Annotated in this window: 54 protein-coding genes (1 of these 54 running past the window's edge); 13 read left to right on the top strand and 41 right to left on the bottom strand. The window is 58.7% G+C overall.

Annotation, left to right across the window (positions count from 1 at the left end; translation table 11 throughout):
- The first annotated feature begins 353 nt into the window (after positions 1-353).
- Positions 354-605, top strand: coding sequence for an outer membrane lipoprotei OprI (gene oprI, locus PSH87_RS08620; protein ID WP_003172710.1), 252 nt, complete (start codon positions 354-356; stop codon positions 603-605).
- 136 nt (positions 606-741) lie between these two features.
- On the opposite strand, the gene PSH87_RS08615 is transcribed toward oprI, so the two are convergent.
- The 3 genes from PSH87_RS08615 to PSH87_RS08605 all read right to left on the bottom strand — a co-directional run bounded on the left by PSH87_RS08615 (position 742) and on the right by PSH87_RS08605 (position 2,750).
- Positions 742-1,710, bottom strand: a complete 969-nt coding sequence (locus PSH87_RS08615) for a L,D-transpeptidase family protein (RefSeq protein ID WP_017734425.1) — start codon at positions 1,708-1,710, stop codon at positions 742-744.
- An 85-nt stretch (positions 1,711-1,795) separates the two neighbouring features.
- The gene (locus PSH87_RS08610) at positions 1,796-2,086 is read right to left on the bottom strand and encodes a hypothetical protein (protein ID WP_017734426.1); all 291 of its coding nucleotides are present in this window, start codon (positions 2,084-2,086) and stop codon (positions 1,796-1,798) included.
- Between the two features lie 58 nt (positions 2,087-2,144).
- A complete protein-coding gene (locus PSH87_RS08605; protein ID WP_026136478.1) occupies positions 2,145-2,750 on the bottom strand; it encodes an arylesterase in 606 nt (201 codons plus the stop codon).
- 10 nt (positions 2,751-2,760) lie between these two features.
- Between PSH87_RS08605 and PSH87_RS08600 the strand changes: the two genes are divergently transcribed.
- Together PSH87_RS08600 and PSH87_RS08595 are read left to right on the top strand one after the other, a co-directional pair.
- A complete protein-coding gene (locus PSH87_RS08600) occupies positions 2,761-3,444 on the top strand; it encodes an ABC transporter ATP-binding protein (protein WP_005786391.1) in 684 nt (227 codons plus the stop codon).
- Complete coding sequence (locus PSH87_RS08595; protein WP_305433106.1) at positions 3,444-5,954, top strand: ABC transporter permease; 2,511 nt, start codon at positions 3,444-3,446, stop codon at positions 5,952-5,954. The genes PSH87_RS08600 and PSH87_RS08595 overlap by 1 nt, the downstream gene beginning before the upstream one ends.
- 43 nt (positions 5,955-5,997) lie before the next feature.
- On the opposite strand, the gene greB is transcribed toward PSH87_RS08595, so the two are convergent.
- Positions 5,998-6,471: a transcription elongation factor GreB gene (gene greB / locus PSH87_RS08590; protein ID WP_017734429.1), complete on the bottom strand. Its 474-nt coding sequence runs from the start codon at positions 6,469-6,471 to the stop codon at positions 5,998-6,000.
- 114 nt (positions 6,472-6,585) lie between these two features.
- Positions 6,586-7,704, bottom strand: coding sequence for a hypothetical protein (locus tag PSH87_RS08585; RefSeq protein WP_017734430.1), 1,119 nt, complete (start codon positions 7,702-7,704; stop codon positions 6,586-6,588).
- A gap of 254 nt (positions 7,705-7,958) precedes the next feature.
- Between PSH87_RS08585 and PSH87_RS08580 the strand changes: the two genes are divergently transcribed.
- Genes PSH87_RS08580 through PSH87_RS08570 form a run of 3 tightly spaced genes read left to right on the top strand, consistent with a single transcriptional unit; the run spans position 7,959 to position 11,323 of the window.
- Positions 7,959-8,885, top strand: a complete 927-nt coding sequence (locus tag PSH87_RS08580) for an ABC transporter ATP-binding protein (protein WP_026136479.1) — start codon at positions 7,959-7,961, stop codon at positions 8,883-8,885.
- Complete coding sequence (locus PSH87_RS08575) at positions 8,882-9,607, top strand: ABC transporter permease (protein WP_305433104.1); 726 nt, start codon at positions 8,882-8,884, stop codon at positions 9,605-9,607. The genes PSH87_RS08580 and PSH87_RS08575 overlap by 4 nt, the downstream gene beginning before the upstream one ends.
- A 15-nt stretch (positions 9,608-9,622) precedes the next feature.
- Complete coding sequence (locus PSH87_RS08570; protein WP_305433103.1) at positions 9,623-11,323, top strand: Gldg family protein; 1,701 nt, start codon at positions 9,623-9,625, stop codon at positions 11,321-11,323.
- 6 nt (positions 11,324-11,329) lie between these two features.
- Here PSH87_RS08570 and PSH87_RS08565 read toward each other — a convergent pair whose 3' ends face one another.
- The 3 genes from PSH87_RS08565 to PSH87_RS08555 form a co-directional block, all read right to left on the bottom strand.
- On the bottom strand, positions 11,330-11,638 hold the full coding sequence (locus PSH87_RS08565) for a hypothetical protein (protein WP_026136480.1): 309 nt from the start codon (positions 11,636-11,638) through the stop codon (positions 11,330-11,332).
- Positions 11,639-11,920: 282 nt separating this feature from the next.
- Positions 11,921-12,355 carry a DoxX family protein gene (locus tag PSH87_RS08560; RefSeq protein WP_017734435.1) on the bottom strand — a complete coding sequence of 145 codons (435 nt, stop codon included), beginning with the start codon at positions 12,353-12,355 and terminating at the stop codon, positions 11,921-11,923.
- 103 nt (positions 12,356-12,458) lie between these two features.
- On the bottom strand, positions 12,459-13,880 hold the full coding sequence (locus tag PSH87_RS08555) for a transglycosylase SLT domain-containing protein (protein WP_305433102.1): 1,422 nt from the start codon (positions 13,878-13,880) through the stop codon (positions 12,459-12,461).
- Positions 13,881-14,116: 236 nt separating this feature from the next.
- On the opposite strand from PSH87_RS08555, the gene PSH87_RS08550 reads away from it, so the two are divergent.
- The 3 genes from PSH87_RS08550 (at position 14,117) to PSH87_RS08540 (ending at position 17,407) form a co-directional block, all read left to right on the top strand.
- Entirely contained in the window at positions 14,117-14,923 is an 807-nt protein-coding gene (locus tag PSH87_RS08550) for a TatD family hydrolase (protein ID WP_305433101.1), read from the top strand.
- A gap of 97 nt (positions 14,924-15,020) precedes the next feature.
- The gene (locus tag PSH87_RS08545) at positions 15,021-16,502 is read left to right on the top strand and encodes a methyl-accepting chemotaxis protein (RefSeq protein WP_305433100.1); all 1,482 of its coding nucleotides are present in this window, start codon (positions 15,021-15,023) and stop codon (positions 16,500-16,502) included.
- A gap of 542 nt (positions 16,503-17,044) precedes the next feature.
- Positions 17,045-17,407 (top strand): Mpo1-like protein, encoded by a 363-nt coding sequence (locus PSH87_RS08540; RefSeq protein ID WP_017734439.1) that lies wholly within the window; start codon positions 17,045-17,047, stop codon positions 17,405-17,407.
- A gap of 3 nt (positions 17,408-17,410) precedes the next feature.
- Here PSH87_RS08540 and PSH87_RS08535 read toward each other — a convergent pair whose 3' ends face one another.
- The 3 genes from PSH87_RS08535 to PSH87_RS08525 form a co-directional block, all read right to left on the bottom strand.
- Complete coding sequence (locus PSH87_RS08535) at positions 17,411-18,208, bottom strand: acyl-CoA thioesterase II (protein WP_305433099.1); 798 nt, start codon at positions 18,206-18,208, stop codon at positions 17,411-17,413.
- A 148-nt stretch (positions 18,209-18,356) separates the two neighbouring features.
- A complete protein-coding gene (locus PSH87_RS08530) occupies positions 18,357-19,118 on the bottom strand; it encodes a CHAD domain-containing protein (RefSeq protein WP_017734441.1) in 762 nt (253 codons plus the stop codon).
- 43 nt (positions 19,119-19,161) lie between these two features.
- On the bottom strand, positions 19,162-19,428 hold the full coding sequence (locus PSH87_RS08525; protein WP_305433098.1) for a hypothetical protein: 267 nt from the start codon (positions 19,426-19,428) through the stop codon (positions 19,162-19,164).
- Positions 19,429-19,636: 208 nt separating this feature from the next.
- Between PSH87_RS08525 and PSH87_RS08520 the strand changes: the two genes are divergently transcribed.
- Positions 19,637-20,674 carry a patatin-like phospholipase family protein gene (locus PSH87_RS08520; RefSeq protein ID WP_017734443.1) on the top strand — a complete coding sequence of 346 codons (1,038 nt, stop codon included), beginning with the start codon at positions 19,637-19,639 and terminating at the stop codon, positions 20,672-20,674.
- Positions 20,675-20,795: 121 nt separating this feature from the next.
- Here the strand turns inward: PSH87_RS08520 and PSH87_RS08515 are convergent, their stop codons facing one another.
- The 6 genes from PSH87_RS08515 to kdpF form a co-directional block, all read right to left on the bottom strand.
- Positions 20,796-21,485 carry a response regulator gene (locus tag PSH87_RS08515; protein WP_305433097.1) on the bottom strand — a complete coding sequence of 230 codons (690 nt, stop codon included), beginning with the start codon at positions 21,483-21,485 and terminating at the stop codon, positions 20,796-20,798.
- A 37-nt stretch (positions 21,486-21,522) separates the two neighbouring features.
- Positions 21,523-24,174, bottom strand: a complete 2,652-nt coding sequence (locus tag PSH87_RS08510) for a sensor histidine kinase KdpD (protein ID WP_305433096.1) — start codon at positions 24,172-24,174, stop codon at positions 21,523-21,525.
- 124 nt (positions 24,175-24,298) lie between these two features.
- Positions 24,299-24,844, bottom strand: coding sequence for a potassium-transporting ATPase subunit KdpC (gene kdpC, locus PSH87_RS08505; RefSeq protein ID WP_305433095.1), 546 nt, complete (start codon positions 24,842-24,844; stop codon positions 24,299-24,301).
- A 64-nt stretch (positions 24,845-24,908) separates the two neighbouring features.
- On the bottom strand, positions 24,909-26,972 hold the full coding sequence (kdpB, locus tag PSH87_RS08500) for a potassium-transporting ATPase subunit KdpB (RefSeq protein WP_370695297.1): 2,064 nt from the start codon (positions 26,970-26,972) through the stop codon (positions 24,909-24,911).
- Positions 26,973-26,978: 6 nt separating this feature from the next.
- Entirely contained in the window at positions 26,979-28,673 is a 1,695-nt protein-coding gene (gene kdpA / locus PSH87_RS08495; RefSeq protein WP_017734448.1) for a potassium-transporting ATPase subunit KdpA, read from the bottom strand.
- 10 nt (positions 28,674-28,683) lie between these two features.
- A complete protein-coding gene (gene kdpF / locus PSH87_RS08490; RefSeq protein WP_305433093.1) occupies positions 28,684-28,773 on the bottom strand; it encodes a K(+)-transporting ATPase subunit F in 90 nt (29 codons plus the stop codon).
- A gap of 412 nt (positions 28,774-29,185) precedes the next feature.
- Here kdpF and eat point away from each other — a divergent pair, with 412 nt between their 5' ends.
- Positions 29,186-30,550 carry an ethanolamine permease gene (gene eat / locus PSH87_RS08485; protein WP_305433092.1) on the top strand — a complete coding sequence of 455 codons (1,365 nt, stop codon included), beginning with the start codon at positions 29,186-29,188 and terminating at the stop codon, positions 30,548-30,550.
- A 111-nt stretch (positions 30,551-30,661) separates the two neighbouring features.
- Positions 30,662-30,829: a DUF2897 family protein gene (locus PSH87_RS08480; protein ID WP_008437727.1), complete on the top strand. Its 168-nt coding sequence runs from the start codon at positions 30,662-30,664 to the stop codon at positions 30,827-30,829.
- An 8-nt stretch (positions 30,830-30,837) separates the two neighbouring features.
- Here PSH87_RS08480 and PSH87_RS08475 read toward each other — a convergent pair whose 3' ends face one another.
- Entirely contained in the window at positions 30,838-31,686 is an 849-nt protein-coding gene (locus PSH87_RS08475) for a DUF1989 domain-containing protein (RefSeq protein ID WP_305433091.1), read from the bottom strand.
- A complete protein-coding gene (locus tag PSH87_RS08470) occupies positions 31,686-32,345 on the bottom strand; it encodes a GntR family transcriptional regulator (protein WP_305433090.1) in 660 nt (219 codons plus the stop codon). The genes PSH87_RS08475 and PSH87_RS08470 overlap by 1 nt, the downstream gene beginning before the upstream one ends.
- A gap of 130 nt (positions 32,346-32,475) precedes the next feature.
- Between PSH87_RS08470 and PSH87_RS08465 the strand changes: the two genes are divergently transcribed.
- The gene (locus PSH87_RS08465) at positions 32,476-33,054 is read left to right on the top strand and encodes a TetR/AcrR family transcriptional regulator (RefSeq protein WP_305433089.1); all 579 of its coding nucleotides are present in this window, start codon (positions 32,476-32,478) and stop codon (positions 33,052-33,054) included.
- A 16-nt stretch (positions 33,055-33,070) separates the two neighbouring features.
- Here PSH87_RS08465 and PSH87_RS08460 read toward each other — a convergent pair whose 3' ends face one another.
- The 22 genes from PSH87_RS08460 to hisC form a co-directional block, all read right to left on the bottom strand.
- Complete coding sequence (locus tag PSH87_RS08460) at positions 33,071-33,403, bottom strand: ComEA family DNA-binding protein (protein ID WP_017734453.1); 333 nt, start codon at positions 33,401-33,403, stop codon at positions 33,071-33,073.
- A gap of 110 nt (positions 33,404-33,513) precedes the next feature.
- Complete coding sequence (locus PSH87_RS08455; RefSeq protein WP_026136484.1) at positions 33,514-35,508, bottom strand: nucleoside-diphosphate sugar epimerase/dehydratase; 1,995 nt, start codon at positions 35,506-35,508, stop codon at positions 33,514-33,516.
- 96 nt (positions 35,509-35,604) lie between these two features.
- Complete coding sequence (locus PSH87_RS08450) at positions 35,605-36,630, bottom strand: glycosyltransferase family 4 protein (RefSeq protein ID WP_017734455.1); 1,026 nt, start codon at positions 36,628-36,630, stop codon at positions 35,605-35,607.
- Positions 36,627-37,592 carry an NAD-dependent epimerase/dehydratase family protein gene (locus tag PSH87_RS08445; protein WP_017734456.1) on the bottom strand — a complete coding sequence of 322 codons (966 nt, stop codon included), beginning with the start codon at positions 37,590-37,592 and terminating at the stop codon, positions 36,627-36,629. The genes PSH87_RS08450 and PSH87_RS08445 overlap by 4 nt, the downstream gene beginning before the upstream one ends.
- A complete protein-coding gene (locus PSH87_RS08440) occupies positions 37,592-38,359 on the bottom strand; it encodes a glycosyltransferase family 2 protein (RefSeq protein ID WP_032864668.1) in 768 nt (255 codons plus the stop codon). The genes PSH87_RS08445 and PSH87_RS08440 overlap by 1 nt, the downstream gene beginning before the upstream one ends.
- Before the next feature lie 4 nt (positions 38,360-38,363).
- Complete coding sequence (locus PSH87_RS08435) at positions 38,364-39,779, bottom strand: mannose-1-phosphate guanylyltransferase/mannose-6-phosphate isomerase (RefSeq protein ID WP_305433088.1); 1,416 nt, start codon at positions 39,777-39,779, stop codon at positions 38,364-38,366.
- A 135-nt stretch (positions 39,780-39,914) separates the two neighbouring features.
- Positions 39,915-40,892, bottom strand: coding sequence for a GDP-L-fucose synthase (locus tag PSH87_RS08430; RefSeq protein WP_305433087.1), 978 nt, complete (start codon positions 40,890-40,892; stop codon positions 39,915-39,917).
- A gap of 1 nt (position 40,893) precedes the next feature.
- The gene (gene gmd / locus PSH87_RS08425; RefSeq protein WP_017734460.1) at positions 40,894-42,018 is read right to left on the bottom strand and encodes a GDP-mannose 4,6-dehydratase; all 1,125 of its coding nucleotides are present in this window, start codon (positions 42,016-42,018) and stop codon (positions 40,894-40,896) included.
- Between the two features lie 30 nt (positions 42,019-42,048).
- Positions 42,049-43,008 (bottom strand): GDP-mannose 4,6-dehydratase, encoded by a 960-nt coding sequence (locus PSH87_RS08420; RefSeq protein WP_017734461.1) that lies wholly within the window; start codon positions 43,006-43,008, stop codon positions 42,049-42,051.
- Between the two features lie 4 nt (positions 43,009-43,012).
- Positions 43,013-44,113: a glycosyltransferase family 1 protein gene (locus PSH87_RS08415; RefSeq protein ID WP_017734462.1), complete on the bottom strand. Its 1,101-nt coding sequence runs from the start codon at positions 44,111-44,113 to the stop codon at positions 43,013-43,015.
- A 137-nt stretch (positions 44,114-44,250) separates the two neighbouring features.
- Positions 44,251-45,750 (bottom strand): oligosaccharide flippase family protein, encoded by a 1,500-nt coding sequence (locus tag PSH87_RS08410; RefSeq protein ID WP_017734463.1) that lies wholly within the window; start codon positions 45,748-45,750, stop codon positions 44,251-44,253.
- A 433-nt stretch (positions 45,751-46,183) separates the two neighbouring features.
- Positions 46,184-47,158 carry an NAD(P)-dependent oxidoreductase gene (locus PSH87_RS08405; protein WP_305433086.1) on the bottom strand — a complete coding sequence of 325 codons (975 nt, stop codon included), beginning with the start codon at positions 47,156-47,158 and terminating at the stop codon, positions 46,184-46,186.
- Positions 47,151-48,206, bottom strand: coding sequence for a glycosyltransferase family 4 protein (locus PSH87_RS08400; RefSeq protein ID WP_305433085.1), 1,056 nt, complete (start codon positions 48,204-48,206; stop codon positions 47,151-47,153). The genes PSH87_RS08405 and PSH87_RS08400 overlap by 8 nt, the downstream gene beginning before the upstream one ends.
- Positions 48,203-49,012, bottom strand: coding sequence for a glycosyltransferase family 2 protein (locus PSH87_RS08395; RefSeq protein WP_017734466.1), 810 nt, complete (start codon positions 49,010-49,012; stop codon positions 48,203-48,205). The genes PSH87_RS08400 and PSH87_RS08395 overlap by 4 nt, the downstream gene beginning before the upstream one ends.
- Before the next feature lie 25 nt (positions 49,013-49,037).
- The gene (locus PSH87_RS08390) at positions 49,038-50,156 is read right to left on the bottom strand and encodes an O-antigen ligase (protein ID WP_305433084.1); all 1,119 of its coding nucleotides are present in this window, start codon (positions 50,154-50,156) and stop codon (positions 49,038-49,040) included.
- A gap of 783 nt (positions 50,157-50,939) precedes the next feature.
- Positions 50,940-51,185: a LapA family protein gene (locus tag PSH87_RS08385; protein ID WP_305433083.1), complete on the bottom strand. Its 246-nt coding sequence runs from the start codon at positions 51,183-51,185 to the stop codon at positions 50,940-50,942.
- A gap of 21 nt (positions 51,186-51,206) precedes the next feature.
- Positions 51,207-51,503, bottom strand: coding sequence for an integration host factor subunit beta (gene ihfB / locus PSH87_RS08380; protein ID WP_003189779.1), 297 nt, complete (start codon positions 51,501-51,503; stop codon positions 51,207-51,209).
- Positions 51,504-51,635: 132 nt separating this feature from the next.
- Positions 51,636-51,920 (bottom strand): hypothetical protein, encoded by a 285-nt coding sequence (locus PSH87_RS08375; protein ID WP_026136485.1) that lies wholly within the window; start codon positions 51,918-51,920, stop codon positions 51,636-51,638.
- 161 nt (positions 51,921-52,081) lie between these two features.
- On the bottom strand, positions 52,082-53,770 hold the full coding sequence (rpsA, locus tag PSH87_RS08370) for a 30S ribosomal protein S1 (protein ID WP_017734470.1): 1,689 nt from the start codon (positions 53,768-53,770) through the stop codon (positions 52,082-52,084).
- Between the two features lie 120 nt (positions 53,771-53,890).
- Positions 53,891-54,580 (bottom strand): (d)CMP kinase, encoded by a 690-nt coding sequence (gene cmk / locus PSH87_RS08365; protein WP_017734471.1) that lies wholly within the window; start codon positions 54,578-54,580, stop codon positions 53,891-53,893.
- Positions 54,577-56,787, bottom strand: a complete 2,211-nt coding sequence (locus PSH87_RS08360) for a bifunctional prephenate dehydrogenase/3-phosphoshikimate 1-carboxyvinyltransferase (RefSeq protein ID WP_305434280.1) — start codon at positions 56,785-56,787, stop codon at positions 54,577-54,579. Before PSH87_RS08360 ends, cmk begins: the two co-directional genes overlap by 4 nt.
- A 28-nt stretch (positions 56,788-56,815) precedes the next feature.
- Positions 56,816-57,130: the end of a histidinol-phosphate transaminase gene (gene hisC, locus PSH87_RS08355; RefSeq protein ID WP_017734473.1), read on the bottom strand. 798 nt of this gene lie beyond the right edge of the window; only the last 315 of its 1,113 coding nucleotides appear in the window; its start codon lies off the right edge, out of view; its stop codon occupies positions 56,816-56,818.

Raw genomic sequence — 57,130 nt, 5'->3', positions numbered from 1 at the left:
ACGAACAGGCGCTCTTAAAGTCACCTCTACATGCGTAAAAGATGCGAGACGGCGTAACGGCAAGCTGAACAAAAGAGCAGGTGCCGATATATAAATGTCTAGCCATATACCCAGCCCGACGCATGCGGGCCGTAGCTTTCAGACGGGATCCAATGCACATCCGATTGAAAAAAATTGAACGGTTTTTATACAAACCTTCAAAAGATTAGCCAAAATAGATTCGGCGCGAGAATTTTTTTTGCTTCTTGCGCTACGTCAGTTTACTTACTACAAGTAATGGGTAGTATGTACGCCGGCTTTTGCTCACTCTGGGCAAGTAGCTATTTAATAGAAAGTCCTTGAAGGGGAACACGATGAACAACGTTCTGAAATTCTCTGCTCTGGCTCTGGCCGCAGTTCTGGCTACCGGTTGCAGCAGCGTCTCCAAAGAAACCGAAGCTCGTCTGACTGCAACTGAAGACGCAGCAGCTCGCTCCCAGGCTCGTGCAGACGAAGCCTACCGTAAAGCTGATGAAGCTCTGGCTGCTGCTCAAAAAGCACAACAGACTGCTGACGAAGCTAACGAGCGCGCTCTGCGCATGCTTGAAAAAGCTAGCCGCAAGTAATAATCCCTCGGGGTTGTTATCAAGCCGATCCATTTATGGGTCGGCTTTTTTATTGCCCGGGATTCGGCACTGAACCCCAGGCAATAAAAAAGCCCGCCGCAGCGCAAGGCCGTGGCGGGCTTTCGATCCGGCAGGTTTACTGCTGCAAGTCGATCGGCGCGCTGGCGGCAATCGGCGCGCCACCGGGCACACCAATTTCAGTCGGCAAGCCATCTTCCGCGGCGACCACATCACGCACCTGATCCCAGTTCACCCGCAGGTTATTGGCCAGGTCTTCACGCTTGAGCAAGGCGTTGATCACCGCCGTGTGCTTATCGACCACCGACGGCGTGCCGTCATCATTCAACGGCGTGTGCGCTTCCAGAAAAACCTTGCCGCCGCTGCTGCCGAACTTGTAGGCATCGTTGATGATGCGCACCGACGTACCCACCGGCACCATGCCGGCCATTTCCAGCACGTTGTTGTTGAACATGCGGAAGCAGCCGTGGCTGGTCCGCGTGCCAATACCAAATTTCATGTTGGAGCCGTGGATCAGGTAACCCGGCGTGCCCAGGGTGAACTTGAATGGCCCCAGCGGGTTGTTCGGACCGGCAGGCACTACGTTGGGCAACGGATCGCCATTGGCGGCGTGCTCGGCCTTGATCGATGCAGGCGGGGTCCAGGTCGGGTTCGGCGTCTTCGCGATGATGCTGGTATGGGCGATGGGCGAACCCCAGCCCTCACGACCAATCCCCAACGGGAAGGTGTAGACGACGTTCTGCCCCTTGGGATAGTAGTAGAGCCGGTATTCCGCCAGGTTGATCACGATGCCTTCGCGCGGACCGGGCGGCAGGATGAAGCGCGTCGGCAACACGATCTCGGTGCCGGCACCCGGCAGCCACGCATCCACACCCGGGTTGGCCGCGACCATCTCCGAATAACCCAGGTCGTAGGTGGTGCCCAGGTCGGCGAAGGTATCTTCGTACTTGGCCTTGATCACCTGGACCTGCCCCACGATGTCTTCACCCGGTGGTGGCAACGGTAACTGCAGCGCTGCCGCAGGGCCGGCCGCGCACAGGGCGGCGAGAGACAGGCAGCAGGTGACGACGGAGAGGCGCGACAACATCCGGAAAATCCTTCGCAGAACGACGGGTAGGAAAAAAATGATTGTATACGTGAAGCACGCCGGGAGCATCCATCTGCCCCCGAGACTACTCGAAGCGCAGCTCCGGCCAGATCAGCGGCGTGCCGCGCTTCTGGGATTCGAGGATCGCCCGGCACAACGGGCACAGCCGCTGGTCCTGGAAAATCGCACGACCCACCGATGACCAGCGCGGCTGGGCTGGCAGCAAGGTGCCACAGAGCGTGCGGTCAATCGTGCCGCCCAGCTCCAATTGGCGTGCCACCAGATGCACCCGGACTTCCTGGCAGGCGAACAGATCCAGCTGCTCGTCAGGCTCGATCAGTTGGTAGTTGAACAGGGACCAGGCAGGGCGTGACATCGGGGGCTCCAGATCGGGGGGGCGCCACCTTAGCCGAAAGCCTGCCGGTAGAAAAGCGTCATAACAGCGGTTTTAGCGTCGGCCAGACATTTTCCAGCAACTTGCCCTGGGCGCCGACGGCGGGATGCAGCCCGTCAGCCTGCATCAGCTCCGGGTGGCCACCGATACCTTCCAGGAAAAACGGCACCAGCGGCACGGCTTTGTCCTTGGCCAGGCTGCCGTAGACTTCGGCAAAGGCGTTGGTGTAGCGCGGGCCGTAGTTGGGCGGCAATTGCATGCCGAGCAACAGCACCTTGGCGCCAATGGCCTTGGACTGGTCAATCATCGAGGCAAGATTTTGTTGCAATTGCGCCGGAGGCTGACCACGCAGGCCGTCATTGCCGCCCAACTCGATGATCACCAGTTCCGGTTTATGCTCTGCAAGCGCCGCCGGCAGCCGCGCGAGGCCTCCGGCACTGGTGTCGCCGCTGATGGAGGCATTGACCACTTTATCGTCGAAACCTTCGCGCTTGAGCCGTTGTTCCAGCAGCGCGACCCATCCTTTGCTGGTATCCAGGCCGAAACCGGCACTGATACTATCGCCAACGATCAGGACTGTACCCGCCGCTGCGCCCTGGGCCACGCACATCAAGGCCAGGCCAGCACTCAAAAACCACATTCGCATCGGATTCTCCATGGGCGCAAGCATTCTCACCGCGCGGAACCTTAGCAAAGTGGTTCCCAGCGCGGAAGGTGAACTGACTATCCTGCACGAACTGAGCCTGGAACTGAACAAGGGCGATAGCCTGGCTATCGTTGGCAGCTCCGGTTCCGGCAAATCCACCCTCCTCGGCCTGCTCGCCGGCCTCGACCTGCCCAGCAGTGGCGAAGTGACCCTCGCCGGCCAAGCCCTCAGTACGCTGGACGAAGACCAGCGCGCACGCATCCGTGCCGAACACGTGGGTTTTGTCTTCCAGTCATTCCAACTGCTCGACAGCCTCAACGCCCTGGAAAACGTCATGCTGCCGCTGGAGCTGGACGGCCGCAAAGACGCCCGCGAGCGCGCCCGGCACCTGCTCGAACGTGTCGGCCTGGGCCAACGCCTGACCCACTCGCCACGCCAGCTGTCCGGTGGCGAGCAGCAACGCGTGGCGATTGCCCGCGCCTTCGCCGCCGAACCGGACGTGCTGTTTGCCGATGAACCCACCGGCAACCTCGACAGCCACACCGGCGAGCGCATCAGCGACCTTCTGTTCGAACTCAATAAAGAGAGCGGCACGACCCTGGTACTGGTCACCCACGACGAGCGCCTGGCACACCGCTGCCGCCGCCTGATCCGCCTTGAAGCCGGCCTGATGGTCGCGCCCCTGGAGCCTTGATGGCACGTTTGCCCCTATTGCGTCTGTTCAGCCTGGCCATGCGCCAACTCCTGCGCGATGCCCGCGCCGGTGAGTTGCGCGTGTTGTTCTTCGCCCTGCTGGTGGCGGTGTCCGCCAGCACCGCCATCGGCTACTTCGGTGCGCGCCTCAACGGCGCCATGCTGTTGCGCGCCACCGAGTTCCTGGGGGCCGACCTGGTGCTCGAAGGCAGCTCGCCAGCGCGTCCCGAACAAATCAGATCCGGCACCGAGCTGGGCCTGGACCATGCGCGCATTGTCGAATTTTCCAGCGTTATCGCCACCGACAACGGCATCCAGCTCTCCAGTATCAAGGCGGTCAACGAGCAGTACCCACTGCGCGGCGAACTGAAAAGCGCGGCCGAGCCCTTCGCCGAGGAAACTCCAGGGGGCGGCCCGAAACCCGGCGAAGCCTGGGTGGAGGCGCGCCTGCTCACAGCGCTGAGCCTGAAGGTCGGCGACAGCATCGATGTGGGCATGAAGACCCTGCGCCTGGCCCGCATCCTGACCTATGAACCCGACCGCGCCGGCAACTTCTACAGCCTCACGCCCCGGGTGATGATCAACCTGGCCGACCTGGACGCCACCGGCGTGGTCCAGCCCGGCAGCCGCGTCAGCTACCGCGAACTGTGGCGCGCGCCGCCCGACAGCACGACCCTGCAAACCTATCGCGACCTGATCAAGCCGGGGCTCGCCGCCAACCAGCGCCTGCAGGACTCGCGGGACGGCAACCAGCAGATCGGCGGCGCCCTGGGCAAGGCCGAACGCTACCTGAACATGGCCAGCCTGGTCGCCGTGCTGCTGGCCGGCGTGGCCGTGGCGCTGTCGGCCAACCGCTTCGCCAGCCGCCGTTTCGACGCCAGCGCACTGCTGCGCTGCCTCGGCTTGTCGCGCCGCGAAACCATGCTGCTGTTCAGCCTGCAATTGAGCGTGCTTGGCCTGCTGGCCAGCCTGACCGGCGCCCTGCTCGGCTGGCTGGCGCAATTTGGCCTGTTCTACTTCCTGCATGACCTGCTGCCGGCCGACGTGCCCCCCGGCGGGCTGTTGCCGGCGGTCGCCGGGATCGGCACCGGGCTGGTCGCCCTCGCCGGCTTCGCCCTGCCGCCGCTGGCCGCACTGGGCCGCGTACCACCGCTGCGGGTGCTGCGTCGCGACCTGCTGCCCATCGCCTCCAGCACCTGGATGGTCTACGGCGCGGCGCTGTTCGCCCTGGGCCTGATCATGTGGCGCCTGAGCCTCGACCTGGTGCTGACCTTCGCCTTGCTCGGCGGCGGTGTGATTGCCGCGCTGATCCTCGGCGGCCTGCTCCTGCTGTTGCTGCAAAGCCTGCGCAAGCTGCTGGCGCGTGCATCACTGCCGTGGCGCCTGGGGTTGGGCCAATTGCTGCGTCACCCGCTGGCGGCAGCCGGCCAATCCCTGGCGTTTGGCCTGATCCTGCTGTCGATGGGGCTGATCGCGCTGTTGCGTGGCGAGCTGCTCGACACCTGGCAAAACCAGCTGCCCAAGGACGCCCCCAACTATTTCGCGCTGAACATCCTGCCCGCCGACACCGACGCCTTCAGTGCTCGCCTGCTGGCCTTGCAGGCCCAATCGGCGCCGCTGTATCCGGTGGTCCCAGGGCGCCTGATCAGCATCAATGGCGAAGCGGTACAGGCGATTGTCAGCAAGGACTCCAGCGGTGACCGTGCCGTGCAGCGCGACCTGAGCCTGACCTGGGCCGCCGACCTGCCACCGGGGAACGTCCTGACATCCGGTGCCTGGTGGTCGTCGCAGCCAACGGACGAGATTCCCGGGGTATCGGTAGAGGCCAAGGTCGCTGAAAGCCTCAAGCTCAAGCTCAATGACCACCTGGTGTTCACCGTCGCCGGGGAAAACCGCGAGGCGCGCGTCACCAGCTTGCGGACCATCAATTGGGATAACTTCCAGCCCAACTTCTTCATGATCTTCCAGCCTGGCACCCTGAAGGACCTGCCTGCCACCTACCTGACCAGCTTCTACCTGGCACCCGGGCATGACCAACAGATCGTCGATCTGTCCCGGGCGTTCCCGGCGGTGACCATCCTGCAAGTCGAGGCCTTGCTGGAACAATTGCGCAGCATCCTCGCCCAGGTGACCTTGGCGGTGGAGTACGTGCTGTTGTTTGTGTTGGCCGCCGGGATGGCGGTGCTGTTCTCCGGTTTGCAGGCCACCCTGGATGAGCGAATCCGCCAGGGCGCCTTGCTGCGGGCACTGGGAGCAGAGCGCAAGCTGCTGATCAAGGCACGGCGTATCGAGTTCGGCTTGCTGGGCGCGGTCAGCGGGTTGCTGGCCGCACTGGGCACGGAGCTGGTGACACTGGTGCTGTACCGCTATGCCTTTGATCTGGCCTGGCACCCTCACCCATGGCTGTTGCTGCTGCCGGTGCTCGGGGCCGGGCTGATCGGCGCTGCCGGCGTGTTCGGCACACGCCGCGCACTGAACGCCAGTCCACTGACCGTGCTGCGCGAAGGCTGACACGCCAACGGCCCGTACCCTCACAGGTACGGGCCGTCCTGGCCTACTTCACATACTCGATCGCGGTAATCCACCAGCAGGCTTCGCCACTAGGCGTCTGCACCATGGCCTCATCGTCGACTTCCTTGCGCAGCAGCGCCCTGGCCATGGGTGAGTCGATGGAGATGTAATCCATCCGGTCATAGATCTCGTCATAGCCCACGATGCGAAAACGCTTGGTCTCGCCTTGCTCGTTTTCAATATCGACCCAGGCGCCAAAAAATACCCGCCCTTCCTGCTCCGGCATGTACTCCACCACCCGCATATCTTCCAGGCGTTTGCGCAGGTAGCGCACGCGACGGTCGATCTCACGCAGCAGCTTCTTGTTGTACTGGTAATCCGCGTTCTCGCTGCGATCCCCCAGGGACGCCGCCCATGTCACTTTGCGCGTGGTGTCCGGGCGCTTTTCCCGCCACAGGTAATCCAACTCTTTTTTCAGCGCTTCATGACCTTCTTTGGTAATCAGCTTGGTGCTCAAACGCCTTCATCCCCAGAAAATGCTCATTGATCCCACTACGCCATTGCACCAGGGCACGGCGCCGGCGAACTGAGCCTGATGATAAATGAACAAGGGAAAGTAGCCAGAACTGCATCACGTCGACATCGAACGAGAGTCGACCATCGATGGCGTGCGCTCGGCACTGTCGAAGTCGCCCACCACTTGATCCAGCTCAGGGAGCATGACCTGCATACGTTGGCGCAAACCGGAAAACTGCAAAAGCATGGCTGCCAACTGCTCGCCTTTGCGGTGAACCACCAACTCCTGCGCGTGCACCTGGGCCACACGCGTCTCAAGGGCATCGGCTCGCTCATCCATTTGCTGCTGCGCCTGCTGATAGACGGCCGAGGCACTCGCCAAGCGACCCTCACGATTCTCCAGGGCCTGCGCCTGCATTTGCAGAGCGGTCTCCTTCTCCAGGGTTCGACTCGCCAACTCCTGACGCTTTTGCTCAAGCTCAGCCTGGCCTTGCTGCAGTTGAACTTGCCACTGCTCAAGCGCTGCCTCTTTCTTGAGTACCACCAGTTTCTGTTGGGTCAGCTCCTGGGCGACGCGCGCAAGGCTGGTCAGCGTGCTGTCCACCTCGAACAATGACGGGGCTTCAACCGGCGCGCCCAGTGTTTCAAGGAGCGGTTCGCTCAGTGGCAAGGGGGCAGGCTGTGGCTCGAGCAGCGCCGGCTGGGGCGGTTCAGGCCGGCTTGCGGCCTGTGGCGGCGAGACCATTTGAGAAGAGAAGCGAATGGAAGGGACCACCACAGCAGTGCTTTCGATCGCGGGTGACGCGGGGGCAGATGTTCCCAGGGTAATGACTTTCATCACCAGGGCTTTCTTGATGATCAGGGAGTGGTGATCCTCAGGACGTGCCGGGGGTAACTTGCAACCTTTCAAGTCGACGAAGTGATAAGGAATCTGGGCATCGGTAACGCCGCTGGTTTTCACACCGGAGGCTGCCCACGTCAATATCTGCTTGAATACCTGCATTGCCAATTGCAAATCGGCTTGCACATCGACACCACCCAAGTAATAACGCTCAAGTTTCTTACGCAAGGCTGCGATATATACCCGGGAACTACCTGGCTCCGCCTCTTCATCCAGGCTATACACCAGAAAGTTTGAACTGATTTGAGGCACGGCAAAACCACAAAGCAGCGCGCCGTTGACTGGGGCATCCGCACCGGAGGGCGCAAGAACAAGGGTACGTAAAAGCATCATGATTGTTGGGCCTCGTGCCAGTGAATAAACTTCAAATAAACACCACATAAACATTGCGCCGTCCAACGCCACCCACAAAACAATTGTTTCAGCGAGCTGCAAGTCTGAACGTAGGACTAATCTTATTCATCCCGCCGCGCGTTTCCAAGCCCCTGCATTGAACGTACTATTTTTTAACCCGAGCCCCGACACACGTCAACCAAAGCGCTTGCCTCCTCATATATATTGCGAAACTAATGCAGCAGAACAGCATAATGATCGAGATAAGTAACCTGACCAAACAACTGGGTAAACAACATGTTATCAGCGATCTTTCATTGGTGGCCCAGGGCCAAGAATGCATTGGCTTGTTCGGGCATGGGGGCGCGGGTAAAACGACACTCCTGAAGCTGATGGCTGGCCTGCTCAAACCCTCTTCCGGGCACGTGAGCATCCTTGGTTTCAATACCCGGACCCATCGGCTTCAAGTAGCCCAGGCCATGGGCTACCAGCCCGAACCCGGCATCAACCATTCGACGATGCCTGTCGCAGGCTTCCTCAACCTTATCGCCACTTTCCGCAGGTTCTGCGGCGCCGAAAAACGCAAACGCATTGACCGGATCACCATGCAGCTGGAGCTGTCGGCCGTTCTCAACGAACCGCTCAACGCACTCCCCATGGGCTTGCAACGCAAGGTTGCGCTGGCGCAGGCCATCTTGCATGACCCCGGCGTGCTGTTGCTCGATGAGCCGACCGAGGGCCTGTCACCGTATCAACAATGCAAAATCCGCGCGCTCATCCAGTCGTTGGCCGAAGAGATGACAGTGATCGTTGCCACGCGGGATTGCGATGCGTTGTCGGGTATCTGCACCCGCGCCCTGGTCATCGGCGGGGGCCGCCTGCTGGCAGACACCTCCATGCCGGAACTCCAGCGCAGCTCTCGGTACTACAGGGCAGTCACCCTGGCAGCGGATACGCCGCTGGACCTGCTGGCATTGGCCGTACTTCCGGGGGTTGCCGGCATCGAAGAAGATCGCCGCAGCCCCGGCACCGTCACCGTTCTCGCCATGCCGGGCCACACCATCTACCCCCCGATCTGCGCCCTGATTGCCAAACGCGGCTGGCAGATAACCGCGCTTAACCTGGAGCCTGGTCGCCTGAACGACGTCGTCCACCACTTAAGCCAAGAGGCGTCCATTTGAATATGCTGCCATCTATTATCAAGCGCCAACTTTCCCGCTACCTCTGCACTCCCGCAACCTACCTGAACATCGCAGTATTTCTGATACTGTCAACTACCCTTGGATTACACAGCAGCCAGTTACTGGAGCAAAACAGCACTGACCTGCAAGACTTTTTTCAACTACACCCCTGGTTGTACCTGCTACTAATTCCCGCACTCTCCACCCAACTATGGGCCGATGAACATGAAACGGGTCTTCGTGATTTGCTCATCACGCTACCGGTGACAAACGCGGAACTGATCATGGGTAAATTCTTCGCAGCCTGGATCTTAACTGCAATCACGCTGGCATTGACACTGCCCATTGTAGTGATGGTCAATATGTTAGGCAGCGCAGACAACAGCGTGATCGCCACGCAGTATCTGGCCAGCTGGTTGCTCGCTGGAAGTTATCTTTCCATCGGCTGTCTTATATGCGCCCTTAGCCGTCATCATCTGATTATATTCATACTAACCTTGAGCATTTTGCTGGTGATCAGCGGGCTGTCCAGCGTACTTGACGCACTTGAACACCAGGCCCCGATCTGGGTAATCGACAACGTGGCGTCCTTAAGCCCACTGTCACGTTTCACTCAGATTGATCACGGCGTCATTGTTCTTCGAGACTGTCTTTACTTTATCAGCGTCATAGTGGCCTCAATCGCTGCGACGACCGTCATTCTCAACTACAAAAACAGCTGAGAGGGAGCGTTCCCGATGCGATCCGCACTGCACGCCGGCATGACACTGGTGGTCCTACTGTTGGTTTTCCTCGCCTTTAACCTGGTGTGGGCCGTCAAGCTGCCTGATGTGCGCTGGGATGTCTCACGCGCGAAAACCAACACCCTATCGGCTCCAGTACAGCAATTGCTGGCATCCCTGGACACTCCGCTGGATCTTTACTACTTCAATTCGAAAAAAAGCCGTGCCACCCAACGCTACGCCAAGCGTGTAGAAGAAACGCTCAAGGCGTTCGAAGCCGCGGCAAACGGCATGATCAATCTGCACATTGTCGACCCAGGCGCTTTTTCAGAAGACGCCTACAGAGCAGGGCTCTATGGGCTTGATGACGAAGCGGGTTTCTTTGGCCTCATTGGCACCCGAGACGGCCAGGCCGCGCAACGCATCAAATCGTTCAGCGCCGACCGTGCAGCGTTGCTGGAATACGAAATCAGCCACTTGATCAACCAGTTACTCCACCCGCAACCGCCTGTCATCGGCCTGCTGTCTGGGCTACCGATCAAGGAACCGGCCGCCCCCCTGCTACAGGAACTGCATCGACACTTGAACGTGGTAGCGCTGGAGCCCAGCGCGCAGCGTGTCCCCACGCAGATCAAAACCCTCATGCTTGTGCACCCCCGGGCACTGCCTGAGCAGGCCTTGTACGCCATTGATCAATTTGTACTGGGTGGTGGCAAACTCATGATGTTTATCGACCCCCTGAGCGAACAGGGTTCAAGGCAACAAGCCCTCAACCCCCGACTGGAGACGCTGCTGTCCAGCTGGGGCATCCGGATGCCGGCCGACCAGGTGTTGATCGACAATCGCTATGCCATACAAGCGCCCTCAGGCGCCGTTTCCACCACGCTGAGTCTGCCCAGGCAGGCCATGGCCGCAAACGATATCAGTACCTGGAAACTGGACTCTGTCAGGGTATCGAGCAGCGGCGCCCTCTTCCCTCTCGACAAGCACCGCACACGCTTCACCCCCCTCCTGTACAGCTCCGAGCAGTCGGCACTGCTGGAGGCCGGCAGGATTGGCAAAGCGCCCTATGTCGACGAACCGCCTCCAAGCGGGGAACGCTACGTGATCGCCGCTCGTCTTGAGGGGCCGGCCTATTCGGCGTTTCCCGACGGTAGTGGTGGCCAAGCCCCCGGATTGCAGAAGGCGGCGCAGATTCAGGTCGTGGTGGTCGCAGACACCGATTTGCTCATGGGCCCGTCAACCCGATCGATGCACCACAGCAACAGCCTGTTTGTCTTGAACACATTGGATAACCTGGCAGCGCCTCAAGCGCTTGCCAACATACGCCCACGGCCACCGACGGAATACGCACTGCATGGCCTGGAGAGCCGGCGCAAGGCGACCGCACGCGCCTACCAGGAACAGGCCCGCGAACTTGAGCGGCGCCTGGCGCAGACAGAACACGAATGGCAGCGCTTGAACCCGCCCGTGACGACCTTGGGCACCGAAACCGTCAATACCACAGCCCAATTGCAGGCGCACAACAAGGAGCGTCTACGCCTGGCAATGGAACTGCACGCACTGAAAGTGCAGGTTTATGCGCCGCTGGATCGCCTGGTGCAAAACGTCAAGCTAGGGGTGAGCGCACCGATACCGATACTGCTCTGCCTGACGGCCTGGGCCCTGTATCGACGGCAGCGTCGCCGACACCCAACACCGGCGCCGACACCGTGAGACGATTCAGCGACGCGCGATCAGCCCTTGCCTGGCAACGCGTGTCAGGTGTCGGATCACTTCATCCGCGTCAGCGGCGCTGGGTGCCTGGATAACCGCAAGGTCAAAGCTGTTATTGGCAAAACGGGCGAGGGAATCGCCGTCTTCGACAAACTGGATCAGAAACGCCGAAGGCCGGCCGGTGCGACGTGGCCAGCCATCCAGGTAACGCAACAATGTCGGCTGGTGTTTGCCGCCCAGGAGGATTTTCGGGTTGCGCTGAGTCAGGTCGGCAGTGATTGGGGCCAAGCGTATGAGGGGGCGTAGTGCAGTCATCGTGTCGTGTCTCTGCCTCAAAAGTCTGCGGGCAGGTGAGAGGCAACACCGAACCAGCGCTTTAGCGGTATTTCGAAGCCTGGTCCTGAGTCGGATGCAGCACTTCTATCGGGACTGTTCGCTCTGAACGCAGCATAAACAATCACCCATGGCGCCCCGCAATTAGCTGTTTAAATCGGCGCATGAGCGGGCATCCTAGAGAAGCCGACGGGGCCATGTCAAGAATTGCGCGCAACGAAAAGGCCCGCACATGGCGGGCCTGTTCAGGGTGTTGCAGGTGGCTCAGTTGGCGATGGCGCGGTCGGCAGACAGCTTGCCGGCACCTTCAAACAGCACCGCCAGCGAGCCGCCCAGCAAGGCCAGCGCAAACTCATAACCGTTGTTGGCCATGAACAGCCCATTGTGGATATGCACCGAGAGAATCGCGACCACCGACAGAATGGTCAGGCCCAAGGCCGCAGGACGCACCAGCAAACCAATGATCAGTGCCAGACCGGCGAAAAACTCGGTACCACCGGACAACAGTGCCATCAGGGTACCTGGCGCCAGGCCGATGCTTTCCATCCACTGGGCCGTGCCCGCCAGGCCATAGCCGCCAAACCAGCCGAAGAGTTTCTGCGAACCGTGGGCGGCAAAAATCACGCCGACAACAATACGCAGAACGGTCAGGCCGTAACCGGCGCGGGTGGACAGCAGGTTTTTGATCAGTGGGCTCATGGGGGTAATCCTTTTCGATGTAGGGGTTGGTTGGCCGCTATATTAATCAGTTAATGGAATGATAAAAGCCGAAAAAATGCCTGATTAATATCGATTAAATCGATTACTTCCGTGAGGCGACTTTCGGCACCGGTGGCTCTAGGGACTCCCGCTCCCGGTCGAACGCCAAGTAGTACTTGTTGACGCTATTAACATAGCTGACGCTGCCCATTCCCACCTGCTCCATGGCAATGCGCTCGACCTGGAAGAACCACTGGTTGGGATTCAGCCCCCGACGCCTGGCCTCGGTGCGCATCCCCTGCACGCGCTCCGGGCCCATGTTGTAAGCCGCCAAGACAAACGCCATGCGCTCGCGCTCGTTGAGCTTGGGGCTGGCGAAGAATTTGCGGCGAATCATCGCCAGGTAGCGAGCGCCCGCCTGCACGTTGCTGTCCAGGCTTTCGATATTGTTGACACCCACCCGCTGCGCCGCCGACGGGGTGATCTGCATCAGCCCGGTGGGCCCGCCGCTGTTGCGTGCGCCAGGGTCGAGAGCGGACTCCTTGAAGGCCAGCGCGGCGAGGTTCAACCAGTCCATGCCCTGCTCGCGAGCGTGCTTTTGCAAGACCGGGCGCAGTTTTTCCAGGCGCTGGCGGTCGACACGCGCCAGCGGATTGCGCACCTGATAAAGGCGTCGGTAGATACGCTGGAACGCCACATCCTGGTCGGAAGGCGTGTGATAGGTCTTGAGGAATCGATCAATGCTCGCCCGCAACATCGACGCATCCTGGCGCACGAACCAGTACTCGTCGCCCGGTTCGCTGATGGCCACCTGCTTATCGAAGCGCAGCTTGGGGAGGATTTTCGACCAGCGCTCGGCAATCGGTTTTTCCACGATCGTCAGGTGGAAAATGCCCGCCTGGACCATCTCCAGCACATCTTCCACGGCCAGGGTCGGGTCCACCCATTCCACTTTTACCGGCGGCTGCTTGTGCAGCGCCAGCTTCTGGTTGACCTGGTTGATGGCGTCCGCCGCCGCGCTGCCGGTGGTCAGCGCCAGCGTGCGCCCGGACAATTGCTCCAGTTTGGTAAACCGCCGCTCGCCCTTCACCCCCACCACCCATAACGGTACGCCGCTGGCAATCGGGTCACTGGTGCTGATCTTGTGCGCAGCCTTGACGTCGAGCAGTTCACCCGGCGCGACCAAGTCACCTTCGCCGCGCGCCAGGGCGCCGAGCAACTGATCCTTGGCCTTGGGAATGATCTTGAGGTTGATCTCCTGGCCATCGCGGGCGTGACCGTTGAGGTATTGCTCAAAGGCGCGCAGGCGATGGTATTCGACGCCGATGGCCTGGCCTTGCACTTCGCCGGAACTGTTGCGGCTCTGGTTGACCAAGACGCGCAGGGTACGGCTGGCGCGGATTTCCGCCAGGTCGCGGACCTTGCCGGGCTTGGTCACTTCCAGCGGCCCGTCGAGACGCGCGACCGCCGCCATGGGCAGCAGCAACGTCAGGCACAACATAAGCAACGCCGAGGGTCGGATCATCCGCTCTCCGGTAAGAATACTGGCCAGCGCTCTCGCGAAAAGCGAGGCGGTGGGGGTCAGAAACAGAGCGCTTTAAGCGCTGGCAAGACGCGCAACGGTGACACAGGGCAAAGCATTGGGCCAACCACGATGTCGGTTGCGACGTTCAAAGACAGCGATAACCTGTTGTAGTTCTTCGTTTTTCTTATAAATCTACAGCTCTGATATGCTTTCCGGCCGCAGGCGGAGATAGCACCATGCAACTCATTGATATCGGCGTCAACCTGACCAACCCCAGTTTCGACGAGAAGCACCAGGCCGTACTCGACCGTGCCTACGCCGCTGGCGTGCAACAATTGATCCTTACCGGCACCAGCCTCGACGGCAGCGAACAGGCCCTGGAACTCTGCGTAAAACTCGACGAAAGCGGCCAACGCCTGTTCAGCACCGCCGGCATCCACCCCCACTCCGCCAGCGACTGGAACAGCGACAGCGCCCGGCGCCTGCGCGGCTTGCTCAGCGAAAGCCGCGTGCGTGCGGTGGGCGAATGCGGGCTGGATTTCAACCGGGATTTCTCCCCGCGCCCGCAGCAGGAAAAAGTCCTCGAAGAGCACCTGGCCCTGGCCGTCGAGCTGAAACTGCCGGTGTTCCTCCACGAACGTGACGCCAACCAGCGCCTGCTGGACATCCTCAAGGACTACCGTGACCACCTGACCGCCGCCGTGGTGCACTGCTTCACCGGCGAGCAGCAGGCGCTGTTCAGCTACCTCGACCTGGATTTGCACATCGGCATTACCGGCTGGATCTGCGACGAACGCCGTGGGACCCATCTGCACCCGCTAGTCAGGGAAATTCCCCGGGGCCGTCTGATGCTGGAAAGCGATGCGCCCTACCTGCTGCCGCGTACCCTGCGGCCCAAGCCGAAAAACGGCCGCAACGAACCGGCCTACCTGCCCGAAGTGCTGCGCGAAGTCGCCCTGCACCGCAACGAGACCATGGAAGACCTGGCCGAGCACAGCAGCGCCTGTGCCCGCGCGTTCTTTGGCCTGCCCAGCGTGGAGTAATGCGGCGCATTGACCCATGTCAAAAGCGCTTTTCCTGAATAGCGGCACAATAATGGCACCTTGCCAATGCTGTTTCCGCTATCAGAGAAAACCTTCCATGGGTGCCTGGCTTAGCAACATCTCGCTGAAGTACAAATTCTGGGCCGTCAACGCGGTCGCTTTCATCACCACCTTGTTGCTGGTGCTGTACGCCGTGCAGCTTGAACAACAAGCGCGCAGCGACGCTTCCCGGGCATCGGCGCAGGCCCAGGCGCGCTTGCTCGGCGCCTGGCCCGCGGAAAAACCGCTGCCCAGGGACGAGCACTGGCTGACATTTTCCCGTGGCCAAGTCCCACAAGTGGCGGATCAGGATCTGTCAGCCCTGGGCAGCGCAACGGGCTGGGTCGAACTCAACCACATGCCCTGGTTCGGCGAAAACCCACTGCTGGGCGCCGACGTGGTCGCCCGCGCCGACGGTCAATACGTCGCCGTGCTGGCCTATGCGCCAAGCCTGAGCCAAGTGTTCGAAGACCGCTTTGCCAACTACGCCATCGCCGTGGCGATCCTTATGTTGGCGATGCTCGGCGCTTCGCAGTTGCTGATCCGCTTCCTGCTCAGCCAGCTCAACACCCTCAAGGACGTGATGCTGCACGTGGAAAAAACCGGCGACCTGGCGGCCCGCGTGCCACTGGCGTGCAAGGATGAGGTCGGGCAGATGGCCAGCGCCTTCAATGCCATGCAGGCCGGCTACCAACGGGTGGTCAACACCGTGGCGCGCACCGCCCAGCAACTGGATGACGGCGCCGCACGCCTGGCCAGCAGCATGAACGAGGTGCAGCACGGCATGCTTGGCCAGCAAAGCGAAACCGACCAGGCCGCCACCGCCATCAACGAAATGACCGCCACCGTCTACCACATCGCCCAGCACGCCGGCGCCACCCGCGACCTGTCCCAGACCGCCGACGCCCTCGCCGGCAGCGGCCAGGAAGTGGTGGGCCGCGTACAACGCTCAATTGCCGGGCTGTCCACCGGCGTGCAACAGACCGCCGAAATGATCCAGAAACTCGCCGAGGACAGCCAGAAAATCAACGGCGTGGTCGGGGTGATCCACAGCATCGCCGAACAGACCAACCTGCTCGCCCTCAACGCCGCCATCGAAGCCGCCCGCGCCGGCGAAATGGGCCGTGGCTTTGCGGTGGTCGCCGACGAAGTGCGCAACCTGGCCAAGCGCGTGCAAAGCTCCACCGACGAAATCACCCGCATGGTCTCCGCCCTGCAAGCCGGCACCCGCGACGCGGTGGACTTTATGCAGGAAAGCTCATTCAAGGCCGACGACTGCGTGCAACAAGCCCTCGAAGCCGGCAACGCCCTCGCCGAAATCACCAGCGCCGTGGCGCAGATGCGCGAGAGCAACACCCAGATCGCCGTCGCCGCCGAGCAGCAAAGCCATGTCGCGGAAGAAATGAACCGGGCCGTGGTAAGCATCCGCGACGTCACCGAAAACACCGTGCAACAAACCGTGGAGTCGGCGACCACCAGCAATGAACTGGCGACCTTGGCGGGCGAGTTGAGCAAGGCTATCGGGCAACTTAAGTTGTAAGTCAACGCAGGCTGGCTTTGGCCTTGGCTTTTCAGCTTTTGATCTTAGGCGCCCCGTTAACCACGCTGGCCGAACGCAGGCTTGAATCCGTGGGTAACCCGGCAGGACGCCGGGTTAGCCGTCCTGGGCCAAGGATGGCCCATGACGGCGGCCCACGGATTCAAGCCGGAGAGAGGGCACACCGAGCCTAGGCGAGGTGCCGAGTGGTGGGGCAAGAGCCCTTTTGGTTACTTTTGGGGCTCTTTTCCAAAAGTGACCCGCCGTAAGGGCGGAACCAATATCAGCCGTTACCTAAATAACGGATATGTACTCCGGCCAAAAAGCCTCGGCGCCTAACATATCGCTATCGCAGGCAAGCCAGCTCCCACAGTAGAGCCGGTTTACACCCGGTAAAAATCGTCCGGCTGACAGGCCGTCACGGGAGCAAGCTCCCTCGCCACGGGTCCAGCCTATAGCCCCCATAGCCAGCCTTGATTCGCCGACCCGCCCGCCCCCACCTAAACTCTGTGCAAGTTGTTTCAATGGACAGAGGATTTTTCATCATGGGCAAACGTCACCCCAATCTCCCCGCCTGGCAATGGCGCAGCTACCCACAGAACCATCAGCACCCGACCAACCTGGCGTTGCACCTGATTGCCGTGCCGCTGTTTATCGTCGGTTTTCTGTTGATTGTGTCCGGGGTGTTCAGCTTGAGCCTGGCCAGTTTTGCCATTGGTGTGGTCGGCATCGTGGCCGGCCTGGCGTTGCAGCGTCACGGCCACAGCCTGGAAGCCCAGGCCAGTGAGCCCTTCAGTGATCGCACAGACGCAGTGCAGCGTCTGGTGGTCGAGCAGTTCGTGACCTTCCCGCGCTTTGTCTTCAGCGGCGGCTGGTGGCGCGCCTGGCGGCAGCGCCACCGGCACTGAGTGTCAGGCGAACACCACCACGGTCTGGCGGCTGATGGCGATCAACGCGCCGCTCGGGCTCCACAGCGCGGCGGCGGCGTGGCCGTAGCCATCACGGGCGTGCTCGATGGTTACGTAGTACTGGCACCAGTCCAGCGTGGTCAGCTCCTGCAACGGCTGGATGAACTCGATGGTCCAGGTCAGCGTGCTGCCCGGCGCGGGCTTCTTCAGGTGCGGCAGCAAGGCCGGAGGCCAGGCGTCAACCAACGCAAGGATGTGCGCCTCGGTCAGCGGTTCTTCCTTCACATCCCCACGCAGTCGGACCCAGCCACCCATGTCGCGGGACTTGTTCCCGGTAAACGGTAGGCCACCGACACTCCAGCGCATCGCCAGATGGCGCATGAACTCCGGGGTGACGCCCTTGATGTAGGGCAGTTCCTGGCATTCGTCCCAATGCTTGAACACCGGCGGCGCTTCGCTCTCAACCGTGATTTCCGACTCGCGAGACCCGCCGAAACTGGCCTGCACCAGCGTCGCCACTTCGCCGTTCTGCACCACGCGGCCGAGCAATTGGCTGACGGCCTTGCCTTCGCGCAACACTTCGACTTGATAACTGGCGGGCACATCGGGGGCCACTGGGCCGACGAAGGTGATGGCCAGCGAGCGCAGCGGGCGGTCGGCTGGCACCTGGGCGCGTAGCGCTTCGTACTGCAACGCGGCGACCAGGCCGCCGAAAGTGGCACGGCCCTGAGCCCATTCGGCGGGGATGGTGACGTCTTGCGGGTGGCTTCGGGCGGCGTCGAGCAAATCACAAAAGCGCATGGCGACCTCACAGCAAAGTAAACGAGTGAGCGATCTTAACCAGCGTGTTGGCCGGGTACAGCGCCTATTCCGGCCAAAAGCCGGACGATTGTCGGACGCGGAGCGTCCTGGGCTGCATTCCCACGCGGAGCGTGGGGACGATCAGGTGTCAGAAACAATCGGCGCGGAGTTTATCCAGCACGCGGTCCGCCTGCCCTTCGGCCTTGGCCATGGTGCGTTGCCACACGGCAACGCAGGGTTGCAGATCCGGCTGGTGTTCGGCCTGGGCCAGCCACTGCCAGCAGTCGTGCCAATCGCCCAGGGCGCCTTGGGCTTTCTTCAGGCGGGACATGGCGTTGGCGGGGAGTTTGTGCAATTCGGGATAGGCCTCGGCGGCATAACGCACGCGCTTGATCAGCAACCGCAGGCGGTGGCGATCATGGCTGGGGTCCTTCAACGCGGCGTCGAGGGCGTGCCATTGCTTGGCCAAACGCTTCTCGATGCGCGGGCGCAGGCCCTTGAGCAATTTCTGATGTTCGGATGCGCGGATAAAGCGCGGGAAGGCATCGAGGATCAGCAGCAGTTGCGCCAGCTCGGGGCTTTGCGCCACGTGGCGATACGCCTCGGGTTGCAGGCGCAGGCGCCGATCGGCCGCCTCGTGATAGCCGTGCTGGTGCAAATAGGCCGCCAGCACCTCGCGGTCACGCAGTGGCGTGGTCAATTGGCCGACCGCGCTGGCGGCCGATTCCAGCTGTTCCACGCCGGGCAGCCCACGCAAGGGGCGCAGCAAGCTGCGCAGGCGGCGCACGGTGGTGCGCAGGTCATGCAGGGCTTCATCGTCGGTGACGGCGGTGAGACGAGCCTGGCAGCTCAGTAACCCTACTTCCAGGCCAATGACCTGAGCGACTAACTGATCGACCAACGCTGACATCCTGCCCTCACTCTCCGATGAATAATCCTACTCGCCGCTCGGATCAACGCCCGGCGCGCGACTCACGAATATAGAACCGCGCTTTTTCGGCCTTGTTGGCGCAGCCTTCAAACGCTTCAAATTGCTGCTGGGTCTTGGCACCGGTCAGCAGGGACAGGGCCGTGGAATAGCTGACAGTCCCGGCAAAACCTTCGGCCTTGGCCAAGTCCAGCTCGTGCCAGGCAGCGTCCAATTGCGTGCCGCAGCTGTCGCGGTACGCGGTTTTCCCGGCACAACCGGCCAGGGCCAACACGATCACAGGCACACACATTCAGGCTTTCATCGATGACACCTCAAAATAAAGAAAAACAGTCGTACGTTGTAGACGTTGCCTACATGAAAAAGTGCCTTGTCCTTAGCCTGAAAACGATAGTACCTATTCCCAGAGCATACCCGAGGCTTGGCACTCCCGCAGCGAAGATTGAAGCCGCCCCCTCAATGGGTGCATTGTGGGCACCTGCCATCTGTAGGACATGACCATGAAGAAACGTGTTGCCTTGGTGCTGGGCTCTGGCGGGGCCCGGGGCTACGCCCATATCGGCGTGATCGAAGAGATCGAACGACGGGGCTACGACATCGCCTGTGTCGCCGGTTGTTCCATGGGCGCCGTGGTCGGTGGCATCTACGCCGCCGGCAAGCTGGATGAATACCGTAACTGGATCGAAAGCCTCGACTACCTCGACGTACTGCGCCTGGTGGACGTCAGTTTTCGTCTCGGCGCGATTCGTGGCGAGAAGGTCTTTGGCCAGATCCGCAAGATCGTCGGCGAGTTGAATATCGAAGAGCTGCGCATCCCCTACACCGCCGTCGCCACCGACCTCACCAACCAACAGGAAATCTGGTTCCAGGAAGGCTGCCTGCACCAGGCCATGCGCGCTTCGGCGGCGATCCCCAGCCTGTTCACGCCGGTGATGCAAGGCAACCGCATGCTGGTGGACGGCGGCCTGCTCAACCCGCTGCCGATCGTGCCGGTGGTGTCGAGCCATTGCGACTTGATCATCGCGGTCAACCTCAACGCCACCAACCAAAAGCACTACCAACTGCCGGTGATCCAGCGCCCACCGGCGTTCAAGAGCCGCTTCAACAGCCTGGCGAAATCACTCGGTTCGCACCTGCCATTTCGGCGCAAGCAGGCCGAGCAACTGATGAAACTGGAACAGGAAGCCTTGCAGGCCGAAGCGGCGGACATCAACCCTTGGCTGGACTCGGCGGAACCCGAATCCCAGCAACCCGCCGCCGCGCCGGAAAAGGCTGGCGCGCCGAAGTCGGCGACCGGTTCGTTCATCATCGATAACGTGGGGCCGGCGTCGTTGCTGGACCTGATCAACCAGAGTTTCGAGGTGATGCAAACGTCGTTGGCGCAGTACAAGATTGCCGGGTACCCGCCGGATGTGTTGATCAACGTGCCGAAGCGGGTGTGCCGGTTTTTCGAGTTCTACAAGGCGCCGGAGTTGATCGCGCTGGGGCGGGAGATTGCCAGGGATACCCTGGACCGGTATGAGAGTGAGCAGGGCTGAAATCTTGGGTGCTGCTGATGGCCTCATCGCAGGCAAGCCAGCTCCCACATTTTGAACGTGTTCGCAATTCAAGTGTGGGAGCTGGCTTGCCTGCGATGAGGCCGGCCCAGCCACCAAAAATCTATGTGCCCAACAACCGATACCCCACCCCCGCCTCCGTCACGATAAACCGCGGCTGCGTCGGATCATCCGCCAGCTTCTGGCGCAAATGCCCCACCACAATCCGCAAATAATGGCTGTCTTCGGTATGGGTCGGCCCCCAGATATCCTTGAGCAATTGCTGCTGGGTAATCACCCGCCCCGGATGCCGCGCCAGTTGCGCCAGCACCGCGTACTCCTTGCGCGTCAGGGCGACTTCGACGCCGTCCAGCAGCACGCGGCGGTAGGCGAGGTCCACGGTCAGCGGCCCGAAAGACAGCGCCGCTTCCTGCGCCTCCCCCGCCGGTGCCTGGCGCAGCAGCGCGCGCACGCGGGCGAGAAATTCCTGGATGCCGAAGGGCTTGGTCACATAGTCATTGGCGCCGCCGTCCAGGGCTTCGACCTTCTGCCCTTCGCTGGCGCGCACCGACAGCACCAGCACCGGCACCGTGGACCACTCGCGAAATTCGCGCAGCACTTGCTGGCCGTCCATGTCCGGCAGGCCGAGGTCGAGCACCAGCAAGTCCGGTTTGCTCAGTGCCGCCTGGGCCAGGCCTTCGTTGCCGGTGCCGGCCTCGATCACCTTGTAGCCCTGGGAGGCCAGGCTGATACGCAGGAATTTGCGGATCTGCGGTTCGTCATCAATGACCAAAATCGTCGCAGTCTGGCTCATGGTGTCCAATCAGAATCGGGAGAAAAAACAGGGTAGCTCATGCCTCGCGCTCCAGGCCAGGCTGGATCGGCAACGGCAGGAACAGGGTGATGCAAGTCCCTCGGCCGTCGATGCCGTCGGCCACGCCGATATGCCCGCCGTGGGCGCCGACCATGCCCTGGCAGATCGCCAGGCCGAGACCGGTACCCTGCCCGCCACGGTCGCCACGGGCGGCGGTGTAGAACATGTCGAAAATCTTCGCGCGCTCGTCCTCGGGGATGCCGGGGCCTTCGTCGGCGACGGCAAAAAACAGTTGGTTATCCGCGACGCCCGCACTCAACTGCAAACGCCCATGGGACGGCGAAAAGCGCGCGGCATTTTCCAGCACATTGACCAGTGCCTGCTCGATCAGCGCCGCGTGCACATACAGCAATGGCAACTGGGCCGGCACCTCGGTGTGCACCTGCAGCGGCGCCAGCACCGCGCGCAAGCGGCCGAGGGCGCTGCCGACGATATCGCCGGGCGAGACCCAGTCCCGCGCCAGCTTCAACGCGCCGTGGCCCAGGCGCGTCATGTCCAGCAGGTTCTGGATGTAACGGTCGAGGCGCTCGGCTTCATCGCGGGTGCCTTCCAGCAGTTCGCGGCGGTCCTCCAGCGGGATGGCCTCGCCGAGGGCCAGCAGGCTGTCGATGCTGCCGCGCATGGAGGTCAGCGGCGTGCGCAAATCGTGGGACACCGAGGCGAGCAAGGCGCTGCGCAGTTGCTCGGTTTCGCCGTGCAGGCGCGCCGACTCCAACTCCTGCGCCAGTTGCGCACGGGCCAGGGCTTGCGCCAGCGGCTGGCTCAGGGCGGTCAGCAAGCGACGGCGCTGGCCGCTCAATTCCAGGCCCGGCTTGGGGCTCACGCCGAGCAGGCCCAGCGGCCCTTCTTCACCCGACAACGGCCACCACCACCAACGGCCCAGCGGCAAGGTGCCCGTGCCCATGCCGGCGGGTTGATCGTGCTGCCAGGCCCAGTCCGCAGCGGCGCGTTCGCCTTCGGTGAGGGTCAGCGGGCCACCGGTTTCGATCGTCCAACCACCCTGGCCGTCGCGATTGACCAGGCACAGGTCGAGGTCGCTCCAGCCTTCCAGGTGATGGGCCGCCGCACTGATCACCGCCTGGCGGTCGGTGGCGGCGGTGAGTTTGCGCGACAGGTCGAGCAACTCGCTGGTTTCTTCCTGGGTGTCGCGCAGCGCCTGCAACTGCCGGCGTTGGCGCGCGGCGAGGTTGCCGGTGAGCGCCGCCATCAGCAGGAAGAACAATAAGGTCAGCACATCTTCTTCACGCTGGATGGCGAAGGAAAAGTTCGGCGGGATAAACAGGAAATCGTAGGTCATGAACGACAACGCCGCGCACACCAGCGACGGGCCCAGGCTGCTGCGCACCGCCACCAACAGCACCGCGGCGAGGAACACCAACGAGATATTCGGCAACGGCAACACGCTGGACACCGCCCAGGCCACCGCCGCCGCGACGACGGTTGCCACCACCGCCAGGCCGTAGTCGAACCACACCAGCCCACGCACGTCCGGCAGGCGCGGCGGCGCGGGAATGTCGTCGCTGTCGAGGACGTTGATTTCCAGCCCCCGGGCATTGCGCAACAGGCGCGCCGCCAGCCCGCCACCAAATACCCGACGGCGCCAACGCATCCGCGACTGCCCCAACAGCAGCAGGCTGGCACGGCGTTCGGCGGCGTGCTGGATCAGGGTCTTGGCCACCTCCCCGGCCCGCAGCAACACCACTTCGCCGCCCAGGCGTTCGGCCAGTTGCTGGGCGTTTTGCAGGCGCAGGCGCGATTGCTCATCCCGCGCGCCGCCGTTATCGATATGCACCAGGCTCCACGGCAAATGCCGACGCTGCGCGACACGGCTGGCATGCCGCACCAGGCGTTCGGCCTGGGCATCGCCATCCACGCCCACCAGCAGGCGGCCGCGCACTGCCGGCGCGGCTTGGCCGAGCTGACGGTAGCCTTGGGCCAAGTCAGCATCGACGTGGGCCGCGGCGGTCTGCATCGCCAGCTCGCGCAGGGCCATCAGGTTGGTCTGGGTGAAAAATGCGTCGATGGCCGCGCGGGCCTGTTCCGGCACATACACCTTGCCGTCGCGCAGGCGTTCCAGCAGCTCGCGCGATGGCAGGTCGATCAGCAGCAGTTCGTCGGCCTCTTGCAGCACCCAGTCCGGCAGGGTTTCGCGCACTTGCACGCCGGTGATGCCGCGCACTTGGTCGTTGAGGCTTTCCAGGTGCTGGACGTTGACCGTGGTGAACACGTTGATGCCGGCGGCGAGCAGTTCCTGAATGTCTTGCCAGCGCTTTTCATGACGGCTGCCAGGGGCGTTGCTGTGGGCCAGTTCGTCCACCAGCACCAGCTTGGGCTTGGCGGCGAGCAGGCCGTCGAGGTCCATTTCTTCGAGCATCACGCCGCGGTATTCAGTGCGTAACAGCGGTTGCTGCGGCAGGCCGCTGAGCAGGGCTTCGGTCTCGGCGCGGCCGTGGGTCTCGACCACGCCGGCGATCAGTTTCACGCCCTGGCGCAGCTGGGTGTGGGCGGCCTGGAGCATGGCGTAGGTCTTGCCCACGCCCGGCGCGGCGCCAAGGAAGACTTTGAGCCGGCCACGGCCATTGCGGGGCAGGTCGGCTAGCAGGGCATCGGCGCGGCCGGAGTCGCTCATGTAGGGGGTTCCTTCAGGTGTTTATTTGCAATCTTTGAGGCCGTCATCGCGGGCAAGCCCGCTCCCACAGGGGAATGCATTCCAAATGTGGGAGCGGGCTTGCCCGCGATAGCGTCTTCAATGCCTACAACTTTTCCAGGGCCATGTTCAGCGCCAGCACATTCACCACCGGCGGCCCCACCAGCGGGCTTTCGATGTGCTCATCCAGCAAACGTTGCAGGGTCGACACCGGCACATTCCGCGCCGCCGCCACGCGCGCCAGTTGATAGGCAATCGCCTCCGGTGGCAAGTGTGGATCAAGACCGCTGCCAGAGGTAGTCAGCGAGGCCAGAGGCACCGGGCCCTGGCTCGGCACTAGCTGCTTGTTCGCGTCCTCGAAGATGCGCGTGGCCAATGCCGGGTTGCTCGGGCCGAGGTTGCTGGCGCTGCTGGAAACCGTGGCATAGGCACCAGCAGATGGGCGCGGGTGGAACCAGTTGTCGCCGCTGAAATCCTGGGCGATCAGGCTGGAGCCGCGCACCTTGCCGCTGGCGTCGTACACCAGGCTGCCGTTGGCCTGCTCGGGGAAGGCGACTTGGGCGACGCCGGTGACCACCAGTGGGTAGGCGACGCCGGTAATCAGGGTCATGAGCACCAGCAGGCTCAGAGCCGGGCGGATGATATTGGACATTTCAAGTTCCTCAATTCGGTCATTGCAACCTGTGGGCACTGGGAGAGCACCCACAGGCATCGGGTCAAACCAGGTGCAGCGCGGTCAACAGCATGTCGATCGCCTTGATGCCCGCGAACGGCACCAGCAACCCGCCCACGCCGTAGATCAGCAGGTTGCGCCGCAGCAAGGCCGCCGCACTCGCCGCCTGCACGCGCACACCGCGCAGCGCCAGGGGAATCAACACCACGATGATCAAGGCGTTGAACACAATGGCCGAAAGGATCGCGCTCTGCGGACTCTGCAAGTGCATCACGTTGAGTACGCCCAGTTGCGGGTAGATCGAGGCGAACAGCGCCGGCAGGATCGCGAAGTACTTGGCCACGTCGTTGGCGATGGAAAAGGTCGTCAGCGCGCCACGGGTCACCAGCAATTCCTTGCCGATCTGCACCACATCCAGCAGCTTGGTGGGGTCGCTGTCGAGGTCGACCATATTCGCCGCTTCGCGGGCGGCCTGGGTGCCGTCGTTCATCGCCATGCCGACGTCAGCCTGGGCCAGTGCCGGGGCGTCGTTGGCGCCGTCGCCGCACATGGCGACCAGGCGGCCGTCGTTCTGCTCGTGACGAATGCGCGCGAGTTTTTTCTCCGGGGTGGCTTCGGCCAGCACGTCATCCACGCCGGCTTCGGCGGCAATTGCAGCGGCGGTCAGCGGGTTGTCGCCGGTGACCATCACGGTGCGAATCCCCAGCTTGCGCAGTTCGGCGAAGCGTTCGCGGATGCCGGGCTTGACCACGTCCTTGAGGTGGATCGCACCGAGCAGTTTGCCGTCGGCGCACACCAGCAACGGCGTGCCGCCGCTTTGGGCGATCTTGTCGATTTCCCGCGACAGCGCGGGTGCGAGGTCGCGGCGTTGTTGGCCAGCAAAGGCCAGCAGCGAATCCACCGCGCCTTTGCGGAATACGCGGCCTTGGTAGTCGACGCCGGACAAGCGGGTTTCGGCGCTGAACGGTACGGCGGTCAGTTCGTCCAGGGACGGCTCGGCCTGGGGGTGCAGCGCACGCAGGTATTCGACGATGGATTTGCCTTCCGCCGTGTCGTCCGCCAGGGACGCCAGCAGCGCGCCTTCGGCCAGCTCGCGGCCACTGATGCCAGGCGCCGCGACCACCGCCGAGCAGCGACGGTTACCAAAGGTGATGGTGCCGGTCTTGTCCAGCAGCAGCACATGCACGTCCCCCGCCGCCTCAACCGCGCGACCGGATTTGGCGATCACGTTGAGGCGCACCAGGCGGTCCATGCCGGCGATGCCGATGGCCGACAACAAGCCGCCAATCGTCGTGGGAATCAACGTCACCAGCAGTGCGACCAGGAACACCAGCGGCAAGCTGCCATTGGCGAAGTGGGCGAACGGTTGCAGGGTCACCACCACCAACAGGAAGATCAGCGTCAGGCCGATCAGCAGGATATCCAGCGCCACTTCGTTGGGGGTTTTCTGGCGTTTGGCGCCTTCGACCAGGGCGATCATCCGGTCCAGGGTGGACTCACCGGGGTTGGCGGTGATGCGGATCAGCAGCCAGTCCGACACCAGCCGCGTGTTGCCGGTGACGGCCGAGCGGTCGCCGCCGGACTCGCGGATCACCGGCGCGGATTCGCCGGTGATCGCCGCTTCGTTGACCGCCGCGATGCCTTCGATGACTTCGCCGTCACCGGGGATCATTTCCCCGGCGGCGACGCGCACCACATCGCCTTTGCGCAGGCTGGTGGCCGGCACGACCTTGAAGCTGCCGTCGGTTTCCTTGCGGCGTGCGCTGAGGCCTTCGCTGCCGGCCTTGAGGCTGTCGGCACGGGCCTTGCCACGCCCTTCGGCCAAGGCTTCGGCGAAGTTGGCGAACAACACGGTGAACCACAGCCACACGGCGATTTGCACGGCGACAAACGTCGGCACGGCGGTGTCGGGCACGAAGCACAGCACGGTGGTGAGGATGGCGGTCAGCTCGACCACCAGCATCACCGGCGAGCGTTGCAATTGGCGCGGGTCGAGCTTGACGAACGCCTGGACCAGCGCCGGGCGCCACAGGGCGGAGATGGCGGTTTTGGCGGGCTCCTGGGTTTGCACGGGAGCGGCGTTTTTTGCAGGCATATTCATGTTCATATCCCCTTAGAAGCCCATGCTCAGGTGTTCAGCGATGGGGCCTAGAGCAAGCGTCGGCAGGAAGGTCAGGCCGCCCACCAGCAAGATGGTCACGGTCAACAGGGTCACGAACAGCGGGCCATGGGTCGGGAAGCTGTTCTGGCCAATTGGTGCGGCCTTCTTCATCGCCAGGCTGCCGGCCAGGGCCAGGACCGGGAGGATGTAGCCGAAGCGGCCGATCAACATGCCAAGGCCGAGCATCAGGTTGTGGAACGCGGTGTTGGCGCTGAGGCCGGCGAACGCCGAGCCGTTGTTGGCACTGGCGGAGGTGTAGGCGTAGAGCAATTGGCTGAACCCGTGAGGGCCAGGGTTGCTGATGGCACTCGCCGGGCCGGGCAGGCTGGCGGCGATCGCACTGAGGACGAGCACGCCTACCGGCATCACCAGCAAGGTGACGACGAGCAATTGCACTTCCTTGGCCTGGAGTTTCTTGCCGAGGTATTCCGGCGTGCGGCCGATCATCAAACCGGCGAGGAACACCGCGATCAACACGTTGAGCAACATGCCGTACATGCCGGCGCCGACGCCGCCGAAGATCACTTCGCCGACCATCATGTTGACCAGCGCGACCATGCCGCTCAGCGGGCTGAGGCTGTCTTGCATGCCGTTGACCGAGCCGTTGGACGCCGCGGTGGTAGTCACCGACCAAAGCACGGTGCCGGTGGTGCCGAAGCGCGTTTCCTTGCCTTCCAGCGGTGCGGTCTGCTCGACGGCCGGGTGGTTCAGGGTCGGGTTGGGCTGGGACTCGGACCACAGCGAGGTGGCGCCGCCGATCAGGAACAGCGCCAACATGCAGCCAAGGATCGCGCGGCTCTGGCGCAGGTCCTTCACGTAGTGACCAAAGGTGAACACCAGCGCCACCGGGATCAGGATGATCGACGCCACCTCGAACAGATTGGCCCACGCGGTAGGGTCTTCAAACGGATGCGCCGAGTTGACGCCGAAGAAACCACCGCCGTTGGTACCCAGTTGCTTGATCGCGATCTGGCTGGCGGCCGGGCCGAGGGGGATCACCTGATCCACGCCCTGCATCGTCAGCGCATCGACGTAATGGGCGAAGGTCTGCGGCACGCCCTGCCACACCAGGAACAATGCGAGCACCAGGCACAGGGGCAGCAGGCCGTAGAGGGTGGCGCGGGTCATGTCGACCCAGAAGTTACCCAGGGTCTGCGCGGATTTGCGACCGATCCCGCGGCACAAGGCGACAAGGACGGCCAAACCGGTGGCGGCGCTGACGAAGTTCTGTACGGTCAGGCCGGCCATCTGGCTGAGGTAGCTCAGGGACGCCTCACCGCTGTAGGACTGCCAGTTGGTGTTGGTCATGAAACTGACGGCGGTGTTGAAGGCCAGCGTCCATTCCTGGCCCGGTAATTTCTGCGGGTTCAGTGGGAGGTAGTCCTGGAACAGCAGGATGGCGAACAACAGCAGGAAGCCGGCAAGGTTGAATGCCAGCAGGGCCAGCATGTACTTCTGCCAGCTTTGTTCCTGATGTTCGTCCACGCCCGAGAGGCGATAGCAGGCCTTTTCGACAGGCCCCAGGACCGGGCTCAACCAGGTGCGCTGGCCTTCCATCACCTTGTAGTAGAACCGGCCCAGGAACGGCGCCGGCACCAACACCACGGCAAAGAAGGCGATGATCAGCCAATAGTCATAACTGTGCATGGCCAAGCTCCTAGTTCCGATCCGCGCGTAGCAGCGCAGCCAGCAGATAAATGAACAGCGCCACGGCCAATAGCAGTGACACCCCGTCCAGAACGCTCATGGAAGTTTCTCCGTTTAGCGGCGTATTGCCGCGTGTGGGGCAATTGTCCGCAGGAGTGGTGTAAAGGAACGAGAGCGAGGGGGTGGGCGGGGCGTAAAGACGGCGTAAAGAGTGGGTTTATGCGGGGGTTACAGGAGAGGTGTAGTGGCTGGGAAGGCCTCATCGCGGGCAAGCCCGCTCCCACAGTTTGATCGGCGTTTGCCATGACAACGCGGTCGAGTGTGGGAGCGGGCTTGCCCGCGATGGCGGCAGCTCAAACAACCTCGCACTCATCTGGTGCAACCCTGCCGAGATTCAAACGCCAAACCATCCCCCCGACGACAGGTGTGCGCCTTTACGACAATGATTCTCAGGCTGGCATGGCCGCTGCAATACCTTGAATCATTCCAAACCGTTCAGGGAGCGCAGCACGATGAACACACAACTCAAACCCACCTTGGGCACCCTGCATTTGTGGGGCATTGCTGTCGGCCTGGTGATTTCCGGGGAGTACTTCGGCTGGAGCTACGGCTGGGGCGTCGCCGGCACCTTGGGCTTCCTGGTGACCTCGCTGATGGTCGCCGCGATGTACACCTGCTTTATCTTCAGTTTCACCGAACTGACCACCGCCATTCCCCACGCAGGTGGGCCGTTTGCCTACAGCCGCCGCGCCTTTGGTGAGAAAGGCGGCTTGATTGCCGGGCTGGCGACGCTGATTGAATTCGTGTTCGCCCCGCCCGCCATTGCCCTGGCCATCGGTGCCTATCTCAACGTGCAGTTTCCGGCACTGGACCCGAAACATGCGGCCGTCGGCGCCTATTTCGTGTTCATGGGCCTGAACATCCTCGGCGTGAAACTCGCTGCCACCTTCGAATTGGTGGTGTGCGTGCTCGCCGTGGCCGAGTTGCTGGTATTCATGGGCGTGGTCGCCCCGGCGTTCAGTTTCAGCAACTTCGCCCTGAATGGCTGGGCCGGTTCGGATACGTTTGGCGCGCCGGCGATTGCCGGGATGTTTGCGGCGATTCCCTTTGCGATCTGGTTCTTTCTCGCCATCGAAGGCGCGGCCATGGCCGCAGAAGAAGCGAAAGATCCCAAGCGCACCATTCCAAAAGCCTACATCAGCGGCATCCTGACCCTGGTGATCCTGGCCATGGGCGTGATGTTCTTCGCCGGTGGCGTGGGTGACTGGCGCACCTTGTCGAACATCAACGATCCACTGCCGCAAGCGATGAAAACCGTGGTGGGCGACCACTCAGGTTGGCTGCACATGCTGGTGTGGATCGGCCTGTTCGGCCTGGTGGCGAGCTTCCACGGCATCATCCTCGGCTATTCGCGTCAGTTCTTTGCCCTGGCCCGCGCCGGTTACCTGCCCTCTTTCCTCGCCAAGCTGTCGCGCTTTCAGACACCCCACCGCGCCATCCTCGCCGGCGGCGTGGTCGGCATCGCCGCGATCTACAGCGACGGCTTGATCAACCTGGGCGGCATGACGCTGACCGCAGCGATGATCACCATGGCGGTCTTCGGCGCCATCGTGATGTACATCATGAGCATGCTCAGCCTGTTCAAGCTGCGTAAAAGCGAACCGCTGCTGGAGCGCACCTTTCGCGCGCCGGGTTACCCGATTGTGCCGGGCATTGCGCTGGTGCTGGCGGTGGTGTGCCTGGTGGCCATGGCCTGGTTCAACACGTTGATCGGGTTGATCTTCCTGGGCTTCATGGCGGTAGGGTTTGCCTACTTCCAGATGACCGCGCAGAACCGTGCCGGTGCCCCGGCGGATGCGATGTTGACCGGGCTCTGATCTACTGGAGGCAGAACGGGCCTACACTGAACTACTGAGAAAGCCCGTTACTCAAAGCAGTTATTCCCGTGGGAAAATTCTCCCACGGCAATCTGCCTCAAGGAGAGCCTTATGCCGTGGTATGCGTGGTTGATTTTAGTGGTGGCGATCGGCTCGATCGTCGGTGGCTTGCTGATGCTGCGGGACAGCGCCAACAAGGTGGAACTCACCGACGAACAACGCAAACGCGTGGCCGAACGCAACGCCCAGGCGGATGCCAAGGACGCGCAAGATCGCTGAGCCTTGGGTTACTCCCAAGCCGCCTTGGCCATATGCAACCCGTGCTGCCCCTTGTAGGCAGCACGTTCCGGCTGGCTCCAGCCATTCAGCAGCGCCGCTTCCAACCGGTAGATCTCAACGCCCAGCGGGCGACACACCGTCAGCGGGTCCTGCGCGTCGGGGCCCCACATCGGCAGTGACAGGTCCCCGCCCGGGCAGGTCGACAGCGCGCACAGCAGATCAATCTCGGCAAAGAACTCCAGGTAATCACCCTTCTGCGCCGGGCACGCCTTCATGAAATACATGTCGTCCTGATTGAGGCCGGTGCACTGGAAAATATTCAGCACGTCATGCACGTCGAATTCCGTCAGGCCGTGGGGTAAAACCGCACGCGTCAGGTTCGAGTGGCAATGGTGATGGAAGTCCTCACCGGTGAGCATGCGGTTCACATAAGGGTCGCAGCGCGTACCCAGCAGGTCATGCAGGCGCCCGCCATGTTCATCGATGCCATAGCTCGCCAGGCTGTCATCGGTGATAGTCACCAGGGGCCGCAGAAACGGCAGGTTCGACCACAAGCGGTCATGGGTGCTGACATGGGCGCCCTGCAACTGCCGCGTGCGTGCGGCCCACAGCCGCTCGCGCGGGTCATTGGCGTTCCACACGTTGAAGTCGCCCACCTGCGGGCCAACCGGCGTGGTCACCCGGAACACATGCCCGGCCGGCACTTTCCATGCCCTGCCCGTACGAATCGGCACCTCGAATTGTTCGATCAAGGTGCGCTGGTCGGCGCACTCGCGAATGCGCTCATAAAACGCCTTATCAACCTGCAGCGCCGAACCTTTGCTGACCTGATAAGCCGCCGGATAGTCTTTGTACATTATGGAAATCCTCGATCAAGGGGGGCGAACAGGGCCAGCGACGCGCGCTCCGAATCATCCAGATACAAACTCAGCGCCTGCCCTGCTGCCGGTTTATCCGCTTGGACCAATAGCACGTATATCTCACGGTCACGCTCCAGCCAGGGTGACTGGAACCGCTGCTCATCGGGTGCGGCACAAAATACCAGGCGTAACTGGGCGATCACCTGGGCAAAAAAGTCATCGAACAACGGGCTGCGCATCAGCCCGACAATCTGTTGGTGGAACACCAGGCTGTGGGTGGCCACGGCGCGCCAATCTTCACGTTCCCGCGCCAGGGTGGTGGCGTCGATAGCGTTTTGCATGCGCTCGGACTGATCGGCGGTCAATGCGCCGCTCTGGGCGATGGCCTGTAACTCCAGGGTGCGTCGCACTACAAACACATCACGCACCTCTTCACGCTCCAGGCGCCGGACCATCACCCCCTTGTTTCGCACGTACCGGGTCAGGCCTTCTTGCCCCAGGCGATGCAAGGCTTCGCGAATCGTGTTGCGCGAGGCGTTGTAACGCCTCACCAACTCCACCTCGACCAACGCCATGCCAGGTAGCAACCGCCCACCGATGATGTCGGCACGAAGTTCCAGCGCGATCTGATCGGCTAACGACAAACTGAGTGCCATCACTCCCCCATGATTGTTGAACAATCCTCTGCGTAGACGTAATCACTTTTCGTGCCAACCGCTGCGCTTCGCTGGATGTGTAATAACGTTCAACTCCGTTAAACTGCCACCTCGTTACCGAGGCTGCCCTATGCGTTACTCCCAAGACCACAAAGCCCAAACCCATCAGCGCATCATCAAGGAAGCGTCGGTACGCTTTCGCCGCGACGGCATTGGCGCCACCGGCCTGCAACCGCTGATGAAAGCGCTGGGCCTGACGCATGGCGGGTTTTACGCACACTTCAAGTCCAAGGACGAACTGGTAGAAAAAGCCCTGCTCGCCTCGGCCGCAGAACTCGATACTCACTGCGAGATGCTGTTCAGCCAGGAGCGGCCGTTGGACGCGTTCATCGACAGCTACCTGTCGGACTGGCATCAGACCTCCCCGGACCAGGGTTGCCCTTTGCCGACCATGTGTTCCGAACTAGGGCTACGAGGCCAGCCTAGTCCGACAACGGACGCCGTGCTCGATGCACGGCTCAAACAGATTGATACAGCTTTGGGTGAGGGCCGTACTGACGCTCAGGCACTGGTGATGATGTCGACACTGGTGGGCGCGCTGGTGCTGGCCAGGAGTGTCGAGAATCCACAATTGGCCACGCGGATCATGGATGTGGTTCGAGACACCTTGAAAACGCAGATCCGGGAAGATGAAAAGGCCGATCAATGACCGGCCTCCTGGCTACTTAATTGATCGACAGCCTATCGCGGTTCTTCTCCAGCAACGCCTTGCCAATGCCCTTCACCTCCAACAACTCATCCACTGCCGTGAACGGACCGTTGCTATCGCGGTAGGCGACGATTGCCTTGGCTTTGGCGGCGCCGATGCCGAACAAGTCACGCCGCAGGGTTTCGGCGTCGGCGGCGTTCAGGTTGACCTTGGCGGCTTGCTCGGCCTTGGTTATTTGCGCAGTGATGGGGGTGGGTGCTTCGGGTTTGATCGAAGGGGCTGCGGTGGTGGTGACGGAGAGTGTGGTGAGGAAGGCGAAGATCAGGGAAGAAACGTAGGTGTTTTGCATTGGTGACGCTCCATGACAACTATGAGAGAAAAGCAGCTTTCCGAAGCTGCTTTTCAAACTTAGGTGATGCGTGGGATTCGTCAAAAAAGCTTGAGTAACAGGGTGTTAAATCAAGGCTCCAGGCGACGTTGCTGATAGATCCAATCAACGATTTCGCCATCGGGGGAGTAGCCGCTGACAGTGTCGCGCAACAGCTCTCGGATACGCGCGTAATCATCTTGATCGACCGCAGCCAGCAGCTCTTTGAGCGTGCCCTTGAGCACCTCCCACGACAGATGATCTTCACTGGCACTCATGATCATCGGGTGCTGGGTCGCGACCACGTTGTCGCCAATCAGTAACTCCTCGTAAAGTTTTTCACCGGGACGCAAGCCGGTGAACTCGATGGAGATGTCACCTTGGGGGTTTTTATCGGAGCGCACGCTCAGGCCAGAGAGATGAACCATCTTTTCTGCCAGTTCGATGATTTTCACCGGTTCGCCCATATCCAGAACAAATACGTCCCCGCCCTGCCCCATGGAGCCTGCCTGGATGACGAGTTGGGCGGCCTCCGGGATCGTCATGAAGTAGCGCGTGATCTTCGGGTGGGTCACCGTCAGCGGCCCTCCGGATTTGATCTGCTTGTGGAACAACGGAATCACAGAGCCCGAGGACCCAAGAACGTTGCCGAAGCGAACCATGGTGAAGCGGGTCTTGTTGACATGGGAAACATTGGACTTGTCGCCGAACAGTACGGGGGCCAATTCCCTGCTCAGGGCTTGCAGTGTCAACTCTGCCAGGCGCTTGGTACTGCCCATGATGTTTGTCGGGCGTACAGCCTTGTCAGTTGAGATCAACACGAAGTTGGCAACCCCCGACTGGAGTGCCGCCTGGGCGGTATTCAGTGTTCCGATGACGTTGTTCAACACGCCTTCTGCCACGTTGTGCTCAACCATCGGGACGTGTTTGTAGGCCGCGGCATGGTAGACGGTATCGACATGCCAGGTCTTCATCACGTCGAGCAGTTTTTCCGGGTTACGCACTGACCCGAGAATCGGTAGAAGTTTTACCGGCAAAGACTCCCGCGCAATGCGCTGTTCCAACTCGGACAGGATGGTGTACAGGTTGAATTCGCCGTGATCGAACAACAACAAGGTCGTTGGCCGCAGGGAAAGAATCTGTCGGCAAAGCTCCGAGCCGATGGAGCCACCCGCACCGGTTACCAGTACCACCTGGGCCTTGACGCAGTGCTCAAGCAAGTCGGCCTGTGCCGGGACCGCATCGCGCCCCAGCAGGTCGGCGATATCGACTTCTTGAATATCGTCAACTTTGACACGCCCACTGGCGAGGTCCATGAAGCCGGGAACACTGCGCACGTGGAGTGGAAAGCCTTCAAGAAAACTCAGGATTTCACGACGGCGGCCACGGTTGGACGAGGGGATGGCCAGAAGGATTTCCTGGGCGCCGGTTGCCTCGATCATTTGTTGGATGTGCTTGGGTTTATACACATGCAAACCCGATATGACTCGGTCTGAAATGCTCGAGTCGTCATCGATAAACGCCACTGGGCGCATGACTCGCCCCATTCGAAGTGCGGCAACCAACTGGTTCCCGGCAGAACCGGCGCCGTAGATAGCGACTTTGATCAAGCCATCGTCACGACTGGTGAAAGGCACGTGCTGCGAAGCGGTGAACCAATCCCCCAAAAAGTATTGGCGCATGCCCAGTCGCAAGCCGCCGATCATGATCAGGCTCAACCACCAATAGTTGAACACGATCGAGCGCGGAACCACGTTTTGATGATTGCTGTACCAATAGACCACCAACGCCAATATCAACGCTGACAAGCTGACGGCCTTGATGATGGCGATCAGCGCATCATTGCCGAAATAACGCATGACTGCCCGGTACATGCCAAATCGCACGAACAACGGGATGGCAATGATGGGCGCAGAAATGAACAGCCAGAAGTGCATCCGGACAGGATTGACCATTTCATCGATGCCCAGGCGTACTACAAAGGCCATCCACAACGCGATCCACACCATCACGACGTCAGTCAGAACCTGCAGAACGCGCTTGTGACGCCTTGGCAAGCCCAGCAGCAGCGTGCGCATTCGATCCATCTTCATTCTCCAAAATAACCTTCACCTGCCAATAGACACCGCAGGGATGATGTCGCTATCAGACTATTTTAGTCTGCACTTGAACATCCAGGATGATCAGCGCGCCTCAACGTGCTCCAGCGCTCCCGCGTGAAACCTTACTGCCAGCCAAATCAAAGGGGCATAAGCGAGAGCAAGCCCAAGAAAGCCATCGATATCCAACAACACGACTGCCAGTGCCACGGGGAACAGCCAGAAGATATTGATGCACGCGACCGTCAGCGTGACTGGACGGTGTTGACCAAACTGTCGCGAGGCAAACTGGTAGGCGTGACTGCGATGGGCCTCATAAACCTTATCCCCGCGCAACAGCCGGCGTATCAAGGTGAATGTGGCATCGACGATGAACACCCCCAGCATGATCAGCCATGCCCAGAGCAACTGAGGGGAAACGACACTGGCCTGCAATGAGAAAGCACCCAGCATGATGCCGATAAACCCGCTTCCAGCATCACCCATGAAAATCCTGGCCGGTGGGAAATTCCAATACAGAAACCCCGCTACCGCCATGCTGAACACCAGCGGTGTCCACACAAGCTGTGGCTGGCCCACCCACCAATAGATGGCGCACATGCCCAAGCAGGCGCACAGCGCTTCAACGCTTGCGATGCCGTCGATGCCATCCATGAAGTTATAGAGATTCAACAGCCAGACCAGATAGAGAACGGCCAGGACATTCCCAAACCAGCCAAGGTCCAGAAGCTGGCCGAACACCCTGACCGGCCCCAGCCCGTGAAGGAAAAACAACACCCAAGCCGCCGCCAGGAAATGGCCGAGCAGCCGCCAACGCGCTGCGATATGCCCGTGGTCATCCATGAACCCCAGGACTGCCACGCCCAGCCCCGCGCCCAGCATGCCCCACGCCCAGGGCCAAGGCACAAGGCCGGCGAAGGCCAGCACGGGGACCGCCGCCAGGAAGCTGAGCACAATCGCCACCCCGCCCCCCCTGGGCGTTGGGATGGAGTGAGAGCTGCGAGCGTTGGGTGTATCGATCAGGCTGGCCGACAATGCATAGCGCCGAAGCAGCCACGTGAGCAGTAGCGAAACACCTGCCAGGCCGGGGAGTAACCAAAGAACATTCATCGTTTATTCTGATCCAGAAAATGTCGTGCCGTGCCGTCAAGTGCTTGATCCAAGCCAACACGAGGCGCCCATCCCAGCAACGAACGGGTCTTGCTGATATCGACCTGCAAGGTCCCGCACAGCCGTTGGGAAAACCCGGACAGTCCCAAAAGCTTGGCCGTAGCCGTAAGAAGCCAGGCCGGAACGGGCACCAAACGCGCGGGCGCGCGCAGCGCACGCGCCATTTTGCGCAACAGCTCAGTGGTAGAAAGGTCCTCATCATCACTGACGAGAAACACCTGATTACTGGCTGCCGGGTGATCCAGGCACGTGACGATCAGATCGGTTACGTTATCCAACGCAACAAAACTGCGTTTGTTATGAATGGCGCCCAACGGCAAAGGGATGCCCTTGCACAAATAACGCATCATGTTTTGAAAGTTTGCTTTTACCCCTGGGCCGTAGATAAGCACGGGGCGAATGATGACGATCTCCATCTCGACCTCCTCGGCCAATTGCAGGAGCCCTTTTTCAGCCTCCCATTTGGAGAGACCGTAGGCGTCGATTGGCTTGGGCTCGTCATCGGGCCGATACGGCCTGCCCGCCAGGGATTCTTCGCCATTGACCTTGATCGAGCTGATAAACACAAAGCGGCGGACTCCGGCAGTTGCCGCCTGCCGAGCCAGGTGCAGCGTGGCGGCAACGTTGACCTCGCGAAAAGCCTGAAGCGGGTCGGCGCAGGTATCGGCCATGACGTGCACTCGGGCAGCACAGTGGACGACTACGTCCACGCCGGTGAGGGCCGCCGCCCAGGAGCTTCGGGCGTCCATCGCGCCGGTGAAATGCGCAACCACGCCCGCAGGGACATGGGTCTCGGCATTCCGGACCGAGGCGGACAGGCGATACCGACCCTCTGATTGCAGGCGACGGATCAAGTCTCTACCCAAAAAGCCGCCGGCACCGGTAATGAAGATATGTTCCATCAGCTCCTCGTTCCCGGGCGCTTGAGGTATTCCAATAACTTGAATGGGATTTTACTGAGGACCATGAACAAATTGGTATATATGCCATTTCGCTTGCAGGCCTGAACGATTTCCCTATTGAGCTTCAAGCTGCTTTTGACACCTGAAGTACTGACGCCACCCGAACGCATGCGTACCAATACTTTATCGATATACGAAAAGCGGCAGTGCCTGGTCAACAACAGGCGGACAAACATCTCATAGTCCGCAGATATCGTGTACAACAAGGAATAATCACCGACGTCCTTGTAGGCTTGCCTTCTTATAAACGTTCCGGGATGGGGAGGCATCCATCCAAACCGAAGTTTCCAAGCCTTGAAATGAGCGGCGCGGTAGACCCGTGTCACCCGATGCAGGTCATCAGGGTTGACGAAGACGACATCGCCGAAGATCAACGCATCGTCTGGCTTTAGCCGAAACGCTGCGGCGACGCTCTCCAACGACGACGGGCTCTCGTAGAAATCGTCGGAGTTGAGAATACCGATGACATCGCCGGTGGCCAGCGCAATACCTTTGTTCATCGCGTCGTATATACCGCGATCCGGTTCGCTCACGATGGTCGCGATAGACGCCGCATACTCCGCGACCACACCCATCGTATTATCTTTGGATCCACCGTCTACGATGATGTATTCAATATCCGAATAGGTTTGAGCCAACACAGATTCAATAGTGTCTCTTATCGTTTTTTCACTATTGTATGAAACCGTGATAATCGAGATCTTCAATACGTCAACCCTTTACGCGACCGTAAATATCTTCAAACCGCACAATATCATCCTCGCCCAAATAAGACCCTGATTGAACCTCAATCAGTTCCAGGGGGATCATCCCCGGATTCTCAAGTGCATGGACCTGGCCGATGGGGATAAACGTGGATTGGTTTTCCGTGACGAGATAGGTTTTCTCCCCGTTGGTGACACGAGCAGTGCCACTCACGACAACCCAATGCTCTGCGCGGTGATGGTGCATTTGCACCGAAAGCTTTTCACCCGGTTTGACTGTAATCCTCTTGACCTGATAACGCTCGCCACTATCGATGGAATCGTACACACCCCAAGGACGATAGACCTCGCGGTGGTTGACCTGCTCTTGACGGCCACCCGCCTTGAGTTGATCGACAATCTTTTTGACTTCCTGAACCTGGTCTTTGTGCGCCACCAGGACAGCGTCCTTGGTCTCCACAATAATCAGGTCTTGCACGCCCACCGTAGTGACCAGCCGATGGGTCGCGTGAACGTAGCTGCCGGTAGTGTTTTCCGACAGCCCATCCCCCTTGAACAGGTTGCCTTGCGCGTTTTTTTCACCGGCCTCCCAGAGCGCCGACCACGAGCCGATGTCGCTCCAGCCTGCGTTCAACGGAACCATCACGGCATCCGCCGTTTTCTCCATGACGGCATAGTCAATTGACACGTCCGGGCTCGTCGCAAAGAGGGTGCCGTCAACCCGGGTAAAATGCATATCCTGCTGGCCCCCGGCCAAGGCACCACGGCATACCGACACGATTTCCGGGTGAAACTTTTCAAGTTCCTGGATATAGCGACTGGCGCGAAACATAAACATACCGCTGTTCCAAAAGTAGCCACCTTGGGACAAGTAGGATTTCGCGGTGTTCAAGTCGGGTTTTTCGACGAATCGGCTGACCTTGAACCCACCGGCCCCAACAGGAGCACCCAACTGAAGGTAGCCATAGCCCGTCTCAGGGCTGGTGGGGGTAATGGCAAACGTGACCAATTTGCCCGACTCTGCAAGCAAAAGGGCCGCCGTAATACTCTCCTGGAAGGCCTGGACGTCTTGAATCAAGTGGTCGGCAGCCAACACCAGCATGATCGGATCGGTCTGCTCGCTCAGCGCCTGCAGGGCCGCCAAGGCGATGGCCGGCGCCGTGTTCCGGCCTACCGGCTCAAGAATGATGTTCGCGTCTTCCAGCCCCAGTTGCCGAAGCTGCTCGGCAGCAAGAAAGCGATGATGCTCATTGCAAATCAACCGCGGCAAGCCGTGCTCAAGTCCATCAAGGCGCTTGATCGTGGCCTGGAGCATCGTCAGGTCTGCATCCACCAAGGGCAGGAACTGCTTAGGGTTCAGTTGACGAGAGAGTGGCCATAGCCGGGTGCCCGAGCCGCCGGCCATGATTACTGGAAGAAACATTCAATCATCCTTTGAGACCGAGATCAGCGCCGCTGTACAGGCGCGAGTGTAGTTTGCGCGGGAGACAACCGTTAACACCCACAACGAAGTGGTTGAACCGAGCCCTGAAAAAGACCGTCACGGTCAGTTTTCAGCCTAGCGTGAACGAGCATGCAAGGCGTTCTCGGAGAACCAGGCGTAGGCGTCTCGCAGCCCGTCTTCGAGACTTACAGTTGCGTGCCATCCCAATCGCCCAAGACGCGAAACATCCATCAGCTTCCTTGGCGGGCCGTCCGGCTTGGTGGCGTCAAAGCTCAGGCGACCCTTGAACCCAGTGACCTTGGCGATGGTTTCGGCCAACTCTCGAATAGTGCAGTCCTGCCCCGTACCAACGTTGATATGAGAGAGCATCGGTTGGGTGCAGGCGCCGTACTGCGCTTGATCCAACTCCATGATATGAACGGATGCACTGGCCATGTCATCAACATGCAGGAACTCGCGCTTTGGCGAACCGCTGCCCCAAATCACTACCTCTTCAACGCCCTGCTCGACAGCATCGTGGAACCGACGCAGCAGAGCCGGTATCACGTGAGAGTTTTGCGGGTGGAAGTTATCGTTCGGACCATACAGATTGGTGGGCATGGCACTGCGATAATCACGTCCATATTGACGGTTGTAACTCTCGCACAGCTTGATCCCGGCGATCTTCGCAATCGCATAAGGCTCATTGGTTGGCTCGAGCACCCCTGTCAGCAGAGCCTCTTCAGCCATTGGCTGCTGGACCTTGATGGGGTAAATGCATGAGGAGCCAAGAAACAGCATTTTCTGCACGTCATGCTGGTGCGCCGCATGGACGATATTCGCCTGCATCGTCAGGTTTTCGTAGATGAACTCGGCCGGGTAGGTGTTGTTCGCATGAATGCCACCCACCTTTGCCGCGGCCATATAGACTTGCTCGATCTTGTTCCCGGCAAAAAAATCCGCTACCGCGCGCTGATCAAGCAAATTCAATTGAGCCCTGTCGCGGGTCACAATATTGGTATAACCCAACGTTCGCAGGCGCCGGACGATGGCCGAACCCACCATCCCCTTGTGGCCGGCAACAAAAACACATTCGCTCAATTGACGTGACATGTTAGTTCTCCAGCGACACCGGCAAATCGTAACCGTGGTTCTTCAACAATGCGTGACGCTGGGCGACTTTCAAGTCTTCGCGAACCATTTCAGCGCACATCTCCTGGGCAGTGATTTCCGGCACCCAGCCTAACTTTGTCTTGGCCTTGGTAGGATCGCCGAGCAATGTTTCAACTTCGGCCGGGCGGAAGTAGCGTGGGTCAATACGCACCAGCGTATCGCCAACTTTGAGCGCCGGTGCCTTATCTCCAACAATGGAGTCGATAATGCCACGCTCGTCTACACCCGTACCTTCGAAGCGCAAGGTCAGGCCAAGCTCAGCGGCAGACCAGCAAATGAACTCACGCACCGAATACTGGACGCCCGTTGCAATGACAAAGTCTTCAGCAACCTCTTGTTGCAACATCATCCACTGCATACGGACGTAGTCTTTGGCATGGCCCCAATCCCGCAGCGCATCCATGTTGCCCATGTAGAGGCACTGCTCAAGTCCCTGGGCAATATTTGCCAGGCCGCGGGTGATTTTGCGGGTCACAAACGTCTCGCCTCGGCGCGGCGACTCGTGGTTGAAGAGGATCCCGTTACAGGCATGCATGCCATACGCTTCGCGGTAGTTGACGACAATCCAGTACGCGTAGAGTTTTGCAACAGCGTAGGGCGAGCGCGGATAGAACGGCGTGGTTTCTTTCTGCGGCGTTTCCTGCACCAGGCCGTACAGTTCAGAGGTGGAGGCTTGGTAGAAACGGGTCTTTTTCTCCAGCCCGAGCAGACGGATGGCCTCAAGAATTCGCAGGGTGCCCATTGCATCGACGTCAGCTGTGTATTCCGGAGATTCAAAGCTTACGGCGACGTGAGATTGCGCACCGAGGTTGTAGACCTCGTCAGGTTGAACTTCCTGAATGATACGGGTCAGGTTCGACGAGTCGGTAAGGTCGCCGTAATGCAAGATGAACCGTTGATTATCTACATGCGGATCCTGATAAATGTGATCCACACGTTGCGTATTAAACGACGACGCGCGTCGTTTGATGCCGTGAACTTCGTAGCCCTTTTCCAACAGCAGTTCGGCCAAATAAGAGCCGTCCTGGCCGGTGATCCCGGTAATTAGCGCTTTTTTCAGGGTCATGTTTAGGTCCTAAAATTCTTAGAGTGACTGTTAAATCGCATTTAGCATGCTGGTAATGACATCAGGCATTGTCGATTGGGCTTTCCACCCCAGAACCTGTTCCGCCTTTGCCGGACAAGCTCGACTGATCAGTAGATCAGTGGGTCGGAAGAACTCCGTCGATTGATCGACATGAGCTTGCCAGTCGAGGCCCAATTGCGTGAATGCTTCAGCAACAAAGGTTTCCAGCGTGTGGGTTTGACCCGTTGCGATCACGAAATCACCGGGTTCCTCACACTGAAGCATCCTCCACATTGCATCAACGTATTCTGAGGCAGCCCCCCAATCGCGTGCGATATCCAGACGCCCAAGCGTCAACCGCTCCGTGGAGCCCTGTGCAATTCGTTTGGCTGTAGTTACGATTTTTTGTGTTACAAATCTGGAGGGGCGTAAAGGCGATTCGTGATTAAACAAGATGCCAGTACACGCAAAAAGATTATAAGCCTCGCGATAGTTATCGACCAGCCAGAACGCCGAGGACTTAGCCACGGCATAAGGGCTACGAGGATGAAAGGCGGTACTCTCGATGGCGGGCTCGCCGTTGGTATCACCAAAACATTCGCTGGAACCAGCTTGATAGAAGCGAATCGGACGTTCGGTCATCCGGCATGCCTCAAGCATGTTCAGGGTTCCCAAGGTAATACTTTGAATTGTTTCAGCAGGCTGCTCGAACGACAGTCCGACTGACGACTGCCCGGCCAGAAAATAGACTTCATCAGGCTGGCTACGCTTGAGCGCCATGAACACACTGCGAAAATCTTCGGGCACCATCGACAGCAACTTCACCCTGGGAAAAACGTCCAATCGCTTCAAATTGGCGAATGAAGAGCCCTGCGCATCCCGGGATGTCCCCCAAACGGTATAGCCCTTACTCAGCAACAGCTTTGCGAGATAAGCACCATCCTGGCCACTCACACCGCAAATCAGGGCGGTTTTTTCTGAATAGTCCAAAGTATTACCTTTGCAATGAATTGTAGATCGATAGTGTTTCTTGGCTACAGCGCTGCCAGGAGAATTGGTTTAAGCGCTCATGCCCGAGCCCGACCAATCTCGCAATTTCGCTGTCAGAGTAAACCACTCTTTCTATCGCTCCAGCCATTTCATCATCATTAACGGGATCGAAAAAAACACCTGCGGTGCCAATGATTTCAGGCATTGAACTGGTGCCACTACTGATTACAGGGCAGGAATGCGCCATCGCCTCCAGTGGAGGAAGTCCGAAGCCCTCATAGATAGAGGGATAGACAAAGGCTTTGGCGCCCTCGTAGAGCTCACCCAGCAAAGCATCGTCGCCCCCCATCTGCCGCACCTGCCCGGGAGCAAAACCAAGACGTTGTACCAACTCCTGTTCGTTTTCGGAGAACCCGCCGCCGCCAAACGCGACAATGTCAAAGTCTGACTTTAACCGTGTTGAGTTCGCCACGGCACGAAGCAGCCCGGCGAAGTTCTTGTAGGCAAAGCGTGCCCCTACATACAACAGATAGGGTCTGGGCAACTGGCTCGGTTTTTTTAGGGTGACCGGCTTGAATTGTTCAAAACCCAAATGAACAACCGACAACTTGCTTTCGGGGACGTCGAACAGCCTCATGAGGTCTTGCCGCGTGCTCTCCGAAATGCAAATAACGTGGTCTGCACGCTCTACTGCGCGGCGCTTGAGCAGGGATGTCTTGTCCTCCGAAGAGAAGCTCTCAGGGTACAGCTCGTGGATCATATCGTAGACCGTCAGAACGGTTGGACACCCCTTGGGGGCCGTACCGGAACGGGCGTAATAGGTTTCGTGCACCACCTGAGGCCGCCAACGATTCATCGCCACTCGCCCTTGAAGACGGTTGTAGCCAAGCATGAGCCTCGCGGTATAGCGCGGATACTTTTCTATCCAGCGTCCATGAACGATTCCCTCAGGCAACTCATTCAAGTACACATTGCGGTAGAAAGGCGAGAAAACACCTACATCGGTACCGGCCTGGGCCATCTGCTCGGCGATGCGGCAAAAATAACGAGAAATGCCACCGTAATTTTGCAGGGCGAATATTTGGTAATCGAAAGCAACGCGCATATTATTTTTTTACTCGAGAGAAGGTTAAGTCCCAACCGATCAAAAAATCGAGCCTGTACCGCATCACACCCAACGCCACTGCCAACTTGAACAAATGGTGCCAAAGCTGCGCCAGCCTCAGAGGTCTCATTGGAAAATTACAGTGCATTTCTCCACTGAACCCTCCGGAGATCAAAACGAAAAACGAACAACCGGAGCGCCACAAGAAAATAGCTCACCCCTAGCGACAAGAACATCACCACGAGGTTACCCACACTTAGAACATCATAGATCACTTTGAAAAACCACAACGTAGAAACTGAAATAGCCAGCGGAATAACGATAGCCTCGAAATACCAGACCTTGGCGGGCTTGATATTCAGTTTTCTAAATACAATCGGCGGACACAACACAACAAATCCTATATTCAGCAACAGCCAGGGCCAGGCACTCCCCGTCAGGCCATAGGTACTTGCCAGGTAATAGGTCACAGGCACCACGAGAATTGCGGCAATGAAATTTTGCCAAACACTAAACCGGGTCCAACCATGGGCCAATTGCAACGCATAAGGCATATGCATAAAGGAATGAAGCATGGTACCAATTACCAGTATCACAAGAGGACCACTCGCCGCTGCGGCGATATTCGAGTCTCTCGTCCAGAATGTAAGCAGCGGGTGGCTATACAACGCAATCCACACGGAAAACGGAATGACCAACATCGACAATATCTGACTGGCCCTGATATAAGAGCTGAAAGCCTCTTGGGTATTTTCAGATGCTACGGCTGCGACAATTCTAGGGTAATAGGCATTAAACACGGGTGATATAAGCCTGAACGCTATCGTACCCAACGTCCAAGCCAGCATGTAATAACCAAAATCCGTCAATGACAGCGTCTTTGACAACACGATTTTATCGGCCTGCATCAATAAAAACGTGAGCGCATTGGTTACGCCGACACCGATTGCAAAGCCACGAAGGCGGCGAAGCGCTTCAACCGAAAATGATGGGGACTTCTTCCAGCCGCCTAACTCCCGCACCAACTGAATACGCAAAATAAAAACAGTCAGAACATTGATCACGCACTGCCATATAAAAAACCATTCAACCGTCGGCGAAACAAGCCATAACACCAACACGGCGCCCACCGAGCGCAGCGTTGCAAAAACAGAGGTTGCAACATTCAACTCAACTTGCTTTTGAAGCCCGGTCAGGGCCCCGTAATAAAATGCGATAGGAAACTGAAGAACCAGCGCCACGCCCATTACTCTTAACGATAGAGTAACCGACTCCAGCTTGCTGGGAGTCACATCAAGCCAGTAAGAAGAAATCACCGGAGCCAAAAATATAACGATTGTGCCCGCCGTAAGCGCAACACACCAAAATATCCACTCGACGCTTCTTAACAGCAAAACAACCTTTAGCTTGTCCGCTGGCGACGCGGCGTCGTAAACCGAGGCTTCTTTGGTCGCAACAGCCCCAAAGCCTCCGTCAAGCATAGTCATAGCGGCAGAAAGAATTACAAAGAAACCAACTAAACCGTAACCTTCAACGCCAATAAACTTGAGATACAGGGGGACGAAACAGATCCCCATCAAGGCAGCCCACCCCTGCCCCAAAAAGTTCGCCGCTACGTTTTTAAGCGCGCTATTCATGCGTCACAGCCCTTTGCCTCGTAACACGGGTATTTTCGGAAAATTCAACGAGCGTTAAAAACATCATCGATTATATTCCGTCGCAATTCAGACTCTTTGGAAATATGCGCACCCCGCACACCAACCCACTTCCGGACTTTATGAAGAGCCGCGCCTGACAACGCGAATGAAAATAGCGCCCTCATTGGATGCCCCTGGTAGCACGCAGCAGTGACACGCACCGGACAAAAAGCTTGGCAACAGCGAGAACCTTAGCATGACGCTGGAACACTGAAAAGTCTCTGACCAGGCACAGGCCATTGATTTTACAGGCAAAATGCCATCTGTCGCAGACACCCTGAAGCCCGCCAATCCACGCAAAGCCAGCAGCTGACGCTTTTGAACACTCTGCGAAGAAACACCAGTTACGGCTCCAGAGACGCCAATGTGTGGGTTATTCCTTTGTCGATGATGCCTTGAGCCATGACAGTGTTTTTTCAATCCCCTCCTGCAGACCCACCACAGGGTAGACATTCGATTTTTCTGCCGGAGCGCAGTCCACCACATTATGAGTTGTCATGTTTTTCAGCCGAAAACTACTGAACGGAAATCTCAAGCCCGTAAAATTACAGAGATCACCCACCCATGCCAAACAATAGAAAAAAAACATTGGCGCCTTTATCGGCTTCCGACGACCTGCATGCGACGCAATACTCAAACTCCACTCGTCTACATTCAACGGGACGGCATCACCGATATAAAAATATTCAACACTGTCATCAGGACGCTGGGCAATCGAAATAATCTGATTGACGCAGTTTTCTACATAGCCGTAGGTCTTCGTGCTGGACGCCCGACCAATTCTAATATAACGACCGGCGAGCACCATATCGAAAAAGTTTCGATAGGGCTCTCCAAACCAGGCCCCCCAAATAGACGTGGGGCGCACAATAGAGCACTTTGGCATCCGCGCCATCCACTGCCGGACGATACGCTCCCCCTCCACCTTGCTTTTGCCATAGACAGTAGTAGGAGAAACATCCTCTATCGTAGCGGGTATGTGGCCAGCCCTACAAACCAACATACTGGAAGCGAAAACAGCATGTTTAACGTAGTCGGCCGAGGAAAGAACTGCGCACAAATTGTCCACGCCAGCAATATTTTCCCGATAGTCGTCCAAACTCTTGCCGCGAAGATCCGTGCGCGCCGCAAGGTGAAAAACGTAGTCGGGCCTGAACGACTCAAACGCCTCAGCCAACAGATCCGCATCGCAAATATCACAATAACGGTGGACGTCAAGGTTATCGCGATTCCTCGGTGCAGCCACATCCAGGCTTAAAACATCGAACCCGAGCCCCTTCAGACGACCTACCAAATTAGTCCCTATGAAGCCCGACCCACCGGTAACCAAAACCTTATAGTTAGTCACGCATCAACTCCTCATAGACCTTAAGATAGTTGGTTGCCATCGCAAGAGAGCTATACCTCTCGCGAGCAACGTTCAACACCGCTGGCCCTTTGGATTCGTCAGACAAGCCTCTCATCACTGCTGCATCCAGGCTCGCGACATCATCAAGCTCAAAAAAACAAACGGCCTCTTCACTGAAAAGCTCCCTGAATATAGGAATATCGGAGCACACTATTTTTTTCGAGTGCAGAGCCGCCTCAATCAGAGCCAATCCAAACCCCTCTGAACGAGAAGGCATGGCAAACATATCAAAAAAAACATTACACTGATGCGCATAAGGAACCGAGGGAAGAAATACACACCGACTGTCTACACCCAGCGACACACTCAGTTCCTGCAATGACTGCTTCGCTGGGCCATCACCAATGACCACCAATCCCAGCCGAGCATTGATAGTCAACAATTTCACCAATTGATCAATGCCTTTTGTGGCGGTGAGCACACAGTAGGCCCCTAACAAATAGTCGACACGCCCTTTCAATTTATTTATTTCAGCGGCACACCAATCCTCGACCAAACTATAATCCACAACAATATCTCTACCGTTATAGACCCTTGTTAGTTTCTTATTATATGAAAACCTCGAATAGTACTTTACCGCATCATCGCTCAGTACGACGAGCCGATCGTGCCTCAACCAACACACATTCCAGACAAAGCTGAACACAAACGAAACAAACCTGTTGTAATGAAAATACAACTCCCGCTCGACATAATTATGCAAGGTACTTACATAGCTTACCTTTGTAAAAAATGATTTATTCCTAAACACGAACGCATCAGCCCGCAACAGGTGAGAGTGAACAACATCATAAGCGGAAAAATCAAATGACTTGTAGAAACCAACACGCTCAAACCTGACCCCTTCCAGCAGTTCGATTTCGACACACTCATCAAAATAGAGCACGGTAACCTCGTGCCCTCTACGAACCATTTGCTCACACAGCTGCATAACCACTAAAATGGGAGCTTTATTGACAATCGCCGGAACCACATAGCAGATTTTCATTTCTTCACGAGCCCACCATAAACCGACAGCAACTTCATAACACCACGATCACCCAATACAGCGCTCAGTAAGAAAAGCACCAATCGCTTGATAAAAATCGAATCAACCAAATACACCGGAGATAGCGCCAACTCTTTCCGAAGCCTGAAGTTCTCTCGAATAATCGACATCATCAAGCTAGGCTTGTTGCTCAGCCCACCCACTCGATGAGACACCACGGAAAAAGGATAAAAGCCGGCGTCCCGCGCCCGGAGCGCACGCAGGATAAAATGATAGTCACCTATCACCTTATAGCTCTCGTCGAATCCATTCCCCGCTTCAAACAGCGACGCATGATGGAAACAACCCGGGTGACGTATCGTCATTTTATTTTTCAAACCAATACGTGCTGCCTCCCAAGGCAGGCCCACCTCGTCGATAAAGGCTCCAGACTGATCAACAAGATTATTTTTACCGTAAACAATCTTGACATCACGCTCACCCGCAGCGTCCAAGTGTGCAATTATGGAAGCCAGTGCAGAAGGCGAACTAAAGTAGTCATCACTCCCAAGGAACGTTATCCAGTCAGCGTCAACCTGCGCCAATGCTTTATTCCACGCATTGTAAACGCCAGAATCCTTCTCACTGGAGAACCTGGCCATTCCGTACTCTTCTATTATTTGCAGCGTACCGTCTGTACTACCACCATCCTGAATATATAGATCAACATCCTTGAATGTCTGCCCCTTAATAGAGTCCAGGCACTCACGTAGCGTTCGTTCACTATTATACGTAGCAACCACGATCCCAATTTTCGCCCTAGGCATTCTAACTCACCCCACCTTAATTCATTTAGATCGCGGCCAATCTTTGACTACGCAGCTGGACAGACTGACAATACGTCTTATCAAAAAAAGCAATTATCATCATAAAAAACACGAAGTGGTATTTGTAAAAATACATGACGTTACCGAAAGACCCCACGACAACAAACGCGAGCAAAAAAGCCCGTGCAATAGGACTTTTATTCTTCCAACAGCTGTAAAAAACCAAGGAAACAAAAAACAGTACGCCGAATATTCCTGTCTCCAACGCAGCACTCAGCAAAAAATTGTGAGCCGGATAATCGATTCCAGACAAAGCAAAAATAACCTGGCTTTCCGTACCGATGCCGTATCCGAATGGGTTTTGAACAAATGCCTTCAATGCAGTGCTATAGAGAATTTCTCGCGTGGGATCAAATCGGGAAAAGTCCCCAAAAACCGCCGCGACCACCCCACCTATCGCCAGAAACACAAAAAACAAATATGACACACTGAACCTTGCAAAACCCAGGAAAACCAGCGCCAGCGAAACTGCCAGCAAATCGCCTTTGGACAAGAGCATAAAAGGTGGAAGCAGCATGAAAATACACAATACCAAATATATCGACCTACCCGTCACTTGATACTTCAACATATTCACATAAATCGACAACAGCAACACCGTACCCACAGTATTTATATGCACACTTAAAAAAGACTCTTTACTATTAAAGAAATCTTTATAATGCTGCTGACTGCCCAGCAACACACTTGTAGAGTAGTCCAGCTTGAAAACCAGGTAGCTAACCATCAACAATGCAAACACCGGCCCCCAATTACCTATCCCGTCAAGCATCGCCGTTCTTTCAATATCAGACATCATCGACATGACAATGATGATCAGCAGAATCTGGAGTAACCGAAAGAACACCTCATAATTAACGACAAGCCCACTGATATAAACCATCATCGCGCCGTAAAACAGATAGAGCAGAACCAGGAAGGCGTAACCAAACATCGCTGGCCTGGCATGACGAGTGCACAAAAAAACCACACCGACAAAAACAAGCAAAAACTCATCTAACTTGTAGTTCACACCGCCACTTTCCAGCATCTTTATTGGAAAGACCATTAAGGCGCCGAGCAAATAACACAAATACTTCATCATTATCTGCCACAAACTCTAACTAGCGTTGGCGCTCGAAAGCTACTCGGCGTCGAGCACTTGCGCAATCTGCCAAGGCGCTTGTCGCTCCCCCTCTTCAACAGTCGGTCATTGACAGGTGTCACGCGCCCTTCATTCGACTGCGATACGGGACTGATAGCGCATTGCATGGCCTTCCATCTATTTGCTTCCATCAAAATCTCCTGCTTGCTCATCCTGGCGTGCATTTGCTAACGAGTAATCAGGAAACAATGATCGTAGCCCCCCTCCCTACTCTGACCTGATGAAACCTTGCAGGCCAACCCTATACCTCTCACCCCGAACGTTCCGCCACGCCTCTAATGCGATAATATCAAAGCGATATCAAACCCATTACCAACCTCAAAGCACGTGAGACTTGAAGAGCAGGATTGATAAAAAATTTCGGCGCGCTTTCATTCATTGGCCTCACTCAATAGGCCGACACTCGAAGCACTTCAGAGACAATGGACAGTACAAATATTACTTACACAACTTGAGATTCCGCATCATGCAAAAATCCTCTATAAATTGAAGCGAAGAATACGCTACAAAAAACAGAGCCATCCGTAGGAATTATCTGACTTCAAGATTACGCTGCAGCGCCGATTTTAGCTGACGACAGACAGGCAACCGGGCGCACCAAACCGTCTGGCATCGGATTAACTGAATTCACGATCAATCAACGCTCGCGCTGCTGTTAGTTAAGGTGTTTCAGGCGCCGATGAGACCCGTAAAGCGCCGCATCTGCTAATCAGACATACCAGCTCACGAGCGCTTGGACGCTTCCACGCGACGCCGCCCTGCCAGCCTAACTAACAAACCCAAAAAAGGGCCGATCAACGCACCAACGATCAAGGCAAGCCCAACAAACACAGCCACAGGGAATTCGGCGCTTGTCCACCCCAGGAACGACAAAGCCACACCTTGCTGGTTTTCCAGCACAAACACGATGACTGCCAAGGTGAAGACCACCAGGATCATTCCCAAGAAAATACGCCCAACTCTACCCATGGTAGCTTTCCTCAAAGATTCTCAGACACCCTCTTCCTCTTCTTCGTTCACCCGGTCTCGCAACTCCTTGCCCGGCTTGAAGTGAGGAACGAACTTACCGTCGAGGCTGACCGATTGTCCGGTCTTAGGATTACGCCCAACCCGGGGCGCACGATAGTGCAACGAGAAGCTCCCAAATCCACGGATCTCAATCCGATCGCCGGTAGCCAGACATTGGGACATTTGTTCAAGCATGGTCTTGATGGCCAGCTCTACATCCTTGGATGAAAGCAGCCCTTGATGGGTGACAATTCGTTCGATCAACTCCGACTTCGTCATATTTTTCCCTTCTTTTTCAAGCAGCTAGGAAAAGCGCTTCGAAGGTTTTAGCATGACTTGATGAATTTGAACAGCCCATACCCCAACTTATCGACAGGTCAGCGCAAGGCCGACAAAACACGCCTTGCATGCTCAATTACAGATCACCAACATCGTCCGAGTGACCGCGCCTGCCGGGTTCCAGCCAAATAGATAGTCACCCTCATCGTCCTTTGCATCGCTGGATCTGGTGACCACCTTGTAGCCCTGCATCTTGCATTCACGAGCCGCGCGACTCTCACACCTGTCCCAACCAGAGCCCAGGCCAGAGCAATCGATCTCTATGCCGCTTACACCGTGCCGAGCATGGGTCTTGGCACTGGTGGCAGAGCAGCCTGCAAGCATTGCCACTGCGAACACTACGATAAACCTGTTCATTCCAACCCTTACTGAATAAACAACACGAAAGCAGCTTTTCAAACGACTATAGTCAGTTCTGACAGCCGCTCATACCGCTTGGTTCTTGGTTGTTGATTCAACGAATTTCAGGCACAAAAAAGGGCGACCGAAGTCGCCCTTTTTCTACAGCGTTACAGAACTTAGTTCTGCTTAGCCATTGCTTCGCGCAGCAGGGAGGCCATAGTGGTCTCGCCAGTTGCGGCAGCTTCTGGAGCCGATTTCAGGCTCTGCATAGCTTCTTTCTCTTCCACTTCGTCTTTCGACTTGATGGAGAGTTGGATCACGCGGCTCTTGCGATCAACGCTGATGATCTTGGCTTCTACTTCCTGGCCTTCTTTCAGAACGTTGCGCGCGTCTTCAACGCGGTCACGGCTGATTTCGGAGGCTTTCAGAGTCGCTTCGATATCGTCGGCCAGAGTGATGATGGCGCCTTTAGCGTCAACTTCTTTCACGATGCCCTTAACGATTGCGCCTTTGTCGTTGTCCTGAACGTATTCAGAGAACGGGTCGCTTTCCAGCTGCTTGATACCCAGGGAGATGCGCTCGCGCTCTGGGTCAACCGACAGGATAACGGTGTCCAGCTCGTCGCCCTTCTTGAAACGACGAACAGCTTCTTCGCCAACTTCGTTCCAGGAGATGTCGGACAGGTGAACCAGGCCGTCGATGCCGCCGTCCAGACCAATGAAGATACCGAAATCGGTGATCGACTTGATGGTGCCGGAGATTTTATCGCCCTTGTTGAACTGGCCAGAGAAATCTTCCCATGGGTTAGATTTGCACTGCTTGATGCCCAGGGAGATACGACGACGCTCTTCGTCGATGTCCAGAACCATAACTTCCACTTCGTCGCCGACTTGTACGACTTTCGAAGGATGGATGTTTTTGTTGGTCCAGTCCATTTCGGAAACGTGTACCAGGCCTTCCACGCCTTCTTCCAGCTCAGCGAAGCAGCCGTAGTCGGTCAGGTTGGTAACACGCGCGGTTACGCGAGTGCTTTCTGGGTAACGGGCTTTGATAGCAACCCATGGATCTTCACCCAGTTGCTTCAGGCCCAGGGAAACACGGTTGCGCTCGCGATCGTATTTCAGAACCTTGACATCGATCTCGTCGCCAACGTTGACGATTTCAGATGGATGCTTGATACGCTTCCAAGCCATGTCGGTAATGTGCAGCAGGCCATCGACGCCACCCAGATCGACGAATGCGCCGTAATCGGTGAGGTTCTTGACGATACCTTTGACTTGTTGGCCTTCCTGCAGGGATTCCAGCAGAGCTTCACGCTCGGCGGAGTTCTCTGCTTCCAGGACGCTGCGACGGGAAACGACAACGTTGTTGCGCTTCTGGTCGAGCTTGATGACCTTGAATTCGAGTTCCTTGCCTTCCAGGTGCGTGGTGTCGCGCACTGGACGAACGTCGACCAAAGAACCTGGCAGGAACGCACGGATGCCGTTAACGTCGACAGTGAAGCCGCCTTTAACCTTACCGTTGATAACGCCCTTGACCACTTCTTCAGCTGCGAAGGCTGCTTCGAGAACAATCCAGCATTCAGCGCGCTTGGCTTTTTCACGGGACAGCTTGGTTTCACCGAAACCGTCTTCAACCGAGTCCAGAGCAACGTGAACTTCGTCACCGACATTGATAGTCAGGTCACCAGCATCGTTGTAGAACTGTTCCAGCGGGATCAGAGCTTCAGACTTCAGACCAGCGTGAACGGTTACCCAGCGAGCTTGGTAATCGATATCAACGATAACACCGGTGATGATGGAGCCTGCCTGAAGGTTCAGGGTTTTTAGGCTTTCTTCAAAGAGTTCCGCAAAGCTTTCGCTCATTTTAATTCCTGTTGATAAGGGCGAAGAATACGCCCATCTCCACACCCCAGACGGTGTGGGTCAGTTTCAGTTAAAAGAAGCCACCGCAGGACTATGACTGGTCCCCTGCGGCCTTCTTGATCACCCGGCGATATCGCGAATGGCGATTTCGCTCAAGATGCGTTCCAGCACCTGCTCGATGGACAACTCCGTGGAATCCAGCTGTATCGCATCAGCCGCCGGCTTGAGCGGGGCTACTGCGCGCTGGGTATCACGCTCATCACGTGCACGGATCTCATCTAGCAGACTCGACAGACTAACACCATCGACTTTGCCCTTCAACTGCAAGTAGCGGCGGCGAGCCCGCTCCTCGGCGCTGGCCGTCAGAAAAACCTTCAGCGGCGCCTCGGGAAACACCACGGTTCCCATATCGCGCCCGTCAGCCACCAGGCCCGGGGGCTCTTGAAAAGCCCGCTGGCGCAGCAGCAATGCGTCACGCACGGCCGGTAGTGCGGCTATCTGGGAAGCCCAGGAACCGACTTGCTCATTACGCAGGTCATCGGTCACATCATCCCCTTCCAGGATGATGCGTTGCGGATGACCTTCCGTCGCCCCGACGAACTGCACATCAAGATGCGCCGCCAACAGCTTCAAGGATTCTTCGTTGGTCAGGTCTACGCCATGGTTGCGCGCAGCAAAGGCCAGCAGGCGGTACAGCGCGCCGGAATCCAGCAGACACCAACCCAGGCGCTTGGCCAGAATGCCGGCGATCGTGCCTTTGCCCGAGCCGCTTGGCCCGTCGATGGTAATCACCGGTGCTTTAATATTCACAATTGAGCCTCTTGGGCTACACGGATGCCGACTTGGGCACACAGTGTAAGAAAGTTCGGAAAAGATGTAGAAACATTGGAGCAGTCACGGATACGAATCGGCGCTGTCGCCCGCAGGGAAGCAACACTGAATGCCATGGCAATCCGATGATCACCGTGAGCATGGACTTCACCACCCCCCATCGGACCACCGTCGATAATAATCCCATCAGGGGTCGGTTCGCACTTGACTCCCAGCGCCAGCAGACCATCGGCCATGACCTGAATGCGGTCAGACTCTTTGACGCGCAGCTCTTCGGCACCGCGCAAAACGGTTCGCCCTGCCGCGCAAGCCGCCGCAACAAACAGCACCGGGAACTCATCGATCGCCAATGGCACCAGCGCTTCGGGAATCTCGATACCCCTCAGCGCTGCCGCGCGCACACGCAGATCAGCGACAGGTTCCCCGCCCACTTCACGCGGGTTTTCCAAGGTGATATCCGCCCCCATCAGGCGCAGGATGTCGATCACCCCGGTACGCGTCGGATTGATGCCAACATGCTCCAGCAACAAGTCGGAACCTTCGGCAATCGAAGCAGCCACCAGGAAAAACGCCGAAGAGGAAATATCCCCCGGCACCTCGATACGGGTTGCCGTCAGCGCATGCCCGGACTCGACCGACGCAGTCGCCCCGTCAACCGTCACCGGATAACCAAAGCCGCGCAACATGCGCTCGGTGTGATCACGGGTCGGCGCCGGCTCGGTCACCGAAGTCTTGCCGGCGGCGTACAGCCCGGCCAGCAACAGGCAGGACTTGACCTGCGCGCTGGCCATCGGCAACGCATACGTCAGCCCTTTCAGCGCCTGGCCGCCACGAATAGTCAGCGGCGGCCGCCCTTCAGGGCCGGTCTCGATCACCGCCCCCATTTCCCGCAGCGGCTTGGCCACGCGACTCATGGGACGCTTGGACAGAGAGGCGTCGCCCGTCAGCACACTGTCGAAGCTTTGCGCCGCCAGCAGCCCGGACAACAGCCGCATGGACGTCCCGGAGTTCCCCAGGTAAATCGGCCCCGGCGGCGCTTTCAGGCCATGCAATCCCACCCCGTGGATGGTCACGCGCCCATGGTGCGGCCCTTCAATTACCACGCCCATGTCGCGAAACGCCTGCAAGGTCGCCAAGGCATCTTCGCCCTCGAGGAAACCTTCGACTTCCGTCACACCCTCGGCCAACGACCCCAGCATGATCGAGCGATGGGAGATCGACTTGTCGCCCGGCACACGAATACGCCCGCTCAAACAGCCGCCCGGGCTAGCCAGGAACGTCAGTTCATCGGCATCCGACGCGGTTTCCATGTAGGCCCGGCGCGCCAGGATCTTGCTGAAATGCTCCCGCGCTACCCGCGCCCGGGTGAACACGCCCAGCAACTGATGCCCATCACCTGCATCGACCGCATCGCGCAAGGCGTCAAGGTCACTGCGGAACGTATCCAGGGTACGCAACACCGCTTCGCGGTTGGCGAGGAAAATGTCGTGCCACATCACCGGATCACTGCCGGCAATCCGCGTGAAATCACGGAAGCCGCCGGCGGCGTAACGGAAAATCTCGAGGTTCTCGTTGCGCTTGGCCAGGGAGTCCACCAAGCCAAATGCCAACAGATGGGGCAAATGGCTGGTCGCCGCCAGCACTTCGTCGTGGCGCTCGACCTGCATATGCTCGACGTCCGCCCCCAGCTCGCGCCACAGACGATCCACTACCGCCAGCGCCGCCGGATCGGTTTGCGCAAGCGGCGTGAGGATCACCTTGTGCCGGCGAAACAGCTGCGCATTGGACGCCTCCACCCCGCTCTGCTCGGAGCCGGCAATCGGATGGCCGGGCACAAAGCGCGCCGGCATGCCGCCAAAGGCCAGTTGCGCCGCGCGCACCACATTGCCCTTGGCACTGCCGACGTCCGTCAGGATCGCCTGGCCCAGGTCCATGCCGGCCAACAGCGCCAGCAATTTCTCCATGGCCAGGATCGGCACCGCCAGCTGGATCACATCCGCGCCCTGGCAGGCAAGCGCCAGGTCTGCCTCACAGCGATCGACTACCCCGAGCTCAACCGCCAACTTGCGCGACTGCGGGTCCAGGTCCACACCGACCACTTCGCCACACAACCCGCTTTCACGCAGGCCTTTGGCGAAGGAGCCGCCGATCAACCCCAGACCGACCACCACCAGGCGACCGATCACAGGCACAGCAGGTTGCATTGCAGTGACATCAACCACGAGCCAGAACCTTGGCCAGCGCCTCGAGGAAGCGGGCGTTCTCGGCCGGCAAACCAATGGTGATACGCAGGTGGTTCGGCATGCCGTAGTTGGCCACCGGGCGCACGATCACCCCTTCAGCCAGCAGGCCCTGGAACACCGGGGCAGCCACCTGGCCAAGATCGACGCAGATGAAGTTGCCCTTGGACGGAATCCAGCCCAGGCCCAACTCACGGAAACCTGCCTGCAGTTGCAACATGCCGCTTTCGTTGATACGGCGTCCTTCTTCCAGGTACTCGGCATCCTTCACCGCCGCACAGGCCGCCGC

The organism is Pseudomonas sp. FP453 (assembly GCF_030687495.1).
GTDB lineage: Bacteria > Pseudomonadota > Gammaproteobacteria > Pseudomonadales > Pseudomonadaceae > Aquipseudomonas.
This window is presented reverse-complemented; position numbering and strand designations above follow the sequence as displayed.

Coding starts and splice junctions, on each gene's coding strand:
- PSH87_RS08450 (WP_017734455.1), bottom strand. CDS start 36,630: ATGAATGTTCTTTGGTTACTCCCCGGCCTGGCAGGTGTTTCGCTACTG.
- PSH87_RS08565 (WP_026136480.1), bottom strand. CDS start 11,638: ATGACTGCACTACGCCCCCTCATACGCTTGGCCCCAATCACTGCCGAC.
- PSH87_RS08550 (WP_305433101.1), top strand. CDS start 14,117: ATGCAACTCATTGATATCGGCGTCAACCTGACCAACCCCAGTTTCGAC.
- eat (WP_305433092.1), top strand. CDS start 29,186: ATGAACACACAACTCAAACCCACCTTGGGCACCCTGCATTTGTGGGGC.
- PSH87_RS08580 (WP_026136479.1), top strand. CDS start 7,959: ATGATCGAGATAAGTAACCTGACCAAACAACTGGGTAAACAACATGTT.
- PSH87_RS08595 (WP_305433106.1), top strand. CDS start 3,444: ATGGCACGTTTGCCCCTATTGCGTCTGTTCAGCCTGGCCATGCGCCAA.
- PSH87_RS08455 (WP_026136484.1), bottom strand. CDS start 35,508: ATGGATCGAATGCGCACGCTGCTGCTGGGCTTGCCAAGGCGTCACAAG.
- PSH87_RS08435 (WP_305433088.1), bottom strand. CDS start 39,779: ATGTTTCTTCCAGTAATCATGGCCGGCGGCTCGGGCACCCGGCTATGG.
- gmd (WP_017734460.1), bottom strand. CDS start 42,018: ATGACCCTGAAAAAAGCGCTAATTACCGGGATCACCGGCCAGGACGGC.
- PSH87_RS08525 (WP_305433098.1), bottom strand. CDS start 19,428: ATGTGTGTGCCTGTGATCGTGTTGGCCCTGGCCGGTTGTGCCGGGAAA.
- PSH87_RS08430 (WP_305433087.1), bottom strand. CDS start 40,892: ATGTCACGTCAATTGAGCGAATGTGTTTTTGTTGCCGGCCACAAGGGG.
- rpsA (WP_017734470.1), bottom strand. CDS start 53,770: ATGAGCGAAAGCTTTGCGGAACTCTTTGAAGAAAGCCTAAAAACCCTG.
- PSH87_RS08475 (WP_305433091.1), bottom strand. CDS start 31,686: ATGTACAAAGACTATCCGGCGGCTTATCAGGTCAGCAAAGGTTCGGCG.
- PSH87_RS08615 (WP_017734425.1), bottom strand. CDS start 1,710: ATGTTGTCGCGCCTCTCCGTCGTCACCTGCTGCCTGTCTCTCGCCGCC.
- PSH87_RS08445 (WP_017734456.1), bottom strand. CDS start 37,592: ATGGAACATATCTTCATTACCGGTGCCGGCGGCTTTTTGGGTAGAGAC.
- PSH87_RS08560 (WP_017734435.1), bottom strand. CDS start 12,355: ATGAGCCCACTGATCAAAAACCTGCTGTCCACCCGCGCCGGTTACGGC.
- PSH87_RS08480 (WP_008437727.1), top strand. CDS start 30,662: ATGCCGTGGTATGCGTGGTTGATTTTAGTGGTGGCGATCGGCTCGATC.
- ihfB (WP_003189779.1), bottom strand. CDS start 51,503: ATGACGAAGTCGGAGTTGATCGAACGAATTGTCACCCATCAAGGGCTG.
- PSH87_RS08410 (WP_017734463.1), bottom strand. CDS start 45,750: ATGAATAGCGCGCTTAAAAACGTAGCGGCGAACTTTTTGGGGCAGGGG.
- PSH87_RS08535 (WP_305433099.1), bottom strand. CDS start 18,208: ATGCGCTTTTGTGATTTGCTCGACGCCGCCCGAAGCCACCCGCAAGAC.
- kdpC (WP_305433095.1), bottom strand. CDS start 24,844: ATGTCCAATATCATCCGCCCGGCTCTGAGCCTGCTGGTGCTCATGACC.
- PSH87_RS08540 (WP_017734439.1), top strand. CDS start 17,045: ATGGGCAAACGTCACCCCAATCTCCCCGCCTGGCAATGGCGCAGCTAC.
- PSH87_RS08375 (WP_026136485.1), bottom strand. CDS start 51,920: ATGAACAGGTTTATCGTAGTGTTCGCAGTGGCAATGCTTGCAGGCTGC.
- PSH87_RS08470 (WP_305433090.1), bottom strand. CDS start 32,345: ATGGCACTCAGTTTGTCGTTAGCCGATCAGATCGCGCTGGAACTTCGT.
- PSH87_RS08390 (WP_305433084.1), bottom strand. CDS start 50,156: ATGATGAAGTATTTGTGTTATTTGCTCGGCGCCTTAATGGTCTTTCCA.
- PSH87_RS08385 (WP_305433083.1), bottom strand. CDS start 51,185: ATGGGTAGAGTTGGGCGTATTTTCTTGGGAATGATCCTGGTGGTCTTC.
- PSH87_RS08510 (WP_305433096.1), bottom strand. CDS start 24,174: ATGAGCGACTCCGGCCGCGCCGATGCCCTGCTAGCCGACCTGCCCCGC.
- PSH87_RS08605 (WP_026136478.1), bottom strand. CDS start 2,750: ATGCGAATGTGGTTTTTGAGTGCTGGCCTGGCCTTGATGTGCGTGGCC.
- kdpB (WP_370695297.1), bottom strand. CDS start 26,972: ATGAACATGAATATGCCTGCAAAAAACGCCGCTCCCGTGCAAACCCAG.
- PSH87_RS08460 (WP_017734453.1), bottom strand. CDS start 33,403: ATGCAAAACACCTACGTTTCTTCCCTGATCTTCGCCTTCCTCACCACA.
- PSH87_RS08555 (WP_305433102.1), bottom strand. CDS start 13,880: ATGATCCGACCCTCGGCGTTGCTTATGTTGTGCCTGACGTTGCTGCTG.
- oprI (WP_003172710.1), top strand. CDS start 354: ATGAACAACGTTCTGAAATTCTCTGCTCTGGCTCTGGCCGCAGTTCTG.
- PSH87_RS08545 (WP_305433100.1), top strand. CDS start 15,021: ATGGGTGCCTGGCTTAGCAACATCTCGCTGAAGTACAAATTCTGGGCC.
- PSH87_RS08600 (WP_005786391.1), top strand. CDS start 2,761: ATGGGCGCAAGCATTCTCACCGCGCGGAACCTTAGCAAAGTGGTTCCC.
- PSH87_RS08415 (WP_017734462.1), bottom strand. CDS start 44,113: ATGCGCGTTGCTTTCGATTACCAAATATTCGCCCTGCAAAATTACGGT.
- PSH87_RS08400 (WP_305433085.1), bottom strand. CDS start 48,206: ATGAAAATCTGCTATGTGGTTCCGGCGATTGTCAATAAAGCTCCCATT.
- PSH87_RS08530 (WP_017734441.1), bottom strand. CDS start 19,118: ATGTCAGCGTTGGTCGATCAGTTAGTCGCTCAGGTCATTGGCCTGGAA.
- kdpA (WP_017734448.1), bottom strand. CDS start 28,673: ATGCACAGTTATGACTATTGGCTGATCATCGCCTTCTTTGCCGTGGTG.
- PSH87_RS08570 (WP_305433103.1), top strand. CDS start 9,623: ATGCGATCCGCACTGCACGCCGGCATGACACTGGTGGTCCTACTGTTG.
- PSH87_RS08465 (WP_305433089.1), top strand. CDS start 32,476: ATGCGTTACTCCCAAGACCACAAAGCCCAAACCCATCAGCGCATCATC.
- PSH87_RS08395 (WP_017734466.1), bottom strand. CDS start 49,012: ATGCCTAGGGCGAAAATTGGGATCGTGGTTGCTACGTATAATAGTGAA.
- kdpF (WP_305433093.1), bottom strand. CDS start 28,773: ATGAGCGTTCTGGACGGGGTGTCACTGCTATTGGCCGTGGCGCTGTTC.
- PSH87_RS08515 (WP_305433097.1), bottom strand. CDS start 21,485: ATGAGCCAGACTGCGACGATTTTGGTCATTGATGACGAACCGCAGATC.
- PSH87_RS08610 (WP_017734426.1), bottom strand. CDS start 2,086: ATGTCACGCCCTGCCTGGTCCCTGTTCAACTACCAACTGATCGAGCCT.
- PSH87_RS08520 (WP_017734443.1), top strand. CDS start 19,637: ATGAAGAAACGTGTTGCCTTGGTGCTGGGCTCTGGCGGGGCCCGGGGC.
- PSH87_RS08585 (WP_017734430.1), bottom strand. CDS start 7,704: ATGATGCTTTTACGTACCCTTGTTCTTGCGCCCTCCGGTGCGGATGCC.